The following is a 55,512-nucleotide window of genomic DNA, read 5'->3' as shown; positions in this document are numbered from 1 at the left end:
GTGTCGGAGAGGCGGAAGCCCAGGTGCCGCTCGTACCACTCCTTGGTCACGTTGAGATCGGGGGAGTTGAGGACGACGTGCGACAGCTTGACCGGGATCGACTCCTTCTCCTCGATCTTGCGGTGCTGCCGTACGGCGACGTCCGCGGAGACCTCGATGGTGCGGCCGTCGATGTCGAAGAAGCGGAAGCCGTAGCCGCCGCCGGGGGTGTCGAGCTTGCCGGGCCGCGAGATCAACCGGGCGCCGTCGGCGAGGAGTCGCTCGGCGAGGGTGTCGACGTCGGCGGGGGTGGCCGCTCCGAAGGAGACCAGGTCGAGGCGCTTCTCCTCGGCCTTGCGTAGCCGCACGATGTACTGCTCGGGGCTGCCCTCGGCGGCGAGGAAGGAGATCCCGGAGTCCTCGCTGGTCTTGGTCAGGCCCCAGACGCCGGCGTAGAAGTCGAGCTGTTTGTCGTAGTCGGGAACGGCCAGGTCGACGTGGCGCAGGTGGGTGAGCAGGCGGTCGCTCATGGGTGGGGCTCCTGTTCTCGTGGCCTCAGACAAGGCGCAGCAGCGATGCCGCGTTGGCACCGCGGATGGCGTGGTAGTCGAGATCGGGCAGGTCGGCGTCGCGCAGTGCGGCCAGCGGGTCGTCGGTGCCCATGTCGAAGGGGAAGTCGGAGCCCAGCAGCACTCGGTCGGCGCCCGCGCTGCGGATCAGCTCGCGCAGGACGGACGGTTCGTGGACGAGCGAGTCGAAGTACAGCCGCTTGAGGTAGCTGCTGGGCGGGTGGGCGCAGCCGCGGGCGTCGGGGCGGACCCGCCAGGCGTGGTCGGAGCGGCCGATGTGGCCGGGGAGGTATCCGCCTCCGTGCGCGGCGATCAGCTTCAGCTCCGGATGCCGGTCCAGGACCCCGGAGAAGATCAGATGAGACAGCGCGACGGCGTTCTCGGTGGGCTGGCCGACGGTGTTGGACAGATACCAGCGGTCCAGGCGCTCATCGAGGGTGCAGCCGTAGGGGTGGAGGAAGAGCAGCGCCCCGGTCTCCTCGGCGCGGGTCCACAAGGGTTCGTACGCCGGATCCGACAGTTCGAGGCCGGGTGCGTGCGAGGAGAGCTCGACGCCCGACAGGCCCTGCTCCAGGGCGTGTTCGAGAGCTTCGACGGCCAGGCGCGGGTGCTGGAGCGGGACCAGCCCGAGACCGCGCAGTCGCTCCGGGGCCTGGGCGCAGTGCGCCGCGGTACCGGTGTTGGCCAGCTCCCACACGGTGCGGGCGAGGTCTTCGTCGGCCCAGTAGTGGTAGTCGGGGACAGGGGACACCAGCTGTACGTCGACACTACAGGCGTCCATCGCGGCCAGCCGGGCCTTGACATCCGTCAGCTTGGGGATGCGGTCGCGGATCATCGGCCCGTTGACGGCGAGGGCCTGCGGGCCGGCCCGGCGGGCGTCCAGTTCGCGGGCGGCGGCCCGTTCCGGCCGCCCGGCTACGGTTTCCTCGACCTCGGGGAGCAGGACGTGGGCGTGGACGTCGATGGTCGGCGTTGTCACGGCAACTCCGTCAGCGCGGTCATCGTGCGGCCGATCAGACCGGGCACGTCGGCGTCGCGGACCCCGTCCAGCTGCCACTGGCAGATCTGGACGGAGCCGTCGACCACCATCCGGACCCGGGGGACGCGGCGCTCGTAGTAGGCGGTGAGCAGGTCGTCGTCCCAGACGTCGTGGGCGGCGAGCAGTTCCGCGAGGACCAGTGCGTCCTCCAGGGACATCGCGGCGCCCTGGGCGAGCGTGGGAGGACAGGAGTGCGCGGCGTCGCCGACGAGGACGACGCGGCCCCGGTGCCAGGAGCCCTCGACCAGGTGCCGGGTGAACCAGGTGTAGTTGACCTTCTTCGGGTCGGTGATGGACTCGCGGATCTCGTTCCAGGCGCCGCCGTATCCCTCGGCGAGACGGCGCATCTCGTCGGCGTAGGTGTCGGGGTCGAGGCTCGCCCGGTCCCGCTTCGGTTCGACGAGGTACGCGTAGAGGGTGTTCTGGCCTGTGGGGGTGTAGCCGGCGATGTAGCAGGGCCCTCCGTAGGTGAGGTCGGTGCGCTCGACGCTCTTGGGACGCGGGGCGGAGACGCGCCAGATGCCCATGCCGACAGGCTCGGGCCGCTCGCTGATACCGATCAGTGCGCGGGTGGCGGAGTGCAGCCCGTCGGCGGCGACGACCAGGTCGTACCGTCCGGTGGTGCCGTCGCTGAAACCGACGTCGACTGCGGTCCCGTCCTGCTCCAGGCTCTGGACGGTGGTGCCGAGCCGGACCCGGGCGCCGGATCCTCGTACCGCCTCGGTGAGGATGCGCTGGAGGTCGGCGCGCTGCATGCCGACGACGGCGGGAAAGTCGGGGCCGCCGGTGTGGTGGTCCGGCTGGACGTGCAGCACGGTCCCGTCGGGGGCTGTGAGGCCGAGGGTGTCGAATCCGAAGCCGTGCTTCTCGGCTTCCTCCCACACTCCGATCTCGCGCAGGACGCGCAGAGCGTTGCCCTGGGTGGTGATTCCGGATCCGGAGACGTTCCAGTCGGGTCTGATTTCGACGAGGTCGACGTCGATGCCGGCTTTGCGGAGCAGGACGGCCAGGCCGTTTCCTGCGGTACCGCCGCCGACGACGAGGACGCTGCGGGCGTCGCTGCTCATGACCAACTCCCTTGTTGGACGCGGATTGGGTGGGACTGCGGGTTCTGCGGGGGGACGGGCTATTTGACGGCGATGGGGTTGACCGGGGAGCCGACGGCGCGGGTGATGGGCAGGGGTGCGGCGGTGAGCCAGAACTCGTAGGCGCCGTCGCCCGCGCAGTCGGCGGCGAGGGCGTCGAGGTCCCACATCTCGCCGATGAGCAGTCCGATGTGGGGGATGGCGACCTGGTGCAGGGGCTGGAAGGCGTGGTCGAACTCGTTGGGCCGCACCTCGAAGCCCCAGGTGTCGGTGGCGATCGCGGCAATCTCGGTGCGGTGCAGCCAGCCCGCAGCGGTGAAGGAGAGGCCGGGCGAGTCACCGCCCGCGTAGTCGCCCCAGCCCTCGCGGCGGACCCGGGCCAGCTGCCCGGTGCGGACGAGGACGATGTCACCGCGGCCGACACCGACGCCATGCGCATCGGCGGTGGCGGTCAGGTGCTCCTCGGCGATGGCGAACCCGTCCGGCAGTTCGCCGTCCCGGCCCAGGACCAGTCCCACGTCGAGGAGAACGCCGCGCCCGGCCACATGCGGGGCCATGTGCTCGATACCGGTCACCAGGTCGCCCTCGGCGGTGACCACCTTCTCCGCGTCGCGCCCGTTCCACGCCTTGCCGTGGTCGAAGATGTGGCCGAGCCCGTCCCACTGGGTGGAGCACTGCAACGGCATGGTGATGACGTCGTCGGCGCCGCCGATGCCGTGCGGAAAGCCCTGGTTGTCGAGGGCCGCGTCGGTGCCGGTGGTCAGCATGGTGTGGATGGGGTTGGTGCGCCGTCGCCAGCCCCTCTGCGGGCCGTCCATGTCGAAGCTCTGCGAGAGGGAGAAACTGATACCCCGCCGGATGAGGGCCGCGCCCTCGCGGCGCTTGGCCTCGTCGAGGAAGTTCAGGGTGCCCAGCACGTCGTCGTCGCCCCAACGCCCCCAGTTGCTGTACGCCTTGGCGGCCTCGGCTATGGCACCCACGGGATCGGTGTGGTCCAAGGTCATGACGGCTTCTCCGCGACGCATCGGGTGCGCTGGGCACCGAGGCCGGTGATGGTCCCCTCCATGACGTCGCCGTCACGCAGCAGCCGCCCCCAGTGCATCCCGTTGCCGGCCGGGCTGCCGGTCAGCACCAGGTCGCCGGGGAGGAGCTGGGCCGATTGGGAGGCGTAGGACACCATGCGTGCGACACCGAAGATCATGTCCTTGGTGGACTCGTCCTGCATGGTCTCGCCGTTCAGCTTCAGCGTGACCCGCAGATCACCGGAGTCCGCGATCGATTCGGTCGGCACGATCCACGGGCCGAGCGGGGTGAAGCCGGGGGCGTTCTTGCTGCGCAGCCAGTCGGTGCCGATGGCGGGCATGTCCTGGCGGAAAACGGTGGCGCGGTCGGTGAGGTCGTTGGCCATCGTGTACCCGGCGACGTACGTCAGGGCTTCCTCGACGGAGACCCGGTAGGCGGGCTTGGCGATCACGGCCGCCAACTCCAGTTCCCAGTCCGGCTTCTCGGCCCAAGCGGGGAGTACGACGTCGTCGTACGGGCCCGTGATCGCGCTGGGCAGGCCGATGAACACGTACGGCAGGTCCTCGGCTGCCCGCCGGTCCATGACCGCGGCGATCTCCGCACGTGCCTCCTCGACGGTGCGCGGGTCGTCGGGGGAGCGGTGGGCGACTGCCAGGTCGATCACGTGCTGCCGGTAGTTGGCACCGGACTGGAAGATCTGCCGCGGCTCCACGGGGGCGTGTATCCGCAGACCGTCCAGCGGCAGCCAGTCACCGGCCGAATCCGCCGCCAGACTGCGCAGACGGGGCAGGACCTCGTTCCAGCGCTCCAGCAGCGTGCGCACAGTGAGTTCTGGTGCGCCCAGCGCGGTACGCAGGTCCAGCACGCGGGCGTCCGACAGGACGAGAGCGGGAAAGGGCGTCCTGCCTGGTGCGCTGACGGTACCGAGGGCGAAGGAGCCGGAGAAGAGCGGTGAATCAACATCACGTTTCACGGATGTGTCCTCTCAGTGGCGGTGCGACTAATCTGGCCGTCCCGAATCGATTGGGGAAATCGATTCGCCGGATGAAGCTCATCGGTGTCACCGATGAGCTTCAGGTCTCGTCTCCGACGGCCGACCAGCGCTCGGGAGTGTCATGCATTTGGCCAGCCTTGACCTGAATCTCCTGGTGGCTCTGCGCGCTCTGCTGGAGGAACGCAACGTCACCAGGGCCGGGCAGCGCATCGGGCTCAGCCAGCCGGCGATGAGCGGCGCCCTCGCGCGACTGCGCCGGCATTTCGACGACGAGCTCCTCTTCAGGACCGGCAACAACTACGAGCTGACCGCCCTCGGCCAGGCGCTGCTGGACCGGACGGCCCGGGCCTGCGACATGGCAGAACGGGTCTTCAGCAGCCAGGCCGAGTTCGATCCCGTCCAGGACGGCCACGAGTTCAAGATCATCGCTTCGGACTACGCCGTGACGGTCTTCGGCACCGAACTGACCCGCATCCTCCACGCGGAGGCGCCCGGCGTCCGGCTCCATTTCGAGCTGACTCCCGCCACGGTCACCGAGGAGACAGCCGCACTGCTGAGCACCACTGACGGGATGCTCCTGCCACACGGCTTCATCAGCGGCTACCCGGCGGTCGAGGTCTTCCAGGACCGCTGGGTCTTCGTGGTCTCACGGGACAATGCCGAGGTGGGGGACGCGCTCACGCCCCACGATCTGAACCGGTTGCCCTGGGTGACGTATCGGCGGCTGTACGACACAACGTCCACCCGGCAGCTGAGCATGCTCGGCATCGAGCCCCGCTCGGAGGTCTCCGCCGACACCTTCCAGGCACTGTGCTTCCTCGTCGCCGGAACCCGCAGAATCGCCCTCGTCCAGGCCCGGCTCGCCGAGCGACTGCGCGAAACGGCCGGCATCCGCGTCATGGAGCCGCCGCACGGCATGGTGCCCCTCCACGAAGCCCTGTGGTGGCACCCCGTACACACGCACGACGCGGCGCACATGTGGCTCCGCGAGACCATCGCGCGCGTCGCGAAACGGATGGCAGAGCGCTCACCGGAGGGATGACCATGCTGCCCTCAGAGCGCCGAGGGCCTTGGCCTGCCTTCCTCACCCGCGAAGACGCGGAGCTGCAGGGCGAGAGTGGAGTAGTAGCCCACCAGGGTCGTCAGCTCGAACAGGCCGCGTTCACCAATCGCCGACACCGCCGTGCGGTACTCGTCGTCGCCCAGGCTGCCGGAGCGCAGCAGCGAGGCCGTGGTCCGCAGGGCCGTCGTCTCGTCCGGGTCGGTCACGTCCGGCAGCACACCGGAGCGCAGTGAGGCGAGTTCCTCCTCGGCCAGACCGCAAGCGCGCCCCACGGCTTCGTGCGCCTCTCGTTCGAACGCGCTGCCCCAGTGCGCGGCGACGAGGAGCACAGCCATTTCACGGACGCGGTCGCTGAGAGAAGACCGGTAGCGCACCGCCGCACCCACGGCCTGCAGCGCGGCTCCGACCGGAGGACTGAGCAGCATCGCGTTGAACGGCCCCCGAAGCCGTCCCTCGCTGTCGGTGAGGGCGAAGAGCTGAGGACCGGCGGCACGTGGGCCTCCGGAGATCGACCGGTAGACGGCGGCTTGTTCCTCGCTCATATCGCCGGGAAGAAACCCAGCCAGGCGGGCGACCATCGTCGCTCCCTTCGTCGGTGCCGGGGAACTATAGCCGCGCCGATCACCGGAGTGAGTCAGCCCTCGCGGCGCAGCGCGGCCGGCGTCGTACCGAGGTGCGAGCGGATCACCCGGGTCAAGTGTTCCTGGTGGGAGAAGCCGCAGGCGGCCGCCACCTGGGCGATGGGCATGGATCCGGCGCGCAGGAGGCGAGCGGCCCGCTCCACGCGCAGCCGCACGAGGTACCGGTGCGGAGGGCACCCCGTGCGAGCCCTGAAACGCCGGGCGAACTGGCTGACACCGAGCCCCGCGGCGGAGGCGAGGTCCTCCAGCGACAGCGGCTCGGAAAGCCGGGCGTCCATGAGTTCCCGAACGGCCGTGAACTGCCGGTCGCTCAGACCCACTTGCCACTGCGCCGGCTCGGCGACGCGCTGCCGCACGCTGTGGCGGCGGGCCAGCTGGGCAGCGGTCATGAGGGCGAGCTGATCCGCATAGGTGCTCCCGCTGGGCTCCCAGTGCCGTACCACACCATCGAGCGCCAGAACGAGCTGCTCCAGCAGCTGATCCGTGGTGCCGAACTCCTCCTTCAGCCGCACCGGCCGGCCGTCCTCCGCCGTCGCTTGGAGGGCCACGTCCGACAGGTAGACGTGCACCGTGTTCAGATGACCGCCGAGTTCCACGTCCAGCTCCGTGTCGGCCGGATGCAGGAACAGGCCACCGGGCGGAACCTGCCGTGCGGCCGTCAACCCCCGGCGTCCCCTCCGGACCGTGACGGGGCCATCCAGATGCAGGATCACCAAGTGGCTGCCGGCTCCCTGAAAGGCGTCCCGATACGGCAGTTCCCGTTGCGTCGACAGATACAACTGCTCCCAGCCAAGTCCCGTGCTGGTGCGGACGGGACGCACCCCGGGCCGCGTCAGGATGCCGTGGGTGTCACCGAGGCCCATCTCGCTCATGAGGCCCTCCTTCGGGGCACAGTCCTGCTGCCCTCCGGCACAGGCGGGCAAGCACGGACCGAGCCGCGGCCGACGCCGGTTTTGTGCAAGACGATGCGGAGATTATGCAGGAACGGCCGGCGCACGGCCTCGAATACTGCGGGAGACACACTGGCCCCGCAGCACGGAGAGCAGCTTCATGAGGAGTTTTGTGCACACCACCGGCCCGAGCCGGGTGGCCTTCGGCGCGGGTACGCTCTCGCAGGTCAGCGATGAGGTCGAGCGTCTCGGCGGGGCCCGGGTACTGCTCCTCTCCGACGGATCACCGGCCCTGCGCAAGGACGTCGAACGGCTCCGCGCAGCCCTGGGCGACCTGGCGGTGGCCGAGTTCGACGGCGCGGCCATGCACACCCCCGTCGGGGTGACCGAGCAGGCCATGGGAACGGTGCGCGAGCAGCGCGTGGACTGTCTGGTGGCGATCGGCGGCGGCTCGACGACCGGCCTCGCGAAGGCCCTTGCCGTCCGCACGGACCTGCCCCAGATCATCGTGCCGACCACCTACGCCGGCTCCGAGGCCACCCCCGTGCTCGGCGAGACGGTGGACGGCCGGAAGGTCACCCGGTCCGCCCCCGGGATCCTGCCGGAAACGGTCGTGTACGACGTCGAGCTCACCCTCGGGCTACCGGTCCCGATATCGGTGACCAGCGGCGTCAACGCACTGGCCCACGCCGTGGAAGCCCTCTACTCACGGGACGCCACTCCGGTCACCGACGCCATGGCTCTGGAGGCGGTCGCCGCCATGGCCCGTGCTCTTCCCGCCCTCCACGACGATCCCTCCGACCTGGAGGCACGGGCGGAACTGCTCCAGGCGGCGTGGCTGGCGGGCACCTGCCTCGGTGCCGTCGGCATGGGACTGCACCACAAGCTCTGTCACACGCTGGGCGGCACCTTCGGACTGCCGCACGCCGACACCCACACCGTGGTCCTTCCGCACGCCATGGCGTACAACGCGCCCGCCGCACCGGAGGCGATGGACCGCATCGCGCGCGCCCTGGGCGTACCCGATGCGCCCACCGGCGTCTTCGACCTGATCCACCGGGTCGGCGGCCCGACGTCGCTGCGCGATCTCGGCATGGCGGAGGCCGACCTGGACCGCGCGGCGGAACTGGCCACCGCACAGCCGTATCCGAACCCGCGCGAGCTGACCCGCAGCGGCCTCGCAGATCTGCTGGGGGACGCCTGGCACGGTCGCCGCCCGCAGGCGGCGACCGGCTCCGCACCCGACCTGCGCGCGCTGACCGACGAGGTCGTGGCGAGCTTCGACGGCTGCGCGAACCCGCGCCTCAGGCATCTGCTCACCGATCTCGCCCGCACCCTGCACGCCTACACGATCCGCAACGACCTCACCCCGCAGGAGTGGCAGCGGGCCATCGACTTCCTCACCGAGGCCGGCCACATCACCAGCGACACCAGGCAGGAGTTCATCCTGCTCTCCGACACCCTCGGCGTGTCCAGCGTGGTCGACGCCCTCGCCAACTCCCGTGACCCGGACACCACTTCCTCCGCGATCCTCGGCCCCTTCTACGTGGCCGGGCCGCCCGCCGCCGAACACGGCAGCGACATCGCCGGAGGGCTCACGGGCACACCGATGTGGGCGGACATCCAGGTGACCGACCAGGAAGGGGAGCCGGTCGCCGGTGCCGTGGTGGACGTGTGGCAGTCCAACGAGGACGGCTTCTACGACGTCCAGCTCCCTGAACTTGACGGGCCGGTGCTGCGCGCCCGGTTCACCACGGATGCCGACGGGCGGTTCACGTTCTGGTCGATCCTCCCCTCGGAGTACCCGATCCCGGACGACGGGCCGGTCGGCAGGATGCTCTCCGCCGTGGGCCGCCACCCCTACCGCGCCCCCCACGTGCACTTCCTGATCGACGCCCCCGGCCACAAGCCGCTGATCACCCAGCTGTTCGTACGGGGCGGGGCCTACCTCGACGGAGCCCCTGGGCAGCGGGATGCGGTCTTCGGCGTCAAGGACGACCTGATCACCGACTTCGTCCGGCGAACCGGCCCGACGCCCGAAGGTCGGCCCATCGACGGTGAGTGGCGCCTGCTCGAGTTCACCTTCCGCATCGCGCGCCTCGGCGACTGAGCACGCCTCGGGCGCCACCCAGCACGCGACCCCCCTGACGATTTTCACCCAGCTTCCCGGAGACAGACAGCATGAGCACGCCTGAGAAGTACGACACCGACGTCTTGGTCATCGGCAGCGGACCCGCCGGCGGCACCGCGGCCCTGCTGCTGGCGACCTACGGTGTGCGCATCCACTTGGTCACCAAGTACGGATGGCTGGCCGACACACCGCGCGCCCACATCACCAACCAGCGTGCCATGGAGGTTTTCCGCGATCTGGGGATCGAGCAGGAGGCACTGGAGAAGGGCACACCGAGCCGCCTGATGGGCGACACCGTCTTCGCCACCTCCCTGCTGGGCGAGGAGATCGGCCGCATCCGCACTTGGGGCACCGGTGACGAGAGTCTGACCGAGTACGCCTCCCAGAGCCCCTGCGGCATGATCGACCTCCCGCAGACGTGGCTGGAGCCCATCCTTCTGGCCAACGCCGCCAAGCGCGGCGCCGTGGTCCGGCTCAACATCGAGCTCGTCGACTTCGAGCAGGACGCGGACGGAGTGACCGCACGCCTCTGCGACCGGCCCAGCGGCGCTGAACACACCGTCCGCGCCCGTTACATGATCGGCGCCGACGGCGGCCGCAGCATCGTCGCGGACAAGCTCGGTCTGCCGATGGAGGGGCAGATGGGCAAGGCCGGCAGCATGAACATCGTCTTCAGGGCTGACCTTACGCAGTACGTCGAGCACCGGCCCAGCGTCCTGTACTGGATCATGCGTCCGGGCGCCGATGTCGGCGGGATCGGGATGGGCCTGCTGCGGATGGTCCGGCCCTGGAACGAGTGGCTCATCGTCTGGGGCTACGACATCGACAACCCCCCGCCGAAGGTCACCGACGAAGTGGCGGCAGCGATCGTCCGTGACCTCGTGGGCGACGACGAACTCGACGTGCAGATCGACAGCGCCTCCCTGTGGACGGTCAACCATGCCTATGCGACCCGGCTGCACGCCGGACGGGTCTTCTGCGCGGGGGACGCCGTCCACCGGCACCCGCCGTCCAACGGCCTCGGCTCCAACACCTCCGTCCAGGACTCCTACAACCTGGCATGGAAGTTGGCGGCCGTGCTCAAGGGACATGCCGGGCCCGAGCTGCTGGACACGTACTCCGACGAGCGAGCCCCGGTCGCGAAGCAGATCGTCGGACGTGCGAACCTCTCCCGGGACCAGTTCCTGCCCCTGTTCGAGGCACTCGGCGTCGTCGGCGGAGACGAGGAGGGCATCACCAAGGCTCTGCACGCGGCGCGGCAGCCGGACGCCGAGGGGGCGAAGAAGCGCCGGGCCATCCGCGAGGCGATAGAGCTGAAGCACTACGAGTTCAACGCCCACGGTGTCGAGCACAACCAGCGCTACCAGTCGGCGTCCGTCATCCCCGACGGCACCACGGAAACGATGTCCCGCGACGACGAACTCTTCGGACACCCGACCTCCCGCCCCGGCGCCAAGCTGCCGCACGCCTGGCTCGTCGACCCGAACGGCAGGCGAATCTCGACGCTCGACCTCGTCGGCAAAGGCAGGTTCTCCGTCCTGACCGGCCTGGCCGGCACCCCATGGGCCGACGCCGCCGACACCCTGGCCCAGGAACTGGGCCTCGACCTGCGCGGCGTCGTCATCGACCGCGACGCGCACGACGCGTACGGCGACTGGAGCCGCCGTGCGGAGATCGACGAGGAGGGCGTGCTGCTCGTCCGCCCCGACGGGTACGTGGCTTGGCGTCGGCCGAGCGGAGCCGCCGACATCACCGAAGCCACCCGGCTGCTGCGGGAAGCGCTGACCGCGGTGCTCTGCCGGCCTGCAGCTGGGCCCCCTGACGCGTGAACAGACGTTCTCGCCGGCCTGGCAGCCGCCCGGGGCACGCTCGCCGGGGCGGGCCGGACGGCGAAGTCACAGGGCTGCGACTCATCCGCGTGACTTCCGTCAGGCAGGGTCGCGGAGAGACGCCTGAGAAGGCCGACGGCGGCAGCGGAGCTGTGGCCAGGCCAGGGGCGGTCCGCTGAGGGACGGTGTCGGCCACGGCGTGGCGAAGCCGACGTCCTTTCGTGGTGAACCCAGGACCCGTGGTGGCAGGCCCTACGACTCCACCTTCATGGGGTCTCCGAGGCCCCGCTCGCGGTGACAGGCGCGGTAGTGGCCGCGGTCTGTTGCCGGAAAGCCTGGGCGAGGGCGTCGGCGCCGCGTGCCAGCAGGCCTACGTCCACGCCCACGGCGGTGAACGTGGTCCCGAGATCGATGCACCGTCGCGCGAACGTGGGGTTGGTCGTCAGAACACCGGCCGGTTTGCCCGCTGCACGCACGCGTCCGATTGCCTCCTCCACCGCCCCGATGACACTCGGTGCGTTCAGGTCTCCGGGGTGACCGAGGCTGGCGGCCAGGTCGCCGGGGCCGATGAAGATCCCGTCCACGCCATCAACAGACGCGATCTGCCCGATCTGCTCAAGAGCGTGCCGCGATTCCACCTGGATGAGGACGCACAGTTCGGTGTGTGCCAGTTCGGCGTAGTCCTTGACCCGACCGAAGCGGGTGGCTCTGGTCAATGCCGACACGCCGCGGACACCGGTGGGGGCGTAACGGGTGGCGGCGACGGCGGCGCGCGCTTCTCCGGCCGACTCGACCTGCGGAATCAGCAGCGACTGCGCGCCGACATCCAAGAGCCGCTTGATCACGACGGGATCGTTGACCGGGGGACGCACCACGGGCGAGCAGGGGTAGGGGGCGACCGCCTGGAGTTGTGAGAGCACGGCCGCGATTTCGGCGTGCGAGTGTTCGGTGTCGAGAAGCAGCCAGTCGAAGCCGGCGCCGGCGACGATCTCGGCCGGGTACGGGTCTGCCAGCGAGCACCACATGCCGATCATCTGCTCGCCTCGGGCGAGCGCCGCTTTGAACGCGTTCGGCGGCAGGGGCCACTGGCCCGGTGCGGGCCGCGATGCGCCGACCGACGGGTTGTGCACGGTCACTGGAACGCCACCCCGATCGAGCCCAGCGGGCCGAAGTCGGCGTGGATGACGGTGTTCGGTTCGACCGAGACGGGTCGGGTGAACGAGCCCGACAGCAGCAGCTGACCGGCTTCAAGATGCTGGCCGACCGCGGCGAGCTTGTTGCCGAGCCAGGCGATGCCTGCCGCCGGGTGTCCCATGACGGCGGCCGAGACCCCGGACTCCTCGATCACACCGTTCTTCGCCAACGTCGCAGCCACCCACCGGACATCGACGTCCATCGGGCGTACGACCCGCCCGCCGACGACCATCGCCGCGGCGGCGGCGTTGTCCGCGATGGTGTCGGTGATCGAGCGCGGCACCTCGGTGCGGTAGTCGATGACCTCCAGCGCGGGGACGACGTACTCCGTCGCCCGCAGGACGTCGTGGACGCGCAGGTTCGGCCCATACAGGTCCGCGCCAAGCACGAATGCGAGCTCGACCTCCAGTCTGGGCTTCGTGTAGCGGCTCGCGTCGAGGCAGGCGCCGTCGCCCACGACCATGTCGTCGGTGAGGAAGCCGTAGTCGGGTTCCGTCATCTGCGAGGCCAGCTGCATGGCGCGAGACGTCAGTCCGATCTTGTGCCCGACGAGCCGAGCTCCAGCCGAAACACGCTCCGCTGCCCAGAGTTGCTGAATGGCATAGGCGTCGACGATCTCGAGGTCGGGATAGGTCAGGCTGAGCTGGGTGATCGGTTGACGATCACGGTCGGCCTGCATGAGGGCAGCCGCGGCTGCGCGACGTTCTGCTTCGGTGATCACCGGTTTCCTCTCGGGGGTGCGAAGTGTCCTCGTGCGGCGTTCGGGTGGAACAGGGCATGCACCGGCCCTGGTGATGGCGCGGTCCCGTCAGGCGCTGTCCGGCTCGGTGTCGCGTTTGGCCGACACGGGTGGTGTCGGCAGCCAGGCCTCACCCGGCTCGACGACGAAGGTGAACTCGAGGCTGTACCAGGCCTCGGTCACGTCCGGATCCGGTGCCGGCTCGTTCTCGTGGTGCGTATAGATGCCGACGAGATTCTGTACGACGCCGAACTGCGCGTCGGTCTCCAGGATGGGGTCGTCGTGGCTGTAGAGCTGGGAGGCGATCGTCTTGTAGCCCGGTTTATGGATCAGCGCGTGGAGGTGGGCCGGCCGGAAGGGATGGCGTTTGAGTGCGGTCAGGAGATCGCCCACGGGCCCGTCCATCGGTATCGGGTAACCGGATGGCCTGATGCTGCGGAAGGCGAACGCACCTTCCTCGTCGCTGAAGAACTTGCCGCGCAGGTTCCAGTCGGCCTGCTCGGGGTCCTGGTTTTCGTACAGGCCGGCCGGTGATGCGTGCCAGATGTCGACTTCCGCGCCGGCGACCGCGTTTCCCTCGGTGTCGACGATCCGGCCGGTGAAGAACAGCGGTGGTCCCTCGGTCGGCGAGCGGACGATCGACTCGCCGTTGTTCATGGTCGGACTGCCCTGGCGCCAGAACGGGCCGAGCAGGTTGGCTGAGGTCGGACTGTCCTGGGTGCCGTTGTTCATCAGGGAAACCAGCGTTGACAGACCCAGCGAGCCTGCCATCAGCCTGACCTCGTTGTGGCTGGGTGTGGTGAGCCGGCCGAGCCTGGTCACGATGGTGATGGCGGCGTCGAACTCCTTCTCGGTCAGCCGTACTTCGCGAGCGAAGCCGTGCAGATGGCGTACCAGCGCCTGGGTGATTTCCTTGACGCGCGGGTCTCCGGCCCGCTCTGTCTCGGCAAGCACCGCCGCGGTGAGCTGGCTTTCGTCCAGGATGATCACGTCGGCGTCCCCTCGTAACGGTCGGCTGCCGATCCGCGGCAAGCAGTCACACGCGAGTATCCGGAGGCCGGACTGCCCGTACAACGCCGCTGTTCATCCAGTGAACATCGAGGCGCCGCGACCCGGATGAAGCACCAGACTCAGCGGTGCGCCACTGAAGTGAGAGAAGCCGGAACCGCTCGCGACGACGGACGGAAGCACCGTCTGGGCGGCACCGAGTAGGTGCGCACGACCTTGCACGGCGCAGCTACCACGCAGCCCTCGCCGCGACCCGCCGTCCTCGCCGGGCGACATGCCTGGTGGCTTCCGGCCCGTTGGAGCGTGTGCTGCCCGACCTGGATGTGGAGGGCGCGAGCCTGCAGAAGGCGGCGGTGCCTGAGCACGGGGAACCCCAGCCGGTCGCCTGATCATCACGACGTGAGGTCGCCGCCGTCGGTCGACGGCGGCCTCGCTGTTTCACGGCCGGCCCTTGTGTTCCCGCCGGGGCCGGCGTCAGGCCGTGGGCACAGGCACCAGGTCCACTCGGCCACCGGCCAGGGCCACGACCGCCGAGACCAGGGCCTGCAGACAGGTCGGCTCGGCCTGCTCGTCGGGCAGTGAGAGATGCGGCATGGTGAGTCCGTCGAAACCGGCGAGGAAGAACCGGGCGATGGTCTCCGGCGGCTGGGCGAGCCGGTGGCCGGCACGCTCGGCCGCCTCACTCACCAGCTTCGCCGTCACGGCCGTCACCGTACGCCACAGTGCGGCGGCCAGCGAGGCGGCCGTCTCCTCGAACCCGGAGTCCGTGGGCGCCCACTTCGCGACCTGCCCGACCGGATCGTGGGTCAGCTGTTCCATGACGGCGCGGTACAGATCCTCCTTGGTGCCGAAGGTGTAGTGCACCGTCGCCTGGGCCACGCCGAGTTCGGCGGCGATGGCACGGGTGCTTCCGGCGGCGACGCCCTCCCTGGTCATGAGGTCGATGGCCGCTTTGATCAGCTGGGGGCGGCGCTCCGCCGCGGAAACATGAGCCATAAGGACCTCATACCGACTCAGTCCGTTGAGCAAGTCGTTCGATCAAGTCGAAGTTCCTGACCCTGGCGGCCGCGCTCTGGCCGCTGCGGTCCCCTCTGTGGCCGCGAGGGTCAGTTCCTGGCGCTTCCGTGGTGCATAGGTTCCCGGCAACAGCTCTGAGCCGCAAGGAAAAGGGAGGTGGACTGGTGAGTGACAACCAGTACGACCAGCACGACACATGTGTCATCGGTGCCGGACCCGCGGGTCTGGCCGTGGCGAGGGCGCTGGCGGAGCGGAACCTGTCGTACACGCACATCGAGCGCCACACGGGGCCGGGAGGGCTCTGGGACATCGACAACCCCGGCAGCCCGATGTACGAGTCGGCCCACTTCATCTCCAGCAGGACACTCTCCGGCTTCGGCGGCTACCCGATGCCGGACCACTTCGCCGACTACCCGCCGTACCGGCAGATCCTGTCCTATCTGACGTCGTTCGCCGACGCCTACGGACTGACGGACCGGATCGAGTTCGGCACCGGGGTCCGCAGTGTGGGGAAGAACGCCGACGGCACCTGGACGGTCACTCGCGCAGACGGGCAGGCGAGTGTGCACCGGCACGTCGTGGTGTGTACGGGCGCGCAGTGGCACCCCAACGTTCCTGAACTGCCAGGCGACTTCACCGGCGAGGTCCGCCACACCGTCACCTACCGCAGCAGCGAGGAACTGCGCGGCAAGCGGGTGCTGGTGGTCGGTGCGGGGAATTCCGGGCTGGACATAGCCTGCGACGCGGCCCGGTCCGCGGACCACGCGGCGATCAGCATGCGCCGCGGCTACTGGTTCATCCCGAAGCACCTGTTCGGCCGGCCGGTGGACACCATCGCGGCGGGCGGACCCCACCTGCCGATGTGGCTGCAGCAGAAGCTGTTCGGCGCCCTGCTCAGGCTCCTCAACGGCGATCCGCGCAGGCTCGGTCTGCAGAAGCCCGACCACAAGCTGTTCGAGACTCACCCTGCCATCAACTCCATGCTGATCCACCACCTCCAGCACGGGGACATCACGGCCAGGCCCGGCATCGCGCGCACCGACGGCAGGACGGTTCACTTCACGGACGGCACCAGCGACGACTTCGACCTGATCCTGCTGGCGACCGGATACGTCCACAAGGTCCCGGTCGCGCAGAAGTACTTCGGGAACGAGCAGCACCCCGACCTGTACCTGTCGTCGTTCTCCCGCGACCACGAGGGTCTGTTCGGTGTCGGATTCGTGGAGACGAACTCCGGGGCCTACCAACTCTTCGACAGTCAGGCGCAGTTGATCGCCTCCTTCATCGGGGACGCGCGGCACGGGCGTCCGACGGCCGAGCGGTTCGCCCGCATGATCCGCAGCGACCGCCCCGACCTGACGGGCGGCTTGAGCTTCGTCGACTCGCCCCGTCACACCGGCTACGTCCACAGCGACGCCTTCGTGAAGCACCTGGGCAAGGTCGCCGCCGGGTTGGGGTGGCGTACCGCGGGCCTGCCGCCGAAGGCGACGCCGGTGCGGCGCGAGTCGGTGGCGTCATGACGTACGACTTCCGTGACAAGGTCATCGTGGTGACCGGCGGTGCCGGTGGCATCGGCAGCGCCCTGTGCGACCGCTTCGCCTCCGGTGGAGCCCGTCTCGTCGTGGTCGACATCGACGAGGCGCGGGCCAAGGCAACCGCCGGCGGCTTGCCCGGGAACGGGCACGTCGGAGCGGGCTGCGACCTGCTGGACCGCGCGGCGGTGGAGCGCATGCTCGACGGCGTGGCCGTCACCCACGGCCGGATCGACGTCCTGGTCAACAACGTGGGCATGACCAGCGCCGAACGCTTCGACGTGCGCAGCGTCGAGAGCATCGAGCGGGAGATCGATCTCAATCTGCTCTCCCCGTTGGTCACCACGCGCGTCGCCATCCCGCTGCTGCGGGCCTCCGGCGACCCTCGGGTGGTCACCACGGTGTCCCTCGGAGGGATCTTCCCGCTGGGCGAGACTCCCATCTACACCGCCTCGAAGTTCGGGCTGCGTGGCGCGATGCTCGCCATCGGGCTCGACCTGCGTGGCAAGGGCATCAGGGCCGGCTCCGTGTTGCCGTCGGCGACCGACACCCGGATGCTCCGTCAGGAAGCCGTCGACGGCGGGAACTCCATGCAGTTCCAGGACGCGCCGCAGCAGCCGTCGGACGTCGTCAGAGCGGTCGTGAGCCTGCTGGACAAGCCGCGCCTGGAGGCGTACGTGCGGCCCGGCGAGTCCTGGCTGGTACGTGTCGCGATGCTGGCGCCGAACCTGCTGCCCCGGCTCTTCCCGCTGTTCCGTAAGCGCGGTGAGCGGGGCATGGCCCGCTACCTGGAGGACCTGCGCCGCAGGGGACTGGCCCGTCGCGTCGGTGGCCGATGGGAACTGGTGGAGGAAGCGTGAGCGGTGCAGAACTGCGGGTCGTCAACCCCGCGACCGGTGAACTGACAACGACCGTGCCGGCGGCGAGCGCCCAGGACGTCGCGCTCGCCGCCGAGCGGGCGCACAAGGTGTTCGAGAGCGGCGTCTGGTCCGGCCTTGCCCCGAGGGAGCGGGCGGCCGTCCTGCTGCGCCTGGCCGAACTGATGGAGCGCGACGCCGAACTACTGGCCAGGCTGGACTGCGAGGACGCGGGCAAACCGATCACGGAGTGCCGAACCGGAGACGTGCCCGGGGCGATCGAGTCGATCCGCTGGTTCGCGGAGGCAGCCGACAAGCTCTTCGGCCGCATGGCTCCCACCGGTCACGACAGCCTGGGCCTGGTGAGCCGGGAACCGGTCGGGGTGGCCGCCGCCATCCTGCCCTGGAACTATCCGCTGGCCATGGCGGCCTGGAAGGTGGGCCCCGCCCTCGTCGCGGGCAACTCCCTGCTGCTCAAGCCCGCCGAGGCCACCCCGCGCTCCGCCCTGCACCTGGCCGAACTGGCCGCCGTGGCGGGCCTGCCGGACGGGGTGCTCACCGTGCTGCCCGGCCATGGCGCGGTCACCGGTACGGCCCTCGCCCGCGACCCGCTCGTACGCGCGCTGTCGTTCACCGGATCCACGGCCACGGGCCGCCGGATCCTGGCCGATGCGGCCGAGACCAACTTCAAGCGGGTCTCCCTGGAGATGGGCGGCAAGAGCCCCCAGGTTCTGATGCCGGACGCGCTGCACTACGGTGACGAACTGATCGACAACATGATCGAGGCCGCGTTCCTGACCATGGGACAGAACTGCACTGCAGGCTCCCGAGTGCTGGTTCATCGCGACATCGCCGACGAGGTCGTCGACCGGTTCACCGCCGCGGCCGGTGCGCTGGTCATCGGCGATCCGGCCGAAGAGGGCACGCAGATCGGCCCGCTGATCAGCCACACGGCCAGGGACCGGGTGGCGGCGGCCGTCGAGGAGGCACGCACCGTCGGAGCGGGCATCCACACCGCGGGTCTGCCCACGGGTCTGCACCCGGAGGGCGCCTACTACCCGCCCACTGTGGTCACCGACGCCCCCGAGGACGCCAAGGTCCTGACCCAGGAGCTGTTCGGCCCCGTCGTCGCCGTGCGGACCTTCGCCTCCGAGGACGAGGCGGTACGGCTTGCGAACGCCACGGAGTACGGTCTCGCCGCCTCGGTCTGGACCCGTGACCTGGACGCGGCGCTCCGGCTGGCCCGTGGGATCGAGGCCGGTGTCGTCTCGGTCAACGCCTACAGCGAGGGCGACATCACCACCCCCTTCGGCGGGTGGAAGCAGTCCGGTTTCGGCGGTGCCGAGAAGTCCACGACCGCATTCGCGCAGTGGACCAGGGAGAAGACCGTCTGGATCCGCGCCAGGTGACGGTCGCGGGAGGGGCGCACCCCGCTTACGGAGTGGTGTGCCCCTCCCGTCGCGTCGTCTCCTCACGCAGCCGCACCGGCGCCACCCCGTGCCAGCGCCGCACCGCTCGCCGCAGCGCCCGCACGTCGGAGAAGCCCGCCTGCCGGGCGACGTCCCGCAACGTCAACTCCGGTCGGCGCAGCAGCTGTTCGACCCGCTCGCGGCGCACTCCGTCGACGACCGCCTCATAGGTCGTGCCGCACTCGGCAAGGCGGCGCCGCAGAGTGCGCTCGCTGGAGGCGTGCCGACGGGCCTGCTCGACGAAGGGCGGTACGTCCGGCAGGCTCTGCGCGATCGAGATCTCCAGGACCTCCAGCAGGTCCTGCTGGTCTCGGCGCGACGTCACCTGCTGCTCCAACAGCTCCATGACAGCGGCGTAGGTGACGGGATCACGGCCCGGCATCGGCCGCCGGGCCCACTCCGTGGGGAACACCAGGCGGTTCTCCGCGGCGGCGAATCGCACCGGGCAGTGGAACAACTCGGTGAACGGACCCGTGTCCTGTGGGGCGGGGAAGGCGAACTCGACGCTCTGCGGGGCGAATGCATCTCCGGCGCTCAGGCGGGTCAGGGTGACGACGCTGGCGAACGCCTCCTCCGCGAGGAAGACCGCGACACCCGGATCGAGGGCGGGGTCGGGCAGTTTGGCCCGCAGCACATAGCCCGCCTCCTCGGGGCGAGCCGACCAGACCAGCATGGCCCCGGACAGATTCTGGAAGCGCACACCGGTCTCGATGGCGTCCTGCAATGTGTCGGCGGCCAGCATGGCGAAACCGGGGAGCCCCCAGGCCGTGAGGTGCTGAGCCGCGCCCACGCGCAGGCCCAGATGCGCGTCGCCGGTGAGTTCCACAGCGCGCCGGATCACCGCGCTGCCCTGCCGATAGGAAACCCGCAGCGCGGCCGAGCGCATCACGTCCTGGTCCAGTCCGACGTCCGTCAACAGCGGCTGGAGGTCGAGCCCGTACTGGTCGGCGACCGGGGCGAGGTAGCGCAGGATGTTCGGCGGAATGGTGGCCGAGGTGCTGCGGCTGGTCCCGGGCGAGGAAAACAGGGCGGGAATGTCGGGCATGCGGGTCCTTGTGGCCAGGGTGAAACGTGGTGAACGCGTGAAAGGTTGACGGGAGTTGTGAAAACCGAGCAGGATTCGGTCTACTTCCTCGCGCCTGAAGTGAGCGAAGTGACGCGACCGGCCTGTTCGCGTATGCCTTTGAACCACTCCGCGCATACGCCTGCCGTTCGCACTGTGCCACCTCCCACACCTTGATTTCCGTAAGGGCCCATCTTGTCGCGCTCGCAATGTCTCAGAATCCTGCCCGCACTCGCTGTAACCGCCTTCACCGCTGCCGCCGTGCCGCTGCTCGGCGCCGGGGTGGCAAACGCGACGACATCCGGTGGATGTCAGTCGGCCACGGTGCAGTACCGCATCGTCGGCGCCGACGGAAACGTCGTCGGCGCGGACTGGACCTCGCAGGGCGGGCTGTACCTCTGGAAGACCGCGCCCGGAACGGTCGAGGTCCGGCTCGCTCCCGGCCAGACGGTCGGGGACGGATGCAAGTACCCCGTCTCTCTCGCCGAGTACACCACCGAGGGGCCCGACTGGTACACCTCGGGCCACCAGGCCCTGGTCGACAAGGCCACCGTCTACCTCACCGCGGTCGACGTCGCCGGATCGGACGACGCCAAGCGGACCTGGCAGAAGCTGAGCGTGAAGTCCCCGGACTGCTACGGCCAGATCGACCTGTACGGCGACGACGTCACGTACGACGGTGGCACGGGCGAAGGTCATGGCCCCGCGCCCTATGAGCCCGGCAACGTCGTCACCCCCTACCACCTGATAGCGGCCTGGAACGGCGGCGAGAAGCCGTGCACCCCCGACAAGCCCACGCCCACCCCGTCGCAGCCGACCCCGACCACTCCTACGACGCCCACGACGCCGGCCGGGACGACCCCGCCGGCCACCCCGACCACGCCCAAGCCCTCCACGACACCTCCCACCACCCCGGACGTGCCGCCGCTTCAGTCGACGCCGCCGGCCACCCCGAAGCCGTCGCCCAGCGACAGCACACCACCGCTGGCCGAGACCGGTTCCAGCGCACCGGTCGGCCTGATCGCAGGCGTAGCGGCCCTGGTGGTCGCGGTCGGTGGCGGGGCGGTGTACGCGGCTGGCCGCGCGCGTCGCTCCTGACGAGGGAACGAGGCGTCGCTGTCACGTCGTAGCAGGACCAAGACGGCTCCCGCCCTGGGCGGGAGCCGTCTTCCGTTGGCCAGGGGCGCCATGTGTTCCGCGCACCGTGCGACGGCCGGGCGCCGTTGCCCCGGGAGGCGGTCCACCCGGCCGTAGCGAATCAAGTGTCTTGGACGGTTGATTGACACTTCTTGGGCGGGGCATCCGGCGACCGCTATCCTGGCCGACGAACCTGCAGGTGAAGAAGAGGAGAGCACGTGCCCCGCATGGCGGCGAGCGATCGGAGGGCCGAGCTCCTCGAAGCGGCGATCCGGGTCATGACGCGGGACGGCGTGGCCAAGGCGACCACCCGCGCGATCGTGAACGAGGCCGGTATGCCCCTCGGGGTGTTCCACTACTGCTTCGACTCCAGGGCGCAGCTGCTCGAACTCGTCACGGAGACCCTCACCGAGCGGTACGTCGCGGAGGTCCGAGGCCTGTACGCGCCACACAAAGAGATCCGCGACAGCATCCTCGACAGCATGCACGCCTTCTGGAAGGGGTTCGAAGCCAACCCGCGCGAGCACCAGATCAGCTACGAGCTCACGCAGTACGCGCTGCGCAATCCCGGCTTCGAGAACGTCGCGAAACGGCAGTACGAGATCTTCCTGAGCGCCCACGCCTCCCTCCTCGAACTCGCCGCCGACAACGCGGGTATCGAGTGGACGGCGCCCGTACCGGTCCTCGTGCGATACGTGCATTCGACGATCGACGGCCTCGTCATGACCTGGCTGGTCGACCGCAACAGCCACGACAGCCAGGCGGTCCTCGAACTGCTCGCCGATCATCTCCTCCAGCACGCCCGGCCCCGGGAGGCCTGAGCCCGACGGAGCGGAAAGCTCATCCCGCGGTGGCGGACGTGCCCGGCTCCGACCACACGTCGGGCGGGACCACGCCGAGCGACCGGCCACGCGGGTCGAGGACCCGGCCGAGGAGCTTGTCGTGGCGCAGGGTCATCGTGCGGTCGGTGACGACGAGTCCGGGATGGACGTCCGAGAGACGGGTCTCCAGCCGCAGCACGTCACTCGACACCTGGATCACCGGCTGGCGCCCGCGTGACCTCGCGACGTCCAACTTCCCGCAGCTGCGCGGCCACTGCCTGGCGAACTACTTCACCGATCCCGTCTTCCGGGCGGCACTGCCCCGTCCGCCCGAGGAGGACCCGCAGTCCGCGATCCTCCACTGGACCCAGGTCTTCGGCAACCCGCTCACCTGGCAGGATCTGGACTGGCTGCGCTCACTGACCAACCTGCCGCTGATCGTCAAGGGCATCTGTCATCCCGAGGACGCGCGGCGCGCCCGCGACGGGGGAGCGGACGCGATCTACTGCTCCCATCACGGCGGGCGCCAGGCCAACGGCGGCCTCCCCGCCCTCGCTGCGCTGCCCGCCGTCGTCGAGGCGGCCGACGGCCTGCCGGTCCTCTTCGACTCCGGGGTGCGCAGCGGTGCCGACGTCATCAAAGCTCTTGCGCTGGGCGCCAGGGCCGCCGGCGTCGGCCGCCCGTACGCCTACGGCTGTGCGCTGGGCGGCACGGACGGCATCGTCCACGTCCTGCGCGCGCTGCTCGCCGAAGCCGATCTGATCATGGCGGTCGACGGATACCCGTCCGTGGACGACCTGGTTCCCGAGGCGCTTCAAGCCCTGTAGAGGCGTGCCCGGCGAGGAGCCGTCACACGGCCTGTCCCGGCGGCGAGCCCGTGTGTGGCCGCCGTGGTCCGCTGCGCGGCCGCGCAGGCCCTCGGGCCCGACCTCCCTTTGCACCCACCGTCGCTCTCCGAGCGAAGATCTAGGAAGGAGCCATGAAGTGAACGATCCCGCCCGGGGGCTGCCCTATCTGTAGGCCAGTTTCCGGAGTATCCGGGAGGAGAGAGGCGTGGGCAGAGCGCGCATGGTGCGGACCAGTGTCGCTGTGGGCCAGGGGAAGTATGCCTGAGCCGGTTCCTTCTCCAGGGCGCGGATGACATGGCGTGCCCCCCGTTCCTCGCTGATCTCGAACGGTTTGGGCAGCCCGTCCTCGCTGATGCGTTGCGTGGCCACGAAGCCGGGATGGATGGTGGTGAACCGGATTCCCCGGGGCCCGAGTTCGACGCGGGCCGCGTCCAGAAGGGTGCGTGCGGCGGCCTTGGCGGCAGAGTACGGGCCCTGGCGGGGGATGCCCATGAGTCCCGCGAGGGAGTTCGTGTGGGCGATCAGGCCGCCGTCGCGCTGCTGCAGCATCTGCTCGGTCAGCGGAATGAGGTAGTTGACGACGACGTCGTAGTTCAACGCCATGATCCGTGAGACGTCGGCGACGGAGACCTGGTCCATGGCCATGTCCGGCCCGTCACCCGCATTGAGCAGCGCGATGTCGACGGCCCCGAACTCCTCGGTGGCGGCCGCCACCACGCGGGCCGCCTCGCGCGGGTCGAGGGCGTCGGCGGCGATGTCCAGGCAGCTGCTGCCCGCGGCCCGCACCTGCTCCGCGATTCTGGCCAGTTCGCGGGTGCGCCGGGCCGTGATGACCAACCGGTTTTTGCCGGGGGCGAGTTGGCGTGCCACTTCCGCGCCGATGCCCGAGGACGCGCCGACGATCAGGATCGTGCGGTCGGTGATCCTTGCCATGGATGTTCCTGTTCTCGAAGGTGCGGCGAGCGTCTCGGGACGCGGGAGCAGGCGAAGCCGGCGCGGGAGCGCGCGGGTTCGTGGTCAGGACGGGAGTACGTACGCCTCGATCCGCGCACCGTTGAGTTCCCTTGCGCGCGGCGGGTCGTCGGTCGGGACGGTCGCCGCGTACAGGGTGTCTCCCTTCGGGCCCGCGACCAGGCAGCTGAGCGTGCGCTGGCTGGTCGCGACGCGGTCAAGGATTGTGCCGCCTGGGCCGACCCGGACGCATTCACCGCGCAGTGCGTTGGCGACCCAGGCCGTGCCGTCCTTGCCCGGTGCGATGCCGTCGGGGGCGATGGGGCTGCTCGAATGGTCGGCGATGGCCTGGTGATCCAGCAGGGCCGAGATGCGGCGCGTGATGCTGCCGACCAGCCCCGGGTTGGTGACCGCCTTCCACAGCCAGGGTTCGATCAAGGGAGCCCAGGCGCGCGGCGGGCCCAGTCGCCCGTCCGCCAGCACGGGCAGTGCCACCAGCCTCATCGCGAGCGTCTCGGCGACGAGCATCGTCCGGCCCTCGTCGATGGGGAAGAGGCCGTTCGTGAACGCCAACGGCTCGCTCAGGCCGATGAGTTCACCCTCGGGCGAGAAGCAGGCGATTGGGGCCCGGGGCGGGCCGGGCGGTGCGTAGAGCATGGAGTTGGGGTGCCGCTCGAGGAAGGCGTGGTAGTCGAACCCGAAGTTGCCCACATAGGCGCGGCCCTCCTTGTCGACGTACATGTCGTTGACGGGGCCTTGGGCGATGTCCCGCAGGTCCGCGTGCACGGCCAGTGAGCCGTCCGGCTCCAGCCGGTACACACACAAACCCTCCATCGAGACGACCAGCATCCGTCCGTCGGGCAGGAAGCCGATCCCGCCGGCGCGGCCGGGGACGTCGACGACTTTCTCGGGCCTGCCCCGAGTGTCCCAGCGGTGGACCGTGCCGTGGGCCATGTCGCAGAACCACAGGGCGTCGTCGTGCCAGCGCAGCGACTCCAGAACGCCGAACCCGTCCAGCACGACGGTGGCTTTCGGTTTCACTCTTGCCTCCCCAAGGTGATCACGCTTGCGTGTACATACGACGGCCGAGGACCAGCGGGGACAGTGAGCGCACCCGGGTATCGGCGAGCAGCCGCGGGGCATGCCTGGCCCAGTGGGCGAAGGCGCCGACGCAGTAGACGACCTCGATGACCGCGTCCTCCTCCGCCTTGCCGTTCTCGGCGACGATCGACGCCACGATCTCCTGACGGTGGGTGAGCATCCAGTGGCGGGCGCGGGCGAACAGTCGCGAACGGACGTCGGCACCCAGACGTGCCCAGCCGGGCTGAGCGCGCAGCGCGCGCTCGACGGCCGCCGCGACCTGCTCCGCGGAGGTGTCCGCGACGCGGCCGATCACTTCTCCGGTGGCGGGATTGTCCACGGCGATGGTCGCGCCCGGTACGGCACCGGCGTCACCGGCGGTTTGGGGATCGGTCACGGAATCTCCTGCGAGGCGTTGACTTCAGTCCGTTCAGAGTGAGACGGTCGCCCGTACAAGTCAAGCGTCTTGGACATTTGACCAACTTCTTTCCCCCCTCCTTCCCCTGCGGCGGCCGACGCCATGACTCACGCCGGGAGTGGACCGTAATGAAACGCAAAGCGAAGATTGTCATCGGTGGGCTCGGGGTCCCCGAGTCCCTGCGCTGGCATGAGGGCGCCCTGTGGTTCTCCGATCTCGGGCACGGCACGGTGCACCGGTGGGACGGGGCCGGGCGGCTGGACACCATCTGTGAGGTGCCCGGACGGGCCGGCGGTCTCGGCTGGCTCCCGGACGGGCGTCTGCTCGTCGTATCCATGGACGGCGGCTGCGTCGACCGGCTCGAACCGGACGCTGAGCTGGTCGAGCACGCGGACCTGCGGAAGATCGCCGGCGGCCCGGTCAACGACATGCTGGTCGACGCACAAGGGCGGGCCTACGTCGGCAACTTCGGCTTCGACTACTACACGTTCGACCGCGAGAACCCGAACTCCGTGCTTTATGAACCGCCCGGCCCGCCGCGGGCACCGATCGCCGTCTTCGACCCGGACGGGGGCCTGCTCGGCCTGTCGGAACCGCTGATGTTCCCCAACGGGCTGCTGCTGAGCCCGGACGGCACGACGCTGATCGCCGCCGAGACGCTCGGTCTGCGCCTGGCCGCGATCCCGGTCCGGCCGGACGGCACGCTCGACGCGCCGCGCCCCTGGGGCTCGCTGGTCGCGCCTCTGCTGTGGCGGCTGGTGAACGACGGGGGAGTGCTCGGCAAGGCCACCCGGAAGATCTCCGCGTTGATGGATCACCCCGAGATCGCCAAGCGCTCGGCCTCGCCGATCGCGCCGGACGGCCTTGCCTGGGACCCGGACGGTCGGACTGTCTGGGTCGCCAACGCGCTGCGCGGCGAGTGTGTCCGGGTCGAGGAGGGTGGACGGATCCTCGACCGTGTCGCCACCAGTCAGCACACGCTGAGCTGCGTGGTGGCCGGCGGCGACGGCCGCACGCTGTTCGCGGCGACCGTGCCGACCGACGACCCCGTGCACGCCGCCGAGCTCAATGACGGCCATATCGAGGTGTTCCAGCTGTGAAGCGTGGTGCTTCGGCTGTGAGCCGCGGCGTTTCGGCCGTGAGCCGGAAGGTAAAGGTCGCGTTTCAGCCACTCATGAACAATTGACTTGGACCAGTGTCCAAGAGAAAGTCTGAGGCCATGAGCAAGCAACCCCAGCACGACCGTGTCGTTCTGGTGACCGGCGCGGCGGCAGGTATCGGAGCCGCGATCGCCGAAGCCGCGGTCGGCGCCGGCCACCGTGTGCTGCTGACCGACATCGACGAGGCGGCTGCCCGGGCCACCGCCGCCCGCCTCGGCGGACGCGCCGCCCCCTTCCGCCTCGACATCCGGGACCCGGAGAACTGGAGCAAGGCCTTCGACGCGGCCGAGGCCGAATTCGGCCCCGTCGACATCCTGGTCAACAACGCCGGCATCATCACCACCGGCAACACCCGGGACCTGAGCCTGGAGCAGCACCGGGCCATGGTCGAGGTCAACCTGATCGGCACCATGACCGGCGTCTGCACGGCCATCCCGAGGATGACCTTGCGGGGCAGCGGCCACATCGTGACGATCTGCAGCATGAGCTCGTTCCTGGCGCTGCCGGGATACGCCACCTACGGCGGCACCAAGCACGGGCTGCGGGCCTTCCACCACGCCGTCGCGCTGGAGGAACGGCACGGCCCGCTGGACTTCACGATCATCCACCCAGCGTCCACCCGTACCCGGATGCTCGACCAGGAGCTCAACGACCCGACCGCGATCACCGCGTTCGCCGAGAAGTCGGTCCCGCCCGCGGAGGTCGCGAAGGTCGTCGTCGGAACGTTCCACACCAAGCCGACCGAAGTGGTCTTCCCGACCCTCGCCGGCCGCGTCCAGCAGATCGCGGGTGCGGTCCCGCAGCTCATCCGCCTGCTCATGCCCACCATCGAAGCCAAGGGACGGCGCGAGCGCGACCGTCTCCTGGGCGCCGGACGCACCCGGCTGTCCGACCCGTCCGGAGGCGCGTGATGACGACCGAGGAAGACCGCATGAGCACATCCGAGACGTCCACGCCCGACAAGGTGTGGGCCGCAGCCAGCGGGCTGAGCGAGGTCCGGATGACCCAGCTCGCCAAGGCGACCGAGCACCTGGAACCCCCCTTCGCCGTCGTCGACCTGGACGCCTTCAACCTCAACGCCGCCGACCTGGCCCGCCGTACGAGCGGCAACGCCACCATCCGCCTCGCCAGCAAGTCCGTGCGCAGCCGCGACCTGATCCGCCGCGCGGCCGAACGACCGCGCTACCACGGCATCCTCGCCTTCACCCTGCCCGAGGCCCTGTGGCTGGCCGAAGACCACGACGACGTGGTCATCGGCTACCCGACCACCGACCGGGAAGCACTGCGACGGCTCGCCGCGGACGACCGCGCCGCCGAACGCGTCACCCTCATGGTCGACTCGGTCGGCCACCTGGACCTCGTCGACGAGGCCGTGGGTCCAAAACGCCCCGACCTCAGGGTGTGCATCGACCTGGACGCCTCGCTCGAACTGCTGGGCGGGCGCGTCCACTTGGGCCCGTACCGCTCACCCGTGCACACCCCGCAGCAGGCCGCCGACCTGGCCCGCGCCATCACCGAGCGGCCCGGCTTCCGGCCCGTGGGCGTGATGTCGTACGAGGGCCAGATCGCCGGCCTGGGAGACAACCCGCTCGGCTCGCCGATCCAGGGTGTGCTGCGGCGGGCCATGCAGCGCCTGTCGGCCCGCGAACTCGCCGAACGCCGGGCCGCCGCCATCGCCGCCGTCGAGAACATCGCACCACTGGAGTTCGTCAACGGCGGCGGCACCGGATCGATCGAGCAGACCGCCGCCGAGCATGTCATCACCGAGATCGGGGCGGGATCGGGGCTCTACGGCCCCGGGCTGTTCGACCACTACCGCCGTTTCCGGCCCCGCCCGGCCGCGTTCTTCGTCATGCCCGTCGTACGCCGTCCCACGGCGAGGATCGCCACCCTGCTCGGCGGCGGCTGGGTCGCCTCCGGACCGGTGGGCGCCGACCGGCTGCCGACCCTCAGCTGGCCGCAGGGCCTGAAGCTGACCGCGCTCGAAGGTGCAGGAGAGGTCCAGACCCCCGTGCTGGGCGAGGCCGCGCACGGTCTGCGGCTCGGCGACCACGTGTGGCTGCGCCACGCCAAAGCCGGCGAGCTGTGCGAACGCGTCAACACCCTCCACCTGGTGTCCGGCACCGAGATCGTCGGTCAGGTGCCCACCTACCGTGGCGAGGGACACGCGTTCCTCTGAATCCCCCTGCCGTGCCACCCCCCACTCGCCCTTCAGGCCGAACCCACCTCCCGGAGGCCCGATGTCCGCCGAGTTCACATCACCCGCACCTGCGGTCGCGGCAGCCCCCGTGGGTGTCGTCCCGGACGGACCCACTCTGCCCGTGTCCCGTCGCTGGACCTTCGTCTACAGCATGGTCTGGTTCGGCTACTGGATGGCCAACCTCGTCCCCCTGCAACTGCTGATCCCCCAGCAACTGCAGGAGATCGACCCTGCGGGCAAGGTCACCGACTACGCCGTCGTCAACGGCGTCTCGGGCTTCGTCGCCCTGCTCGCGCTCCCCGTCGCGGGAGCCCTGTGCGACCGTTCGCGCAGCCGCTTCGGCCGACGCAGGGCCTGGCTCGGCGGCGGTGCGCTGGCGTTCGCGGCCGGTCTGCTGGCCACGGGTGCGCAGACCACCGTGTGGGGAGTGACCCTGGCGTGGTCGGCGGCCATGCTCGGACTCGGAGCCGCGACCGCCGGCCTGACCGCGGTGATCGCCGACCGGGTGCCCGAACGGCAGCGCGGCATGATCTCCAGCGCCATCTACGGCCCGCAGGCCCTCGGTGTGGTGGTCGGTATCGCCGTCGTGTCGGTGTTCGGCCTCTCGGCCGCGAACGGCTACGTCGTCATGGCGGCGCTGCTCGTGGTGTGCGCTCTGCCGTTCCTGCTCTCCTACCGGGACGTCTCGCACGAGACGGAGCCGGCGCTGTCGTTGCGTGCGGTGTTCGCGTCCATGGCCGACTCGCTCGGGAACCGCGAGTTCGCCTGGGCCTTCGGCGGGCGCCTGCTGGTCAACATGGCGAACTCGCTTGGCACTTGCTACACCCTCTACTTCCTCGCGGACTCCCTCAAGGTCAAGGATCCGGAGGGCAGCCTGCTGTTGGCCACGATCGCCTACCTGCTCGCCGGGCTGGTGGCCACCTACGTCGCGGGCGCGCTCTCCGACCGCCTGGGCAGACGGCGGATCTTCGTGGCCCTCGCCGCGTTCCTGCAGGCCCTCGCCGGTTTCCTCGTCGCCGCCTTTCCCAGCATGTCCCACGAGATCGTGGCGTCCGCGCTGATGGGCGGCGGCTTCGGCGCCTACATGGCGGTCGACCAGGCACTGATCACCCAGGTCCTGCCGGACGCCGAGAGCCGGGCGAAGGACCTCGGCATCATGAACATCGGCGCGATCGTCCCCCCGGCCCTCGCCCCGCTCATCGCCAGCGTCATCATCACCTCGGGGCTCGGCTACCCGGTTCTCTTCACCACCGTCGGCATCGGCGCGGCCGTCGGCGCGATACTCACCTACCGAGTGCGCTCGGTGCGGTGACCATCGTGAAAGCGGCCAGTAGGGCTCCGTTACCGGTAGTTCGTTGAATCCGGCGGTGGTGCGGGTTGGCGGCAGGTCGGGTTGGTCGTAGGCCGGTGGTAAGGGTCAACTGCCTTGGTGGGGGCTGAAGATGACCGCTCGCCGTCCCTGTCCGCCCGCGCCGGGGCCGTTGGAGGAGTATGCGGCCCGGTTCGACGACCTCTTGTTCGGTCTCGCGCAGCGCGGCGGGGTTTTCGTGAGTATCTGACCGGGCTGCCGGCGCCGTGGGAGCGGAACAAGACGATCACCTGCCTGGCAGGGGCGGAGCCGGTGGCCGGTGCGGGGATGCCGCGGCGTCCTGCTCAAACGCTACGAGCGGTCAACCCGACCGCGCTCCGCTACGGCCAATACATTGCGCCGCGCCGGCCGTGCCTCGGCGCGGGCCCGGGGCCGGCGACATCTCTCGCGCCGCGGTGCTGGTCAGACGCCTCTTCGGCGCGCAGGGCTGCCGCGTCGATCGGTTACGAGCCCGGTCTTCGTCCCGATGTCATGGGCGAGGAGGCTCTCGGCGGTGTCCGCGATGGTGTCCTCAATGGGGCGTGCTCTCCACCCGAGAAGCTTCTCCGCCTTGGCACTTGTGGCGTTGAGATCCCGGCCGAGCTGGTGCTTGAGCAGTCGCAGTTCCGGGTTCACGATGCCCAGTGTGCGTGCGAGCCACACGGGCAGTTCACGGGTCGGGGCCTGCGCGGCGCGCTGACCCAGGCGGTCATGCAGAATGCGTGCGATGTCGATGACGCGCAGGCTGGCGCCGGCGATTGCCAGGAAGCGTTCGCCGGCGGCTGCCGGATCGGTCATTGCGCGCACGTGCAGATCCGCGACGTCGCGGACGTCGACGAAGCCCATCCCGAAGGGAGGGCACGCAGGCACCTGTCCCTCGAGCATTCTGCGGACCAGACGCAGGGATGGTGGGTCGTCCGGGCCGAGTAGCGGTCCAAGGACCCCCACGGGATGAACCGCTGCCAGTTCCAGACCACCGCCTTCGTCCTGGACGAACTGCCAGGCGGCGCGTTCGGCGAGTGTCTTGGACCGCTGGTAGGGCGGGATATCGCTGTCGACGTTGGTCCAGTCCTCCTCGGTGAACGGGGTCGAGCGCGGAGGGTGCCCGATCCCGACGGCGCCGAAGGCGCTGGTCAGGACGACCCGGCGCACGCGGGCGTCGCGAGCGGCGCGCAGCACCCGCAGGACGCCCTCGCGTGCCGGGACCACCAACTCGTCGTCGTTCGCCGGCGTATGGCGCAGTGTCGGCGAGGCGACGTGGAGGACGAACTCGCAGTCGGTGACGGCAGCGTCCCAGCCGTCGAGGTGTTCAAGGTTGGCGCGTACGACCGTGAGACGGTCGTCGTCGAACGGTGCGGCCGCGTGCAGCCAGGAGCGCAGCGCCGGCTCGCGCCGCAGGTCACGGACTGTGGTGCGTACGGTGTGCCCGGCATCCAGCAGAGCCTGGATGCACCAGCTCCCGACGAATCCGGTTCCTCCGGTGACCAGTACTCGTGTCATCTGTCTCTCCTCAGCTCTCGACTCGTGCAGAAAGGGGTGCCGGCGGGTGCGTCGCACGATGCCGCTCGGTGGCGGCCACGCTGCTTCCGAGGAGGGCGTGGCCGATCATGATCGGGTAGATCACGGCGCGCTCGAACAGCCCGATGTCCCACATCCAGCCGGTGAACACGTCGGCCATGAAAAGGGGGAACGCGATCAGCCCGGCGGTGCCGAGAGTGATGCTCGCGATCGACCGGCCCCTGGTGAGACCGATGCGGGTTCCGCCGGCTCCGACGGCGATCGCCATGATGTTGCCGGCGAGCATGACGCCCTGCGCTCCGAAGGTGTGGAATGCGATCAGGCCGTTGTCGACGTTGGCGTTGGAGCCCTGGAAGATGCCGACGAGCGAGACTCCGACGCCGGCGAGGACGGCGAGGATCATGATGATGATCGGGCGGGTGCCCTTGCGCGGGTCGAACACGAGGAATGCGCCGATGATCAAGAGAGTGCCGTAGATCACCCAGCCGGTGTCCATGACGGGACCGAGGGGGGAGTTGGCGAACTGTCCGAACGCGGTCTGCGGCGGGCCGGTCAGGCCGAGGTGGCTGACCCAGTTGTACAGGGGCGAGTACGGAGGGTCCTGCCATGCGGCGGCGGTGATGAACTCGGCGACCCAGGAGACGAGCGGGCCAAGAAGGATGAGGAGGGCTCCGGCGCGGGCAGCCGCGCCGGAGCGGACGATGGGTTTCATGCGAGGGCCATGCCGGGGACGCGCTTGCGGATGGCCTCCATCTCGGCTTCGTCCGAGACGCCCTGCCAGTCGTAGCGGGGGGTGTACGGAGCCTCCAGTGCACGCACTTCGTCGTCGGTGAGCTCGATGCCGACAGAGGCCACGGCCTCGTCGATCTGTCGGATCGAGCCGGCGCCGACCAACGGCGCGGTGACGACCGGCTGGCGTCGCAGCCAGGCGAGCGCGACCTGTGCGCGGCTGACACCGTGAGCGTCCGCGACCTGCCCGACCGCGTCGATGATCGCGTGGTTGGACGCCTCCTCGGCCGGCGAGTAGAGCAGGTCCGCGTAGGCGCCGTCCGTCTCGGAGCGCACCGTCGAGCGGGCGTCGTCCCACGCGCGGGTGAGGCGGCCGCGGGCCAACGGCGACCAGATGATCGTGCCGACACCCTCGTCCAGGCACAGCGGGATCATCTCCCGCTCCTCCTCACGGGCGAGCAGGTTGTAGTGGTCCTGCATCGACACGAATCGCGCCCAGCCGTTCTCCTTCTGCAGGCGGAGAGCCTTCGCGAACTCCCACGCGTGCATGGACGAGGCACCGAGGTAGCGGACCTTGCCTGCCTTCACGAGGTCGCTGAGTGCCTCCAGGGTTTCCTCCCAGGGGGTGGCGTGGTCGTTGCGGTGGATCTGGTAGAGGTCGATGTAGTCGGTTCCGAGGCGGCGCAGCGAGTGGTCGACCTCGGTCATGATCGCCTTACGTGACAGTCCCCGTCCGTTGGGTCCCAGCCGCATCGGATGGCGCAGTTTCGTGGCGATCACCACGGCATCACGGTCGGCGAAGTCCTTGAGCGCCCGGCCGAGGATTTCCTCGCTGGAACCGTTGGAGTACATGTTCGCGGTGTCGAAGAAGTTGATCCCCGCCTCCAGCGCGTGCTTGATGAGCGGTCGCGCGTCCTGTTCGCCCTTGGACCAGACGGGGTGCCCGCGGTCGGGCTCGCCGTAGGTCATCGCGCCGATCGCGATCGGGGATACATCGAGGCCGGTCATGCCGAGCTTGATGTAATGCATGACGCTCCTTAGAGTAGGTGGAGAGCTCTCCACATAACGTAGTGGAGAACTCTCCACTTATCAAGGTGAGGTCCTGTGGTCCGTTCGGACGCCCGTGAGAACAGGGCGCGCATCCTCGCCGCCGCACGCGAAGCTCTTGCGGCGGACGGCAGCACGTCGATGAACCAGATCTCTCAGCGCGCGGGAGTCGGCGCGGGCACCCTGTACCGCAACTTCCCCACCCGTGAGTCGCTGGTTCTGGCCGTCTACCAGGACGAAGTGGCACGCATCATCAACACCGTGCCCGACCTGCTGGCCCGGATGTCGCCGCTGGAAGCGCTCCGCCACTGGACGACGGACCTCGTCGAGGCCATGCGCCGGAAGCACGGCCTCGGCGACGCCCTCGGCCCGGGCGCGCACCAGGCGATCAGCGAGCAGAGCTACGGGCCGGTCATCGCCGCCATCACAGAACTCCTCGACGCCGGCAAAAGGGACGGAAGCATCCGCCTAGACGCCGACCCAGGCGACTTCCTCCAACTCACCGGCGCCTTGTGGCGCGCAGCGTCCAGCCCCGAGGACCGGGCACCCCACATGCTCGCGCTCATCCTCGACGGACTCCGCACGCACCGGTAGACGACGGGCACGCGACGGGGCCCGCCAGATAAACGACTTTTCTGCGGAATCGGATGTGTCATGCTTGCGCTGCTTTGCCCTGCCGGACGCCGACGACCGGTGGGAGCTGAGCTGTGCCGGGTGCCGTGAGCTGCCGAGGTGTTGGCCCGGCCGGGGTCGGGGTATCGGCGAGTCTGCCGAGGAGTTCGTCGATCGCGGTCTGACCGTCGGTGAGAGCGGCCTGTTCGTCCTCGGTGAGCGGGATCGAGACGGCCATCTTCTGCAGGTTGTCTCTGGCTTCGAGGAGTTGGGCTCTCGTGGAGTCCTTTGGGGAGTAGAAGTCGCAGCGGGCGCAGGCCATGCGGTGCTGGCACTGTTCGAAGAAGGTGTGGGTGCAGTAGCCCTGTCCGAGGTCGTAGTGCTGCCAGGGTTCGCCGGCCGCGGCGGCGCCAGAGGCGACCGCGTCGCGGCCGACCGATGGGCCTGGCTGATCATCGCCGTCTACGCCCAACTCCGGCTCGCCCGGCCGCTGGCGGCCGATCTGCGTCGCCCCTGGGAACGGCCCTGCGAACCGCACAAGCTCACTCCCGCCCGCGTCCGCCGCGACTTCCGGCACCTGCGCCCCAAGGCCGCGAGGCTTTCGCACGGCTTCTACCCGGTGAAGGTCAAGAGTGCTTCTTGGGCGTGTGATTGATGAGCTTGTTTATGTTGTGCACCGTGCCGAGGCGCTTGATCTCGGCGTCCACCGCCTGGCGGCCTCGGTAGTTGAGGTGTCGTCCGAAGCGTTGGAGATCTGGGCGAATCCCGGCTCGATCAAGCTAGGGCGAGGCCGAGGACACGTGCGGTCAGGCGCCCGGCCCATCTTCGGGGCGTGGCGTAGTCAGGAGGTAGGGCGTGGCCATGTGCGCGTCAATCACCTGGACATCATTGGTGAAACCTGTGCCCACAGGCCACGCCCGCCGGTCGGCTCAGCGCTGGGTGTAGATGAAACCGATCTTGTCGACCCCGTCCCCGGAGCGCCCGTGGAAGCCGGCGATCCGCCAGCCGGACGGCGCGGTGCGGGTCACCCTCGGAGGTCGTGGTGCCGCCGGCGAGGGTGCGGCCGAGGTTGGTCCTGTACGGTTCGTGACCCCGACATTGAGGATTCAGGACAACTGCGCGGCTACGTGCGGGGAGTGGGAGCGCGTCACTTCCCGTATCCGGTGATCTGGGCGATCCACTTGATGAAGTCGTCCGGGTCCTCGTTGGCACCATGGCCGCCGTCCCAGTACATGAGTGCGTTGACGTGGTCGCCGAGATTCTTCAGGCTCGCGGCGAGGTTGCCGACGACCGTGAGCGAAGTGGCGGTGTCGCTGGTGCCGACGCGGATCCACCAGTACTTCGAGCGGGCGGAGTTCCTCTGCCCGATGAAGTGCATCGGGTTCATCAGCGTGATCTTCTCGGAGAGGTCGCTGTCCAGCCGCGCACCGGACTTCCCGGTCGCGTGGCGCAGGCTGTAGAGCGTGAAGTGCCGGGCGTTGGTGGACTCGTCGCCGAACTCGATGTTCTCGGCGGCCGAGGCGTCGAAGGCGTCGAACGCCGGCACGCTCTTGCTCCGCTCCACGTGCGCGACGAAGTCGTCCCAGGCGAAGGTCGCCTTGCCGCCGGACCAGGTGATCCAGGACTGCTCCTTCAGATAGGCGGTGCGCTTGGTGTCCGACAGGGCATTCAGATATTTCGTTGCGGCGGGCTCCAGGTAAGTCTTCAGCAGGTAATCGTCGTAGTTGCGGGCCGTGAGGGTGCCGAAGCCGTTCTCGCCCGTGAGCTTGAGTGATGCCTGGTACTCGGCGAACTGGGACCGGAGCGCCTTGGAGACGGTCTGGTCGACGGTTTTGCCGCTCAGTTCCGCGCCGCCGTACATCCACTCGTAGGCCATGTCGGCATGGTTGAGATCGGTGATCGGGCACCAGTCAGCGCTTGCAAAGATCGCGTCGCTGGCGTCGGCCGCGCCGATCTCCTCGAGGTGTGCGTCGTAGAGAGGGCTGTCGCCGGAGGCGCCGAGCAGCGCGGACATGGCGCCGCCGGCGCTCGTGCCCGAGGAGACGATCCAGTCCGTGTTGCCGGGGATGCGCCCCTTGTTGTGGCGGATGTAGCGCACCGCGGCCTTCAGGTCGACGATCACGGCTGGTGCCTTGCCGTAGTACTTGCCGTTCTTCTCGTTGTCGCGGCCCCGCGCGCCGGGCTGGACGACGACATAGCCGGCCGCGAGGGCGAGGTCGCCGTTGCCGACCATCTGACCGCCGCCCGTCATGTCGCCGCTCGGGGCGCTGCCACCCGCCGCGCCACTGGGCATCGCACCGCCGGGAGCGGCCCCGCTGGGCCCGCCCGGGGCGCCGCTGGGCGTTGCGCCGCCGCCGGGTGCCGCGCCGCCCCCGCCCATGCCGGCGCTGCTGCCGTCGGTCACGGACGAGGACATGTAGCCGGCGATGGCGTTGTCGAGGAGGATCGGTGCGCCGGAGGCGTCGATCTCCTTGTCCCCGATCTTCACGGGCACCATGACATTGAGGCTCTGGTACTTCTCGTCCACAGGCTTGGTGACATACGTGATCGCCTCCCAGAGGCGGTAGGTGACCTTCTTGTCGCCGTCCGCCGTGGAAACGGTCTTGGTCTTGGTCTTGTAGGCGTCCTTGTCGAACGTGAGAGAGACGCTCTTGCTGCTCGAGCCGCCGTTGTCCGAACAACCGGAGAGCACCGGCAGCGCCGAAGCCGCGGCCGTGCCGAGCGTCGCCGTCTTGAGTACCGTCCTGCGCTTCACTGATCTGCCTCTTTCGTACCGTGGGGGCTGGCAGCCGTGAACGTATGTTTCTGACAACATCATCGTCAACAATTTCGCTGGCTCTCACAGGGGATACGTAGCCGCCGTACGGGCATTCCACAGAGCCCTTCCGGGCGTCGCGTTTCTGATCAGGCTCTGATCCGGCTGTGATGCCACTCTGAACCCCGCTCTGTTTCCTGATGCACAGCGGTGGGGCCCGACCTGCGCTCCGCTCCGTCGGGACTCACTGTTCCCACCCCCCAGGGCACAGAAGCGAGAGACGAGTGACCAACACCATCAAGCGCTACGTGACGGCCTGCGCGGCCGTCGTCACCGCCATCTCCGGCGTGGTCGCCACCGCCCCCGCGGCCAGCGCCAACCCGTCGTCCGGCGTCAACGTCCGCGGCAAGGAGCCCTTCAACACCGATGTCCTGATGTCCAAGCTGTGCGGCGACATGACCGGTGCCGACAAGTCCTTCGTCTTCAACATCAACACCGGTGAGGTGGTGGACAGCGACAAGGCGTACGGGAAGGCGCCGTACTACCATCTCGCCGCCGGCGCGGCCCGCAGCGTGCACTCCGACCTGCCGTACGGCGAGCACTGGGCCCTCACCAACGGCTGGGAGGTCGTGGTCGGCAACTGCAAGTAGGCGCCTTCCGCGGGTCACCGGGCCGACGGCGTCCGGTGACCCGCGTCCCGCGCCATCAGGTAGCCGACGCCGCGCACGGTCCTGATCAGCGACTGGTCACGGTCGTCCAGCTTGCGCCGCAGGTAGTAGACGTACGTCTCCACCACGCCGGACTCGCCGTGGAACTCCGACTGCCACACCCGGTCCAGGATCTGCCCCTTGGTGACGACCTGGCCTGCGTTGCCCATCAGGAAACCGAGGAGATCGAACTCCCACTGCGTCCCCTCCCGCCAGACCTCGCGCGTCGACGGATCCAGCGCCACTTCCCCGACGCGCAGCAGCCGGCAGTCGACGGCGCGCCCGCGCCTCAGCAGCACATGGATTCGCGCAACCACCTCCTCCAGCGCGAAGGGCCTGGTGACGTAGTCGTCGGCGCCCATCATCAGCCCGTGCACCTTGGCCTCGGTCCGGTCGTGGGCGGTGAGGAAGAGGACGGGCGCGTCGACGCCGGCGGCCCGCCGGGCGCGGTAGGCCTCGAAGCCGTCGCCGTCCGGCAGGATCGCGTCGAGGACCACGAGGTCGGGGCGTACGGAGAGGCCGGCCGGGACGGCGTCCTCACCGAGAGCGGCCACGTACACGCCGAAGCCGAGCTGGCGCAGCCTCGTCAGCAGCGGATACGTACCGCTATCGGCATCCACGACGAGCACGCGAGGCGGTCTGGGCGATCTGTGTACCTTCACGTCCTGGAGGATGCGATTCCCCGACGCGGGGTGCACGCCGCGGAGGCGAACAAGGCGTGACATCCATATGACAGGACATAAGAAGGGACGTCCAGGGCGACCTGGGCGCCACGACCCGGTGCTGGATACCGGGATGCCGGCCCTGCTGTGTGAGGGCGGGCGCTGTCTGGGCGGTCGCCCGCATCGTGCGTCAAGGCGCGAGGCGTGACTGTTCTCCCCGATGCCGTGCCCCCGGTGAAGACCCTGAACGTGCAGCGACCCGCCGAAGACGGGGTGAGTGGGCCGCCGGATGGATCGATCAGGGCTGGGAGGGCATGGTCCCGCAGTTGGACGTGGTGGGTTTGCTCTCCAGGCGGTCGGTGAGCCAGGAGATGGCCGCTCCCTGGTCGGTGAGGAGGGGGGCGAGGTGGTTGGTGAGGATCCTGTCGCCGAGGTTGGGCAGGTCGACGGTCTTGTAGGTCACGTCGCCGCCCTTGCGGCACCAGTCCACGGCCAGTTGGCGGGCCTGGCCGTGCGGAACGATGTCGTCCTGGATGCCGGTGGCCACACGGACCGGGCCGGCCGGCTTGAGTGTCCCGAGGCGCTGGTCGTCGAGGACGGCCTGGGCCCTGGGTTCAGCGGCGATGATGTCGGCGACGGACTCGCCGCTAGTGGTCCAGGCGGTGCTCCGGTTGAAGCCGTAGCGGATGACGGCTTCGCCGACGCACATGGTGGACGCGTCGGCGAGGGCCTTGCGCTCGGCGTCGTTGAGGGTCGCCTCTGCGAGGCTGCGCATTGCGCGGGCACAAGGGCGGCCCGGGCCCACACAAGGGGGGCGTGTGAGCCGGGGCCGCCTGAGCCGTCGGCGGGGGAGTGCCATCGGCCGGGATCGAGTCTTGGCCCGCGAGGAAATGGTCAGTAGCCCCTCACGGGCACTCAAAAAATTCGGGGAAGGCCCCTGTCCGCGCGAGGTCTCGGCCGTTCGGCCGGTGTGCGCGGCCCGCGGCGTCGCGGAAGGTGGCCTTTCGGCTGACCCGGCGGCGCCGGCGGGCGGTTAGGGTCGCGCCGTGGATCTCCTGAGCAGCTTGCGCGCCATCAGCGCGTCTCCCGGGCCGGGTGGCCGCCGGCAGGGCCTCGTGCGGGCGTTCGGCGTTGTCCTTCTGCTGTCGGCGGCAGGGGTGGACCTGCTTCTTGCCGACCTCGGCGGCGCTTCGTGGCCTCAGCTGGTGGTGCTGCCGATCGGTCTGGCCGCGGTCCTCTGGCCCGCCGGCCGGCGGTCGGCGTGGCTGACCACGGCGGTGCGCACGGTCGTGCCCGCGGTCCTGTCCGGCGCGGTGACGGCTGCCGTGTTCCTGTCCGGCCGGGAGGCGCTGCCCGGCCCCGGCGAGACCGCGATCCTGCTGTGCCTGCTCATGGTCGCGGTGCGTGACTGCCCCGTGCGGTGGGCGGCGGTGTGCGGCGTTCTGGACGGTGCCGCGGTTCTGGTGCTGCCCTACAGACACGCGCCCGGCGACTCGTCGGTCAACCCGTTCGGAATGCTGGTGCTGGCCGGCGTGGTCGCCGGACTCGGCGGGTACCTGCGCGCCCTGGACCACCGCCGCCGGGTCGCGGTCACCGAGACCCAACGGGCCGAACGCCTCGCCATGGCCGCCGACCTGCACGACTTCGTGGCCCACCATGTCACCGGGATCCTGGTGCAGACACAGGTGGCCCAGCTCCTCGCCACGAATGACCCCGAGCGTCTGGCCAAGATCCTGAAGGACGTCGAACGCTCCGCCACCGAGGCCCTCGCCTCCATGCGCCGTACGGTTGGCCTGATGCGCGAGGCCCCGGAGTCCGGCGACACCGACCGTGACCCGGCGGGCGATCTGGCCGCACTCCCCGAACTGGTGGAGGGCTTCCGCGGGCCCGTCGGCCCGAAAGCCGCGTTGCGCCGCGATCCCTCGGTGCCCGGCGGCCTGCCCCATGAGGTGCAGGCCGCCGCCTACCGGGTCGTCCAGGAGGCCCTCACCAACATACGGCGCCACGCCGCCGATGCCACCGAGGTGCTGGTCGGCCTGACCTGCCACGGCCACGCACTGGAGGTGACGGTGCGCGACGACGGCCGTGGCGGCGCGCGGCTGCCGCAGGCCGCGCGCGGGGGCGGCTTCGGTCTGGTCGGGCTGACGGAGCGGGTCACCGCGCTCGGCGGCGAGTTGCGTACGGGACCCCGCTCCGACCGCCGGGGCTGGGAGGTCACGGCGATCCTGCCGACGGAGAAGACATCGTCGTGACCGCTGCGGCGCGCTCCGCCACGCCGCAGGGAGCAGAAGCGCGGCCGGCCGGTGAGTCCTGGCCGCGTTCAGGCGGAGGACGACGCCCCGACCGGCGCCGGGGAGCCCGTGACCTTCCGTCATCCGCCGTTCGGCCGAGGCCGGCCCGTCCGGGCCGTTCGCTCATGGCCGTTCGACCGAGGCGGCGGCCCCTGCCACGAGGGGAGAGTGGAGGCTCGTCAGGTCGCGGGGACAGGAGAGATGAGCATGACCATCCGGGTGGTCGTCGTGGACGACCAGGACATGGTGCGGTCGGGGTTCGCGGCATTGCTGTCGGCGCAGAGCGACATCGACGTCGTGGGGGAGGCGCCCAACGGCCGCCTCGGCATCGAGGTCAGCCGCAGCACGCATCCCGACGTGGTGCTGATGGACGTACGGATGCCGCAGATGGACGGGCTGGAGGCAGCACGGCAGCTGCTCGACCCGCCGCCCGGTGTGGTGCACCGTCCCAAGGTGCTCATGCTGACCACCTTCGACATCGACGACTACGTCTACGAGGCCCTGCACGCCGGAGCCAGCGGCTTTCTCCTCAAGGACGCCCCGGTCGCCGAACTCGTGCAGGCGGTGCGGGTGATCGCCGCCGGTGAGGCGCTGCTCGCCCCGTCCGTCACCCGGCGCCTCATCGAGGACGTGGCTCGGCGCCGCCCCGTCCCGCGCCGGGACCCCAGGCTGCGGCTGAACGGCCTCACGCCACGGGAGGCGGAGGTTCTGCTCCTGGTGGCGCAGGGCCTGTCGAACACGGAGGTCGCCGCGAGACTGGTGGTGGCCCAGCAGACCGTCAAGACCCACATGACCCGGCTGCTCGCCAAGCTCGGTGCCCGCGACCGGGCGCAACTCGTCGTCCTGGCCTACGAGTCGGGGCTGGTCGCCCCGGGGATGTCCCACCCGGCCACGGGCACCTAGGCATGCTGCCCGGAACGTGGCTGCCGCGGCTCAGAGCGTCGCACGCAGGTGGCTGACCGTGACGAAGTGGTAGCCCTGGGCGGTGAGGGTACGCAGGATCTCGGGGACGGCGGCGACCGAGGTGGGGTGGATGTCGTGGATCAGGATGACGTCGTTGCGCTTGGCCTTGCTGATGACGCTCTGCGCGACCTTCGCGGCATTCGGGTACTTCCAGTCCTCGGTGTCCATGGTCCACAGCACGGGTGACAGGGGGGTGACCGCCCGGACCGTGCCGTCGATCGCGCCGTACGGCGGGCGGAACAGCGTCGGCTCCTTGCCGGTGGCGGCCTTGATCGCCGCGCTGGTGCGCTCCAGCTGGGAGCGGACCTGGGCCGAGGTCAGGTTGGTGAGGACCGGGTGGTTCCAGGAGTGGTTGCCCACCTCGTGGCCGGACTCCATCTCGGCCCGGACGACCTCCGGGTGGGTGGCGACGTTCTGGCCGACGACGAAGAAGGTGGCGCGCGCCTTGTACTGGGCGAGGTACTTCAGCAGCGTTCCGGTGTAGGGGACGGCGGGACCGTCGTCGAAGGTCAGGGCGAGGCACTTGAGCTTGGAGCAGTCCGTGGAGTCCTTGCCCTGGTCCGGCTGCGCGGTGACGGTCTGGGCGGGCGTGTTGGTGGCACCGAGGTCGAGTTTGCCGTCCGGGTGGACGGTCTGGCGCCGGGCGTGGGCTCCGAAGTCGGACAGGAACGGAGTGACGGTCGCCTTGGGGAGCGTGACGGAGACACGGCCGGCCGCGGCGACGCCGACGGTGTCCCGGTCGAAGTCCACCTTCAGGCCTCCGCCGGAGGTGAAGCTCATGTCGTCCAGGTAGGTGTCGCGGTACTCGCGGTCGCCGAGCGACGAGGCGAGGGTGTCGGCGGTGACCCCCTCCCGGTGCTCCAGGGCCTTCTCCACGGCCTCGACGAAGGCGTCCCGCGAGCCGTCGGCGATGAGCCCGGCGGACGTCCGGTACCGCTTGGCGGTGCCGTCGTACCAGTACGACTTGGTGGCCAGGCCGTCCCCGGCCGACGAACGGTCGACCGTCACCAGCCGGACACCCAGTACGTCGCCGGAGGCCGCGAGGAACGAGAAGCTGACGTTCAGCTCGGTCCCCTCGCCGCCGTCCCGGCCCTCCTGGCACGATCCCGTGCGGAAGGTCTCCAGGCGTGCGTCCACGTCCTTCTTCATCGCGGCCGTCATCGCGTCCGCCCCGGGGACGTCCGGGTAGGCCGTGGCCCAGGGGCAGGAGCGGTCGGTGCTGCTGTCACTGACGATGCTGACGCCCTTGAGCCTGGACAGGCCGGTCTGGGTGGCGGTGGTGTCGGTCCCTCCAGACCCGGACGGGCTGTTGGACGAGCTGTCGTGAGCGGGTGCGGAGTCCGCCGGAGACGATCCGCCGGCGCAGGCGGTGGTCAGCGCGAGCGAGCCGAGCAGGAGGAGCGCGGGGGCGAGGATGCGTCGGGGCATGGAGGAACCTTGGTGCGTGAGGTGCCGGGGAAAGTGGCATGTGCGGCGTGCCGGCCGTCTCCGCGCCACGGCGTCTCGCAGGTGCCGCCGATGGGGGAAAGCGCTTTGACGGCCGCAAGCTATGTCCTTATGACCTGTCCCATCAATCCCCGCCGCCCCACGTGTGACCACTCTCTCCTCCACCAGGGGCCCGGGCCGGAGGAGCGGCGGGGGCATCGTTCCCCGGCAGCCTGGCGGGTCGCCGGCTCGCATGGAACATCCCCGTCAGATCCTCACAACTCGTCACCACTCGTTCCTGGCGGACGAGGGTCGGGCGCGTGGTCAACGCCACCAGGAGTACCGCGGCGGCCTGGGTCCTGCCCGGCGACTGGAAGGTCATTTTCATGAGGCTCCCAGTGAATGCTCAGACGACCGGGGGACGATGACGTCGTCGCCCCCTTCGGGCGGCGACCAGACACCACAGGCCGTTCCGGATCCGGGCTTCCGCACGACCGGCCACGGCCGGCCCGGGCCTGAACCCGTAGCGGGCCGTACCGCCCGAGCCGCCGTTTTCCGGCGAACCAGGAGACCGCCCCATGAGCGTCCTCGACCTTCCGCACCGTACCGGCGTGCCGACCGGCGCGTCCGACATGGACGAGCGCACCCGGTGCCGGATCGGCTACGTCCTCGTCGCCTGCGGCCTCGCTCTGCTGCCCTGGCTGGTCGTGCTGGCCACGGGCTTTCCGGCCATCGTCGGTACCGCCCAGGAGTCCCTGACGTGGGTCGGACTCGACAGCCTCGAAGCCGTCGGCCTCGTCACCACGGGTCTGCTGGTCCTGTGGTGTGACCCCCGGAGCGTCCTCGCGGCCTCCGCGACCGCCGTGCTGCTGCTCGCCGACGCCTGGTTCGACACCACCACAGCGGCGTCGAGCGGTGACTTCGTATCAGCCCTGGCCATGGCAGTCGGCGCGGAACTCCCCCTCGCGGCTCTGTGCGCGGTCCTGACGATTCGCGGGTTCGACGTCCTGCGCGAACGCGGTACGGCGGCCCGAGTTCTGATCACGTCGTCACACAGGCCCTCTAGTACCCGGGTGTGACACCCGAGTTGGCACCCGGGTGTGACGTGCCCTTCCCTCCCGCGCCTTAGCGTCACCGCGCCCTGAACCAACCAGACCGGTTTTCGCACGGAGCGCGCATGCACCAGCACATCGACATCGACCACATCGTCGGGCTCTACCGCACCTACGCCCACGATCTCGACCGGGTCCGCGAGCAGCAGCGGGGACTGCTCGCGCCGACGACCTCGCTGAAGGCCCAACTCGACGACATCGAGGCGGAGATCACCTACCTCCTGTTGCGCGAGGCCCGCCTGGAGACGGTGGTCGAGATCGGCACCTTCCACGGCTGGTCCACCACCTGGATCCTCCAGGCCCTGAAGGACAACGGCACCGGCCACCTGTACTCGTACGACATCGTGGACCACGTCGCGCGGAACGTCCCCGAGCAACTGTCCACCGGGCGCTGGACGTTCACGCAGGGAGACGCCCGGGAGAACCTGGAGAAGATCCCGGATACCGCGGACTTCCTCTTCATCGACGCGGCCCACTCCGCGAGCTTCGCCCGCTGGTACATCCAGCACCTGCTGCCGCGCATGCGGCCGGGTATACCGGTGTGCGTCCACGACGTCTTCCACGGCCGCAGGCCGCTGCCGTTCACACCTGAACGACATCAAACGGACCCTCGCTCTGGGCCACCCCGTCCGGGACAGCAGGGACAACCCCATGATCTTCTTCACGCTGCGCTGACGGAACCGGCCGCCTGTGGGGAGGCGGCCGGCTTTCCGAGCCGTCTCAGCCCAGTTCGGCCAGTCGCCGTACGGCCGGGGCGGCGAAGGTCTCCATCCAGCGCGACGTGGCGCCCAGATGGCGCGAGATGATCACCGTGTCGACGCCGAGCTTGCCGTAGGGCTCGATGTCGCGGGTGAAGGTGTCCAGGTCCTCCTCGGTGGCGGCCGCTCGTACGTGAGGGTCCGGCGGACGGCGTCGTAGTCGCGGTCCGCCTCGTCGCAGTGCCCGCGCAGCACGTCCAGCTTGTACGCGACCTCCTCGGGCGAGGTCGCGAACAGGTTGCAGGCGTCGGCGTACCGGGCGACGAGCCGCAGGGTCTTCTTCTCACAGCCGCCGCCGATCATGATCTCGGGGTGCGGGCTGCTGACCGGCGGTGGGACGCACAGGGTCTCGGCGAGTTGGTAGTAGCGGCCCTCGAAGGGCCCGTTGTCGTCCGGGTCCCACATCTGCAGGCAGATGCGCAGGGTCTCCTCCAGCCGCTCGAATCGTTCCGCGAGCGGCGGGTAGGGCACGCCCAGGCCGTGGTGCTCGCGGTCGTACCAGGCGGCTCCGATGCCGAGGGTGGCCCGGCCTCCGGACAGGACGTCGAGCGTGGTGGCGATCTTGGCGAGCAGGCCCGGGTGACGGTACGTCACCCCGGTGACCAGGGCGCCCAGTCGCACCGTGGAGGTGTGGGCGGCCAGGTAGGCCAGGGCCGTGTAGGCCTCCAGCATGGGGGCCTCGGCGCCGCCGTTGAACTCCATCTGGAAGTAGTGGTCCATGACCAACAGCCGGTTCACGCCGGCAGCCTCCGCCGCGGCCCCCGCGGCGGTCAGCTCGGCGCGCAGCGCACCGCCTCCGTCGGGGTGGTCGAATCAGCTCGTCGCGGTCAGCCAGGAGAAGACGGTCTTGCGGCAGGTGCCGGCGTCGCCGTAGTCGTGGGCGCCCTGGAGGGTCTCGCGTTTCAGGGAGGCGTGGAAGCTTTCGCAGGCCGCGTTGTCGGCGCTGGTGCCGACCGCGCCCATCGCCCGGGTCACCCCGAACTGGTCGCAGAGGCCGGCGAAGGCCCCGGAGCCGTATTGCGCTCCGTGGTCGGAGTGGAACACGGCGCCGTCCAGGCCGCCGCGGGTCGAGGCGGCCATCCGCAGTGCGTCGGCGACCAGATCGGTGCGCATGTGGTCGGCGATGGACCAGCCGACGACCTTGCGGCTGAAGCAGTCCAGCACGGTAGCGAGATAGAGTAACTCCCCGCCTGCGAGCGGGAGATACGTGATGTCGCCCATGTATTTGCGGCCCGGCTCGGTGGCGGTGAAGTCCCGCTGGAACAGGTCCGGGACCGGTGAGGTGGCCGGGTCCGGGACGGTGGTGCGCATGCGTCTGCGCAGGCGGATTCCGGTGATGGAGAACGCCCGCATGATCCGGGCGACCCGCTTTTCGTTGACACGCCGCCCTTTCTCGCGGAGCTCGGCGGTCACGCGCGGGGAGCCGTAGGCGCCGCCGGACTCGCACCGCGCTCGCCGTCCTGGCTCTGGCCGCCGCGCTCTCGGCCACCGGATGCGGGGACTCTCACGGAGCCGGATCGCCGACCGCACTCGACTCCGGGATCAAGGGCCGCACCATGGTCGACGCCGGCTGCCCGATGGCCCGCGACCACAGCCCCTGCCCCGACCGCCCCCCGAGCGCCCGGCTGACCATCACCGCCGGCGAACCCCAACGGACGGTCACCGAGACCACTAGCGACACCGACGGCCACTTCCGCATCCCGCTGCCACCAGGCACCCATACCATCCACCCCGCCAACCTCACCGGCGCCGTCACCCCGATCGCCCAGCCGATGTCTGTCACCGTCGCCAGCGGACGGTTCACCACGGTCACCATCCCCTTCGATTCGGGCATCCGCTGAGACCCGAGACGCGGAGCCGCCCCGGCACAACTGCCGGGGCGGCCGTGGGCGATCAAGGGTTGCCGGTCAGGGGCTGTCCTCGCCGCCTCCGGTGCCGCCGTTGGCCAGCCACTGCGCGTAGGCGATCGCGGCCAGGCGCGCCGAGAAGGCGTTGTCACGCGCGGTGGCGGTCGTCACGGCAGCGGAGCCGGCAGCTGCGGTGAGGCCTGAGGTCGGCGTGTACATCGCCTCGTTGAAGACCGACCCGCTGGGGGCCGAGGCCACGGCGAACACGGGGTGTGCCGTTCCGCCGGAGAAGGACGTCGAGATGTAGTCGCCGACCATGGTGCCCTGGGTGGTGCTCGCCAGCCAGGAGTGGGTCATCGGGCCGGCCAGCTGGGTCGACGCGGTCCAGGTGCTGCCGCCGTTGGTCGAGGAGACGTAGCCGACGTCCAACTGGCAGGTGGAAGCGGTGCAGTTGGCGGTCGGGTGGTAGTAGTACGTCAGTGCCAGGTGCGCGGTGGTGCCCGAGGTGGCCGGGTCGACGGCGAGGCCGGGGATGAAGTGGTCGACGGTGCTGGTCGTCGCGTCGATCGGGATGCGGGTCACCGACGACCAGGTGGTGCCGTTGGTGGTCGTCGCCATCACGATGTCGTTGGAGGTGCAGGAGCCTCCGCTCGCGCGGAACCGGCAGTCCTGCCAGACGACGTAGACTTTCCCGGCGGCGTCGATCTCGGCGGAGGGCAGCGGGCCGCTGCGCAGACCGCCGCGCACCGTGAACGTACTGACAGTGGCCACCGTGGTGGCGTTGGTCCAGCTGCTGCCGCCGTTGGTGGACGTGAAGGCCCGGATCGCGGTCTCCGAGGCGTTGGCGATCGGGACCACCACGGTGCCGTTCGGCTGTACGACGGGCTGCCCGCCCAAACCCGTGGCGTTGTTGCCGGTGTTCTTCGACGCGCCCCAGGTGAGGCCGCCGTCGGAGGAGGTGGTCATCTTGATGCGATCGCTGTCGCCGTTGTTGTCGTACTCGGTGTAGCAGTTGCCGTAGAAGGCGCTCGTGGCGGTGTTGTCGCAGACGACCCAGTTCTTGTCGAGGCTGGAGCCGGTCGCGGTGACCACGGGGTTGCTCCAGGTCAGTCCGCCGTCGGTGGAGCGGCTGGTGAAGACCTCGGGCACGGTGACGGACGAGGTGATGGGGATGCTGGAGATCAGCCAGATGTTGTGCTTCGCGTCGTAGGTCACCGACGCGTCGCTGACCCGCTGGAAGGTGCCGCCCGCCTGCGTGGTGATCCCCGGCAGGAAGCCCCTGGTCCAGGTGGCGCCACCGTCCTTGGAGGTCGCGAAGCCGACGTTCGAGCCGCCACCGTCGGTGAACCTGCCGACCTGGAAGGCGGAGACGATGGTGGAGCCGAACGAGAAGGTGTCCGGCTCGACCTCGGTGGCGTGCTGGCTGGTGGAGTTGGTGTAGGGGTCGGTGCTGATCTGGGTGAGGGCGGGCGCGGCACTGGCGCTGGTCGTGGAGAGTGCCAGCGCGCCGGCCGCGAGGGCCGCCGTCACCAGGCCGGGTCTCGCCAGGCGGTGGAGCAGGGATGCCAGGGACATGATCCGTTCCCTTTCACAGAAGGGGCACGTCCGGCATCGGTGCGTCGCGAAGTGGGGTCGGGAGCATGCCTCGTACACGTCCGCGCCATCAGGGCGGGCGGAGCCCGGCCGAACCGAACGTCGTGCAGGACGTGCTGAGGGACGTCGACACTCTGCTGCGCAAGCATGGTCATGTCAACGCTTTTCATTGCAACACCGCCTGAATCGCAGGGAATTGACGTCCCCTTGACCCTCGGACACTTTGATAGTCCGCCTTGGAGAGGTCGGGGCGCAGCCAGAGCGCGGTCCAGTGCTGCTGGGTGAGGGTGGTGGCGAGGCGCTGGGCCAGGCGGGTTTTGTGCTGTCCGCCGGGGCCGTGCAGCAGCAGTGCGGAGGAGCCGGGTTCGCCCGCCCAGGTGTTCAGGCGGTCGAGGAGGCGGGTGCGGCCGCGGAAGGGGACGGTCTGACGGCGGGCGCGCAGCAGGGCCGCGGGGGAGCCGGCCAGCGTGCCGGCCGGGTCGGCGGGTTCGCTCAGGTGCTGCCATTCGGCGGGTTCGAGGACCGGTGCCGCGTGGTGGGACAGGTGGTCGGCGAGGGCCGTGCGGAAGGCGGGGGCGTTGAAGAGGACGTAGGCGGGGACGGCTTCGAGGGCGGCGTGGGCGTGGCCGGCCGGGTCGGTGGCGATGACGCCGGTGAGCAGGTGGCCGCAGAACAGGGCGGCCCCGGACAGCCCGCCCAAGGGCGAGGAGCCGTCAGCTGGGGGGGGTGTTGGTCGAGGTGGAGGACGTAGCGGTTGCCGATGTGGCGGTCGCCGGGGTTGAGGGTCCCAGGCGGGTGCCAGGTCCCGGCCGGCCGCCCCTCGCGCTGCACCAGGTCGGGCACGCCCCAGGTTTCGCACGGTGTGCCGGGCTGCTCGGTGGCCAGCCCGGCACACCTTGGGGGAGTGTCGGGCAGCGGGTCGAAGGCCGGGTCGGCGATGTGGAGGAGGGCGGCGGCTTGCCCAGTCGCTCCCGGCCGGTCCCCGGCACGTTCCGGCGCGGTACGGGTGACCTGGTGCACAAGGCGTCGACCTGGCCGCCACGATGCGGGCCGACCTGGCGGACTCGGACCACGTTGCGGACACGACGGCGCGCTGCAAGGCCGACACTCGGGAGCTTGGTGCGGGTGGAGTCCGTATGCCGCACCAGTGCACCTGCCTTCCGTCAAGCGGCCCTCGCAGATGGACTACCGTCTCAGTGACATGGACTTTCGGGCCGAAGTCCGGTTCTGCAGGAGGGGATCAGACCGTGGGGTTGTTGCAGAAGTGGGGGCGCAGACGGATGACCGAGGGGGCGATTGCGGCGCGGGAACGGGGAGAGAGCACCTACGTCTTCAGGCTGGCCTCGTCCAATGAGCAGATTCAGGGCCGGTACATCACGGTGATCGAATCTGAGGGATGGAAGCTGACCAGCCGTCACGAGGATTCCAGCAACCCACGTCAACGCTGGGTGCTGACGTTCCAGCGTGCCGACGCGGCGGACGTGGGAACCATCCAACCCTCCGAACCCGCGTAGCCACAGCTCTTCCCCGCTGGTACAGCCTGAGCGGCTTGATGAGGGAGGAACGCTGGCCGAACAGCAGGACGCCCGGGCGCGGCGGGCAGTCGACCGGGTGCGGACGCTGACCAGTGTGCCCCCGTCGGCAGGACCACAACAGGGGGTAGCGGTTCTTTGAAGGGATGATCGGTTCGATCTCGCAGACCACCGAGTTCAGTGGCCGTTATGAGGCGTCGGTGTAGGCGAGGTGGGTGCCGCAGACGGTGCAGCGGAAGAACTTGCTGCACTGGAGGAGGAGCAACGCGGCTCGCCGGGACGCTGGACCGTATCCACACAGGCTGGGCCCACGGCTCGGGGGCGGCGGCACTGACTGTGCCGCCGTTGTTGCCGGTAGCTGACCTCGCCACGCTCGACGTCTACCGGAACTTCCCTCAGCTCGCCCTCGTCTCCTCGGCCCTGGACGTTGCCACGGCAGGGACCGAACAGATCGAGCAGGAGGCCGTCTCGGGAGGGTTCGCGCCCGGCTCACTGCGCTCAGCCGGTCTGGCACTCCCGTCCAGCGCCTGCTACGGGGTGTACCTCCACTTCAGGGGTCGGCAGGTGCCGAGGGCGGAGAGCTGGTGACCCTGCTGGGGCAGTGCTTCCGTAACGAGGATCACTTCGACGGACTCCGCCGACTCAAGGCGTTCCGGATGCGCGAGGTCGTGGCGCTGGGAACCCCAGACCAGGTCACGGCCCACCTCGATCACTCCGCCCACTTCCTGCAGACCCTGGCCGGTGAGATCGGTCTGCCATTGGAACGCCGCGCGGCCTCCGACCCCTTCTACGACCAGTCCGGAGAACGCGCCACCTTCCAGCAGATCGTCCCGGTCAAACACGAGTACCTGTACAAGGGCATGGCGATCGCCTCCGTGAACACGCACCACACCTTCTTCGGCGAGCGATGCTCCATATCGCTGCCCAACGGAGGCCCGGTGTCCACCAGCTGTGTCGGTTTCGGGATCGAGCGGTGGCTTCACGCCCTGGCCGATCACTTCGACGGCGACTGGGGCCAGGCTCAGGAGGCTGTCGAGAAGGCCGAGAAGTCGCTGTCCTGAGGGAGCGCACGCGGCGGAGTGCTCCGGTGGGAGCGCACCGCCGCGACAACCTTCTCAGCCGACTTGTGGTCTGGCCGGGCGGTTGGCCCTCACACTCCAACGCCCATCGACGCGGGTGAGGAGAATGGGATGATCGAAACACTTGCTGACCTGGTCGCTGGTCAGGACCTCGTCGGAGGGACCGGACGCCAGACAACGCCCGTCACGCAGCAGCATCACATCGGTCGTCCCGGGAGGCAGCTCCTCCAGATGGTGGGTGACCAGGACCGATGCGAGATCCGGGTAGGTGTGTTGAAGCGTGTCGATCCGTTCGATGAGCTGCTCGCGGCCGGCGACGTCAAGGCCGGTCGCAGGCTCGTCGAGCAGCAGCAGTTGCGGACTGGGCATGAGAGCCCGAGCGATCAATGCACGGCCCCGTTCCCCTTGGGACAGCGTGGGCCAGCGTGCACTGTGCCGATCGCTGAGGCCGAGCAGGGCGATGAGACGGTCGGCATCGGCGACTTGTTGGGGCGTCGGCTTCCAGCGGGGCACGCGTTCGATGGTGTTGGTCAGTCCGGTCAGGACAACGTCCTCGACCTTGAGGGGCGAGCGCAGATCGTGCCGCGGGTTCACATGGCCGACGTACGAGCGCAGTTGCCGCATGTCGACCCGTCCCAGCCGGTGGCCCAGTACCTCCACGATGCCGCGAGTGGGGTGCGCGAGCGCCCCGAGGAGACTGAGCAGGGTGCTCTTGCCCGCCCCATTGGCGCCGAGCAGCGCCCAGTGCTCACCGGCTCGTACGGTCAGCGACACCTCACGCAGAATCGGATTGCCCTCGCGGACGACATCCACATCTTCGACGCGCAGTACCGGGGCTGCGCTCACGAGGAGGCCCGACCAGAGCGGTTGACGGCGGACATGACGGCGTGGACCGATGCGGTCAGAACCGAGGTATCCCAGCCCGCTCCCCAGCAGGTGACCTCGTTCACGCGGCACTCGGCGTAGGCGACGGCGGGGCTGCCCGGTCCTGTGCTGGTGGAGTGCTCGGTGTAGCTGAGGATGTCGACGGTGATTCCGACATTCCGGAGCGCATCGGCGAGGGCGGACAGGGGCCCGTTTCCGGTGCCCTGGCAGGAGCGCTCCTGTCCGCTGATGTGCAGAGTGCAGGTGAACCGGTGCTCGCCGGGAGCTGGTTCCGTGGCGCTCCAGGACGCCAGTGTGACCGGGCCGTCCAGTGCCGGGATGATGTACGTGGTGCGGAAGAGCTCCCACAGCTCTTTGTGGGACAACTCCTGACCGGTGGCGTCGGTGACGTGCTGGACCGCGCGAGAGAAGTCCGGGCGCATCGTCTGGGGCAGGTCCAGGCCGTGGTGGGTGTGCAGCAGGTGGGCGATGCCTCCCTTGCCGGACTGGGAGTTGATGCGGATGACTTCCTCGTACGTGCGCCCGATGTCGCCCGGGTCGATGGGCAGATACGGCACGGCCCATGGGGCTTCCTCGACGGGCAGGCCCTTCTCGGCGGCCTGCTTGGCGTGGTGGGTCATGCCCTTGGCGATGGCGTCCTGGTGGGTGCCGGAGAAGGCCGTGTGAACGAGGTCGCCCCCGTAGGGGTGGCGGGGGTGGACCGGCAGCCTGTTGCAGTACTCCACCGCCTCGCGCACCGCGTCGATGTCGGAGAAGTCGATCATCGGGTTCACGCCCTGTGCGTACAGGTTCAGCGCCAGCGTCACCAGGTCGACGTTCCCGGTGCGCTCGCCGTTGCCGAACAGGCAGCCCTCCACGCGCTGCGCCCCTGCTAGGACGGCGAGTTCGGCACAGGCGACGCCGGTGCCGCGGTCGTTGTGCGGGTGGACCGACAGAATCACGGACTCGCGGCGCGCCAGGTGGCGGTTCATGTACTCGATCTGGTCCGCGTAGACATTGGGAGTGGCGATCTCCACCGTCGCGGGCAGGTTGTGCACCACCGGCCGGTCCGGGCTCGCTTCCCACAGCTCGGTCAGGCTGTTGCACACGTCCAGGACGAAGTCCGGCTCGGTGAGGTTGAAGACCTCCGGGGAGAACTCGAACCGGATGTCGGCATCCGGCCGTTCTTCGGCACGGCGCATCAGGTGGGCGGCGGCATCCCGGATCAGCTCGTGGACTTCGGCGCGGGAGCGGCCCAGGACCACGTCCCGCCACGTGGGGGCGGTCGCGGTGTAGAGGTGCACGAGGGTGCGGGGGAGTCCTTCGACGGAGGTGATGGTCCGGTCGATCAGGTCCTGGCGGGCCGCGGTGAACACGGAGACGGTCACGTCATCGGGGACAGCGCCGCTGTGAGCCAGGTGACGCACGAAGTCGAAGTCGGTCTGGCTGGCGGAGGGGTAACCTACCTCGATCTCCTTGAAGCCCATGGTGACCAAGAGGTCGAACATCCGGCGCTTGCGCTCGGTGTCCATCGGCTCGGCCAGGGCCTGGTTCCCGTCGCGCAGGTCGACCGGCACCCACAGCGGAGCCCGCTCGAGCCGGTGCGACGGCCAGGTCCTGTCTGTCAGGGGCAGGGCGACGCGCTGGTCTGCGGGCTGGTAGCGGTGATGCGGCATCGCGCTCGGGCGCTGGGGGTTCCACCGGGGGGCATCAGCCGGGATGCCACCGGAGGGAGTGCGCAGGGTGGGAAACACCGTGCTTTGGAAGGAGGAGGCCATTGTGCGGAACTTCTTTCAGTCGGCCAGACGTTGACCGGCGCAGCCCGGTAGCCCGCTGCGGGGTGCCGGTCGTGTCAGGCCCCGCAGCGGCAGCCGAGGAGAAGAAGCTCGTGCAGCAGCATGGGGGTACAGTAACGACAACTCAGCTCCTCAGACAACCTGAGAGGTGTGGGAAGGTGAACCTCACATGTCACTAGGTGCCTTGCGGCCGTCCCCTTTGGTCGAGCAGGCCACTGAGCACCTGCGCGAACAGATCACCGGGGGTGAATGGGCCGTGGGGACGAAGCTCCCCGGCGAGACCACTCTGGCCACGTCCCTTGGTGTGGGGCGCTCAACCGTTCGTGAAGCTCTGCGGGCACTGGCCGGCGCCGGGCTGGTGCAGGCACGCCAGGGAGCCGGTGTCTTCGTCATCGCGACCAAGCCCAAGGAGGACTGGGCCACCCGGCTCCGCCAGGCGGCCATCACCGATGTCTACGAGGTCCGAATGCTCGTGGAAGTCGAAGCCGCGCAGTTGGCCGCGCAACGCCGCACCGACGACGACATCGCCGCCCTGCACAGTGCCCTGGCCAGGCGCCGGGACGCTGCGAACGCAGGCAACGCCGAATTCGTCGAGGCCGACATCGCCTTGCACGAGGCCGTGGTCGCCGCAGCGCACAACCCGGTGCTCGCAGGATTGTTCACCGAGTTCGTACCCGTGCTGCAACGACGGCTTCTCGATCTGGTCGAACTGCTCAACCTGCGCTCCGACAATCCGAACCACGGCGACGAGGGGCACACCGTACTGATCAACGCTGTCGTGCAGGGGGACGCCGAGGCAGCCGGACGCGCGCTGCGGGACGAACTCAAACAGACTCTCACCTTGCTTCACTCCCTCTGACCTCGTCTGCCCTTCAGAGGACGGTAGTCATGCTCGACGCCGAACCGTGGATACGGTATTTCCCCGTCTCTGCACCGCCCACCACGCCCTGGACGGTCCTCTTCTTCCCGCACTCAGGCGGCTCCGCCGGCTCCTACCAGCACCTGGCGGCGCAGCTGGCCGACACGGCGCGGACGGCGTGTGTCCAGTACCCCGGGCGCGGGGAACGCCAACGAGAACCCCTTTTCGCAGATGTCCACGTCCTCGCGGATCAGGTGGCCGAAGTACTCGCCCGGGTACACGAGGGCGGCCCGGTGATCTTCTTCGGTCACAGCCTGGGGGCGGCGGTGGCTTAGGAGGTCGTCCTACGAGTGCCTGACCAGCGGCAGACCGTCCTTGTGGCCTCCGGGCATCCTGCTCCTTCTCGTACCCGTCGCCGGCGGCCGGGTTGACCATGAGCGTGGCGTCGTGGATGCGGCGGGCGGCGCCGGTCTTCCGCCAGGCCGGGCGGACTCCGATCTCCTTCAGGCCGGGCGGACTCCGATCTCCTTCAAGGCCAGGGCCGGACGCTCGGTGTACTTCTGGCCGGCGTCGGGCTGGTGCGCTGCCAGTAGCGGTCGCAACGTCCCCGACAACCTGCCGACCGGCATGAGCTACCGCGAGGCGTGGACCGGCATTCCTGCTGTGGCCAAGGCTGTCCGAGCCGTGTACACGGTGTGGCCCGGCTGAGCCGTCTCAGCGTCCGCCGGCAACGACGGGGGAGTCACCGCACGCCGGACGTCACGAGGGATATCCACGTGCGCGAACCGTGAGGACGTCGCCAGAATCGCAACAAGTGCACCATCACCTGGAGTTGCCATGTCCCACCTCCTTCCACGACGCCGTCGAGAACTACCTCGGCATCGTCACCCAGCACCTCCGCATCGACGTGAACAAGGCCCCCGAGTTCATCGCGTACTGGGCCCTGCTCAAGCCGGAGTTCAAGCTGCCGAAGAAGGACTCGATGAAGCGTCTCAACGACGCTCGTGTGGCCCTCAAGCACAAAGGCGCCTTCCCCTCCGAGCACCAGGTCGAGCAGGCCCGCCAGACCGTGGACGACTTCTTCACCACGGTCACACCCAAGGTCTTCGGCGTCGACTTCGACTCCATCGACACGGTCGACCTACTGACACAGCCGGAGGTTGTCCGCCTTGTGCGCGAGGCAAGCAACCCGGCGCACCTGGGCGGGGCGATCGACCGGGACGCGGCCGACAAGGCGGCACGCTTCCTGCAGTTGTGCGACGCGTTCGGGCTGCCGGT

The 55,512-nt window shown here is 69.5% G+C and carries 51 protein-coding genes and 8 pseudogenes (1 of these 59 only partly in view); 28 read left to right on the top strand and 31 right to left on the bottom strand.

What is annotated here, in order from left to right:
* The 5 genes in view from ACWC09_RS36595 to ACWC09_RS36575 are tightly spaced (at most 59 nt apart) and all read right to left on the bottom strand, a layout consistent with a single transcriptional unit that may run on beyond the window.
* On the bottom strand, window positions 1-509 hold the 5' portion of the coding sequence (locus ACWC09_RS36595) for a VOC family protein (protein WP_450855343.1). 430 nt of this gene lie to the left of the window's left edge; only the first 509 of its 939 coding nucleotides appear in the window; it begins with the start codon at window positions 507-509; its stop codon lies off the left edge, out of view.
* Between the two features lie 25 nt (window positions 510-534).
* Entirely contained in the window at window positions 535-1,527 is a 993-nt protein-coding gene (locus ACWC09_RS36590; RefSeq protein WP_450855342.1) for an amidohydrolase family protein, read from the bottom strand.
* The gene (locus ACWC09_RS36585) at window positions 1,524-2,654 is read right to left on the bottom strand and encodes an FAD-dependent oxidoreductase (RefSeq protein ID WP_450855341.1); all 1,131 of its coding nucleotides are present in this window, start codon (window positions 2,652-2,654) and stop codon (window positions 1,524-1,526) included. Before ACWC09_RS36585 ends, ACWC09_RS36590 begins: the two co-directional genes overlap by 4 nt.
* 59 nt (window positions 2,655-2,713) lie before the next feature.
* Complete coding sequence (locus ACWC09_RS36580) at window positions 2,714-3,676, bottom strand: cyclase family protein (RefSeq protein ID WP_351577797.1); 963 nt, start codon at window positions 3,674-3,676, stop codon at window positions 2,714-2,716.
* Window positions 3,673-4,668 carry a fumarylacetoacetate hydrolase family protein gene (locus ACWC09_RS36575; protein WP_450855340.1) on the bottom strand — a complete coding sequence of 332 codons (996 nt, stop codon included), beginning with the start codon at window positions 4,666-4,668 and terminating at the stop codon, window positions 3,673-3,675. Before ACWC09_RS36575 ends, ACWC09_RS36580 begins: the two co-directional genes overlap by 4 nt.
* 142 nt (window positions 4,669-4,810) lie before the next feature.
* On the opposite strand from ACWC09_RS36575, the gene ACWC09_RS36570 reads away from it, so the two are divergent.
* Complete coding sequence (locus ACWC09_RS36570; protein WP_450855339.1) at window positions 4,811-5,731, top strand: LysR family transcriptional regulator; 921 nt, start codon at window positions 4,811-4,813, stop codon at window positions 5,729-5,731.
* 11 nt (window positions 5,732-5,742) lie between these two features.
* On the opposite strand, the gene ACWC09_RS36565 is transcribed toward ACWC09_RS36570, so the two are convergent.
* Entirely contained in the window at window positions 5,743-6,294 is a 552-nt protein-coding gene (locus tag ACWC09_RS36565) for a carboxymuconolactone decarboxylase family protein (protein WP_450855338.1), read from the bottom strand.
* A gap of 92 nt (window positions 6,295-6,386) precedes the next feature.
* Entirely contained in the window at window positions 6,387-7,265 is an 879-nt protein-coding gene (locus ACWC09_RS36560) for a helix-turn-helix domain-containing protein (RefSeq protein ID WP_450855337.1), read from the bottom strand.
* Window positions 7,266-7,443: 178 nt separating this feature from the next.
* Between ACWC09_RS36560 and ACWC09_RS36555 the strand changes: the two genes are divergently transcribed.
* Window positions 7,444-9,393 carry a maleylacetate reductase and hydroxyquinol 1,2-dioxygenase domain-containing protein gene (locus tag ACWC09_RS36555; RefSeq protein WP_450855336.1) on the top strand — a complete coding sequence of 650 codons (1,950 nt, stop codon included), beginning with the start codon at window positions 7,444-7,446 and terminating at the stop codon, window positions 9,391-9,393.
* 71 nt (window positions 9,394-9,464) lie between these two features.
* A complete protein-coding gene (locus tag ACWC09_RS36550; protein ID WP_450855335.1) occupies window positions 9,465-11,243 on the top strand; it encodes an FAD-dependent oxidoreductase in 1,779 nt (592 codons plus the stop codon).
* Between the two features lie 266 nt (window positions 11,244-11,509).
* Here the strand turns inward: ACWC09_RS36550 and ACWC09_RS36545 are convergent, their stop codons facing one another.
* The 4 genes from ACWC09_RS36545 to ACWC09_RS36530 all read right to left on the bottom strand — a co-directional run bounded on the left by ACWC09_RS36545 (window position 11,510) and on the right by ACWC09_RS36530 (window position 15,180).
* Window positions 11,510-12,379, bottom strand: coding sequence for an aldolase/citrate lyase family protein (locus ACWC09_RS36545; RefSeq protein ID WP_450855334.1), 870 nt, complete (start codon window positions 12,377-12,379; stop codon window positions 11,510-11,512).
* On the bottom strand, window positions 12,376-13,158 hold the full coding sequence (locus tag ACWC09_RS36540; protein ID WP_450855333.1) for a fumarylacetoacetate hydrolase family protein: 783 nt from the start codon (window positions 13,156-13,158) through the stop codon (window positions 12,376-12,378). Before ACWC09_RS36540 ends, ACWC09_RS36545 begins: the two co-directional genes overlap by 4 nt.
* Window positions 13,159-13,245: 87 nt before the next feature.
* Window positions 13,246-14,250, bottom strand: coding sequence for a dioxygenase family protein (locus ACWC09_RS36535; protein WP_450855332.1), 1,005 nt, complete (start codon window positions 14,248-14,250; stop codon window positions 13,246-13,248).
* 408 nt (window positions 14,251-14,658) lie between these two features.
* Entirely contained in the window at window positions 14,659-15,180 is a 522-nt protein-coding gene (locus ACWC09_RS36530) for a TetR/AcrR family transcriptional regulator (RefSeq protein WP_450855331.1), read from the bottom strand.
* A gap of 185 nt (window positions 15,181-15,365) precedes the next feature.
* Between ACWC09_RS36530 and ACWC09_RS36525 the strand changes: the two genes are divergently transcribed.
* From ACWC09_RS36525 to ACWC09_RS36515, 3 genes are read left to right on the top strand one after another with little or no spacing between them, the layout of a single operon-like run.
* On the top strand, window positions 15,366-16,721 hold the full coding sequence (locus ACWC09_RS36525) for a flavin-containing monooxygenase (protein WP_450855330.1): 1,356 nt from the start codon (window positions 15,366-15,368) through the stop codon (window positions 16,719-16,721).
* Window positions 16,718-17,593 (top strand): SDR family NAD(P)-dependent oxidoreductase, encoded by an 876-nt coding sequence (locus ACWC09_RS36520; RefSeq protein ID WP_450855329.1) that lies wholly within the window; start codon window positions 16,718-16,720, stop codon window positions 17,591-17,593. Before ACWC09_RS36525 ends, ACWC09_RS36520 begins: the two co-directional genes overlap by 4 nt.
* The gene (locus tag ACWC09_RS36515; protein ID WP_450855328.1) at window positions 17,569-18,999 is read left to right on the top strand and encodes an aldehyde dehydrogenase family protein; all 1,431 of its coding nucleotides are present in this window, start codon (window positions 17,569-17,571) and stop codon (window positions 18,997-18,999) included. Before ACWC09_RS36520 ends, ACWC09_RS36515 begins: the two co-directional genes overlap by 25 nt.
* Before the next feature lie 25 nt (window positions 19,000-19,024).
* Here ACWC09_RS36515 and ACWC09_RS36510 read toward each other — a convergent pair whose 3' ends face one another.
* On the bottom strand, window positions 19,025-20,104 hold the full coding sequence (locus tag ACWC09_RS36510; RefSeq protein WP_450855327.1) for an AraC family transcriptional regulator: 1,080 nt from the start codon (window positions 20,102-20,104) through the stop codon (window positions 19,025-19,027).
* Between the two features lie 342 nt (window positions 20,105-20,446).
* Between ACWC09_RS36510 and ACWC09_RS36505 the strand changes: the two genes are divergently transcribed.
* The 3 genes and pseudogenes from ACWC09_RS36505 to ACWC09_RS36495 form a co-directional block, all read left to right on the top strand.
* A complete protein-coding gene (locus ACWC09_RS36505; protein WP_450855326.1) occupies window positions 20,447-21,220 on the top strand; it encodes a hypothetical protein in 774 nt (257 codons plus the stop codon).
* Between the two features lie 266 nt (window positions 21,221-21,486).
* Window positions 21,487-22,080, top strand: a complete 594-nt coding sequence (locus ACWC09_RS36500; RefSeq protein ID WP_450855349.1) for a TetR/AcrR family transcriptional regulator — start codon at window positions 21,487-21,489, stop codon at window positions 22,078-22,080.
* 200 nt (window positions 22,081-22,280) lie between these two features.
* Window positions 22,281-22,907, top strand: a pseudogene (locus ACWC09_RS36495) (alpha-hydroxy-acid oxidizing protein); the annotation flags it as partial.
* A gap of 183 nt (window positions 22,908-23,090) precedes the next feature.
* Here ACWC09_RS36495 and ACWC09_RS36490 read toward each other — a convergent pair.
* The 3 genes from ACWC09_RS36490 to ACWC09_RS36480 all read right to left on the bottom strand — a co-directional run bounded on the left by ACWC09_RS36490 (window position 23,091) and on the right by ACWC09_RS36480 (window position 25,356).
* Window positions 23,091-23,861 (bottom strand): SDR family NAD(P)-dependent oxidoreductase, encoded by a 771-nt coding sequence (locus ACWC09_RS36490; protein ID WP_450855325.1) that lies wholly within the window; start codon window positions 23,859-23,861, stop codon window positions 23,091-23,093.
* An 84-nt stretch (window positions 23,862-23,945) separates the two neighbouring features.
* The gene (locus ACWC09_RS36485) at window positions 23,946-24,920 is read right to left on the bottom strand and encodes an SMP-30/gluconolactonase/LRE family protein (RefSeq protein ID WP_450855324.1); all 975 of its coding nucleotides are present in this window, start codon (window positions 24,918-24,920) and stop codon (window positions 23,946-23,948) included.
* Between the two features lie 19 nt (window positions 24,921-24,939).
* Window positions 24,940-25,356 carry an aldehyde dehydrogenase family protein gene (locus ACWC09_RS36480; RefSeq protein ID WP_450855323.1) on the bottom strand — a complete coding sequence of 139 codons (417 nt, stop codon included), beginning with the start codon at window positions 25,354-25,356 and terminating at the stop codon, window positions 24,940-24,942.
* 149 nt (window positions 25,357-25,505) lie between these two features.
* Here ACWC09_RS36480 and ACWC09_RS36475 point away from each other — a divergent pair, with 149 nt between their 5' ends.
* The 5 genes and pseudogenes from ACWC09_RS36475 to ACWC09_RS36455 all read left to right on the top strand — a co-directional run.
* On the top strand, window positions 25,506-26,477 hold the full coding sequence (locus ACWC09_RS36475; protein WP_450855322.1) for an SMP-30/gluconolactonase/LRE family protein: 972 nt from the start codon (window positions 25,506-25,508) through the stop codon (window positions 26,475-26,477).
* Window positions 26,478-26,596: 119 nt separating this feature from the next.
* Window positions 26,597-27,448 (top strand): SDR family NAD(P)-dependent oxidoreductase, encoded by an 852-nt coding sequence (locus tag ACWC09_RS36470; protein WP_450855321.1) that lies wholly within the window; start codon window positions 26,597-26,599, stop codon window positions 27,446-27,448.
* A 20-nt stretch (window positions 27,449-27,468) separates the two neighbouring features.
* Complete coding sequence (locus tag ACWC09_RS36465) at window positions 27,469-28,716, top strand: amino acid deaminase/aldolase (RefSeq protein WP_450855320.1); 1,248 nt, start codon at window positions 27,469-27,471, stop codon at window positions 28,714-28,716.
* A gap of 61 nt (window positions 28,717-28,777) precedes the next feature.
* Entirely contained in the window at window positions 28,778-30,049 is a 1,272-nt protein-coding gene (locus ACWC09_RS36460) for an MFS transporter (RefSeq protein WP_450855319.1), read from the top strand.
* A 130-nt stretch (window positions 30,050-30,179) separates the two neighbouring features.
* A pseudogene (locus tag ACWC09_RS36455) lies at window positions 30,180-30,379 on the top strand (IS701 family transposase); the annotation flags it as partial.
* A gap of 129 nt (window positions 30,380-30,508) precedes the next feature.
* On the opposite strand, the gene ACWC09_RS36450 reads toward ACWC09_RS36455, so the two are convergent.
* Genes ACWC09_RS36450 through ACWC09_RS36440 form a run of 3 tightly spaced genes read right to left on the bottom strand, consistent with a single transcriptional unit; the run spans window position 30,509 to window position 33,361 of the window.
* Complete coding sequence (locus ACWC09_RS36450) at window positions 30,509-31,585, bottom strand: NAD-dependent epimerase/dehydratase family protein (RefSeq protein WP_450855318.1); 1,077 nt, start codon at window positions 31,583-31,585, stop codon at window positions 30,509-30,511.
* A gap of 10 nt (window positions 31,586-31,595) precedes the next feature.
* A complete protein-coding gene (locus tag ACWC09_RS36445; protein WP_450855317.1) occupies window positions 31,596-32,315 on the bottom strand; it encodes a DUF998 domain-containing protein in 720 nt (239 codons plus the stop codon).
* Complete coding sequence (locus ACWC09_RS36440) at window positions 32,312-33,361, bottom strand: aldo/keto reductase (protein ID WP_450855316.1); 1,050 nt, start codon at window positions 33,359-33,361, stop codon at window positions 32,312-32,314. Before ACWC09_RS36440 ends, ACWC09_RS36445 begins: the two co-directional genes overlap by 4 nt.
* A 75-nt stretch (window positions 33,362-33,436) precedes the next feature.
* On the opposite strand from ACWC09_RS36440, the gene ACWC09_RS36435 reads away from it, so the two are divergent.
* Window positions 33,437-33,973 carry a TetR/AcrR family transcriptional regulator gene (locus ACWC09_RS36435; RefSeq protein ID WP_450855315.1) on the top strand — a complete coding sequence of 179 codons (537 nt, stop codon included), beginning with the start codon at window positions 33,437-33,439 and terminating at the stop codon, window positions 33,971-33,973.
* 58 nt (window positions 33,974-34,031) lie between these two features.
* Here ACWC09_RS36435 and ACWC09_RS36430 read toward each other — a convergent pair whose 3' ends face one another.
* Entirely contained in the window at window positions 34,032-34,229 is a 198-nt protein-coding gene (locus ACWC09_RS36430) for a hypothetical protein (protein WP_450855314.1), read from the bottom strand.
* A 189-nt stretch (window positions 34,230-34,418) separates the two neighbouring features.
* Here ACWC09_RS36430 and ACWC09_RS36425 point away from each other — a divergent pair.
* Window positions 34,419-34,586: pseudogene (locus ACWC09_RS36425) on the top strand (NF041680 family putative transposase); the annotation flags it as partial.
* 334 nt (window positions 34,587-34,920) lie between these two features.
* On the opposite strand, the pseudogene ACWC09_RS36420 reads toward ACWC09_RS36425, so the two are convergent.
* Window positions 34,921-35,071, bottom strand: a pseudogene (locus tag ACWC09_RS36420) (jacalin-like lectin); the annotation flags it as partial.
* Window positions 35,072-35,138: 67 nt separating this feature from the next.
* Entirely contained in the window at window positions 35,139-36,746 is a 1,608-nt protein-coding gene (locus ACWC09_RS36415; RefSeq protein ID WP_450855313.1) for a subtype B tannase, read from the bottom strand.
* Window positions 36,747-37,030: 284 nt separating this feature from the next.
* Here ACWC09_RS36415 and ACWC09_RS36410 point away from each other — a divergent pair, with 284 nt between their 5' ends.
* Complete coding sequence (locus tag ACWC09_RS36410; protein WP_450855312.1) at window positions 37,031-37,396, top strand: hypothetical protein; 366 nt, start codon at window positions 37,031-37,033, stop codon at window positions 37,394-37,396.
* Between the two features lie 14 nt (window positions 37,397-37,410).
* Here ACWC09_RS36410 and ACWC09_RS36405 read toward each other — a convergent pair whose 3' ends face one another.
* Together ACWC09_RS36405 and ACWC09_RS36400 are read right to left on the bottom strand one after the other, a co-directional pair.
* Window positions 37,411-38,073 carry a response regulator transcription factor gene (locus tag ACWC09_RS36405; RefSeq protein WP_450855311.1) on the bottom strand — a complete coding sequence of 221 codons (663 nt, stop codon included), beginning with the start codon at window positions 38,071-38,073 and terminating at the stop codon, window positions 37,411-37,413.
* 340 nt (window positions 38,074-38,413) lie between these two features.
* Window positions 38,414-38,887: pseudogene (locus ACWC09_RS36400) on the bottom strand (lipase family protein); the annotation flags it as partial.
* Window positions 38,888-39,161: 274 nt separating this feature from the next.
* Between ACWC09_RS36400 and ACWC09_RS36395 the strand changes: the two are divergent.
* Both ACWC09_RS36395 and ACWC09_RS36390 read left to right on the top strand, forming a co-directional pair.
* Window positions 39,162-40,367: a sensor histidine kinase gene (locus ACWC09_RS36395; RefSeq protein WP_450855310.1), complete on the top strand. Its 1,206-nt coding sequence runs from the start codon at window positions 39,162-39,164 to the stop codon at window positions 40,365-40,367.
* Between the two features lie 246 nt (window positions 40,368-40,613).
* Window positions 40,614-41,309: a response regulator gene (locus tag ACWC09_RS36390; RefSeq protein WP_450855309.1), complete on the top strand. Its 696-nt coding sequence runs from the start codon at window positions 40,614-40,616 to the stop codon at window positions 41,307-41,309.
* Window positions 41,310-41,339: 30 nt separating this feature from the next.
* Here ACWC09_RS36390 and ACWC09_RS36385 read toward each other — a convergent pair whose 3' ends face one another.
* Window positions 41,340-42,797, bottom strand: coding sequence for a polysaccharide deacetylase family protein (locus ACWC09_RS36385; RefSeq protein WP_450855308.1), 1,458 nt, complete (start codon window positions 42,795-42,797; stop codon window positions 41,340-41,342).
* 575 nt (window positions 42,798-43,372) lie between these two features.
* Between ACWC09_RS36385 and ACWC09_RS36380 the strand changes: the two genes are divergently transcribed.
* Entirely contained in the window at window positions 43,373-43,873 is a 501-nt protein-coding gene (locus ACWC09_RS36380; RefSeq protein WP_450855307.1) for a hypothetical protein, read from the top strand.
* 98 nt (window positions 43,874-43,971) lie between these two features.
* A complete protein-coding gene (locus tag ACWC09_RS36375; RefSeq protein WP_450855306.1) occupies window positions 43,972-44,712 on the top strand; it encodes a class I SAM-dependent methyltransferase in 741 nt (246 codons plus the stop codon).
* Here the strand turns inward: ACWC09_RS36375 and ACWC09_RS36370 are convergent.
* Both ACWC09_RS36370 and ACWC09_RS36365 read right to left on the bottom strand, forming a co-directional pair.
* Window positions 44,627-45,450 (bottom strand): annotated as a pseudogene (locus tag ACWC09_RS36370) (TIGR03560 family F420-dependent LLM class oxidoreductase). The gene ACWC09_RS36375 and the pseudogene ACWC09_RS36370 sit on opposite strands and share 86 nt — an antisense overlap.
* Before the next feature lie 42 nt (window positions 45,451-45,492).
* A pseudogene (locus ACWC09_RS36365) lies at window positions 45,493-46,194 on the bottom strand (IS3 family transposase); the annotation flags it as partial.
* 26 nt (window positions 46,195-46,220) lie between these two features.
* On the opposite strand from ACWC09_RS36365, the gene ACWC09_RS36360 reads away from it, so the two are divergent.
* Complete coding sequence (locus ACWC09_RS36360; protein ID WP_450855305.1) at window positions 46,221-46,505, top strand: carboxypeptidase-like regulatory domain-containing protein; 285 nt, start codon at window positions 46,221-46,223, stop codon at window positions 46,503-46,505.
* A 66-nt stretch (window positions 46,506-46,571) separates the two neighbouring features.
* Here ACWC09_RS36360 and ACWC09_RS36355 read toward each other — a convergent pair whose 3' ends face one another.
* Window positions 46,572-48,086 carry a sialidase family protein gene (locus ACWC09_RS36355; protein ID WP_450855304.1) on the bottom strand — a complete coding sequence of 505 codons (1,515 nt, stop codon included), beginning with the start codon at window positions 48,084-48,086 and terminating at the stop codon, window positions 46,572-46,574.
* A gap of 184 nt (window positions 48,087-48,270) precedes the next feature.
* Window positions 48,271-48,804, bottom strand: coding sequence for a hypothetical protein (locus ACWC09_RS36350; protein WP_450855303.1), 534 nt, complete (start codon window positions 48,802-48,804; stop codon window positions 48,271-48,273).
* 547 nt (window positions 48,805-49,351) lie between these two features.
* Here ACWC09_RS36350 and ACWC09_RS36345 point away from each other — a divergent pair.
* The 3 genes from ACWC09_RS36345 (at window position 49,352) to ACWC09_RS36335 (ending at window position 50,697) form a co-directional block, all read left to right on the top strand.
* Window positions 49,352-49,618 carry a hypothetical protein gene (locus ACWC09_RS36345; protein WP_450855302.1) on the top strand — a complete coding sequence of 89 codons (267 nt, stop codon included), beginning with the start codon at window positions 49,352-49,354 and terminating at the stop codon, window positions 49,616-49,618.
* 363 nt (window positions 49,619-49,981) lie between these two features.
* A complete protein-coding gene (locus ACWC09_RS36340; protein WP_450855301.1) occupies window positions 49,982-50,224 on the top strand; it encodes a hypothetical protein in 243 nt (80 codons plus the stop codon).
* Window positions 50,221-50,697, top strand: coding sequence for a hypothetical protein (locus tag ACWC09_RS36335; protein ID WP_450855300.1), 477 nt, complete (start codon window positions 50,221-50,223; stop codon window positions 50,695-50,697). Before ACWC09_RS36340 ends, ACWC09_RS36335 begins: the two co-directional genes overlap by 4 nt.
* Window positions 50,698-50,751: 54 nt before the next feature.
* On the opposite strand, the gene ACWC09_RS36330 is transcribed toward ACWC09_RS36335, so the two are convergent.
* Window positions 50,752-51,561, bottom strand: a complete 810-nt coding sequence (locus tag ACWC09_RS36330) for an ABC transporter ATP-binding protein (RefSeq protein WP_450855299.1) — start codon at window positions 51,559-51,561, stop codon at window positions 50,752-50,754.
* Window positions 51,558-53,357: a 2-isopropylmalate synthase gene (gene leuA / locus ACWC09_RS36325; protein WP_450855298.1), complete on the bottom strand. Its 1,800-nt coding sequence runs from the start codon at window positions 53,355-53,357 to the stop codon at window positions 51,558-51,560. The genes ACWC09_RS36330 and leuA overlap by 4 nt, the downstream gene beginning before the upstream one ends.
* Before the next feature lie 187 nt (window positions 53,358-53,544).
* Between leuA and ACWC09_RS36320 the strand changes: the two genes are divergently transcribed.
* Both ACWC09_RS36320 and ACWC09_RS36315 read left to right on the top strand, forming a co-directional pair.
* A complete protein-coding gene (locus ACWC09_RS36320) occupies window positions 53,545-54,234 on the top strand; it encodes a FadR/GntR family transcriptional regulator (RefSeq protein ID WP_450855348.1) in 690 nt (229 codons plus the stop codon).
* 29 nt (window positions 54,235-54,263) lie between these two features.
* Window positions 54,264-54,569, top strand: coding sequence for a thioesterase II family protein (locus tag ACWC09_RS36315; RefSeq protein WP_450855297.1), 306 nt, complete (start codon window positions 54,264-54,266; stop codon window positions 54,567-54,569).
* A gap of 73 nt (window positions 54,570-54,642) precedes the next feature.
* Here the strand turns inward: ACWC09_RS36315 and ACWC09_RS36310 are convergent.
* A pseudogene (locus ACWC09_RS36310) lies at window positions 54,643-54,832 on the bottom strand (hypothetical protein); the annotation flags it as partial.
* Between the two features lie 216 nt (window positions 54,833-55,048).
* Here ACWC09_RS36310 and ACWC09_RS36305 point away from each other — a divergent pair.
* Window positions 55,049-55,512 (top strand): carboxyl transferase domain-containing protein (locus ACWC09_RS36305; protein WP_450855296.1); only part of this gene is annotated, 464 nt, incomplete at its 3' end.

It is taken from the genome of Streptomyces sp. NPDC001617 (assembly GCF_053596855.1).
The sequence above is the reverse complement of the archived record's forward strand: the minus strand, read 5'-3'. Positions and strand labels throughout refer to the sequence as shown.

What these genes read in the sequence shown, in the direction of transcription:
- ACWC09_RS36585 (WP_450855341.1), bottom strand. Translation starts at nt 2,654, where the DNA reads ATGAGCAGCGACGCCCGCAGCGTCCTCGTCGTCGGCGGCGGTACCGCA.
- ACWC09_RS36580 (WP_351577797.1), bottom strand. Translation starts at nt 3,676, where the DNA reads ATGACCTTGGACCACACCGATCCCGTGGGTGCCATAGCCGAGGCCGCC.
- ACWC09_RS36570 (WP_450855339.1), top strand. Translation starts at nt 4,811, where the DNA reads ATGCATTTGGCCAGCCTTGACCTGAATCTCCTGGTGGCTCTGCGCGCT.
- ACWC09_RS36565 (WP_450855338.1), bottom strand. Translation starts at nt 6,294, where the DNA reads ATGAGCGAGGAACAAGCCGCCGTCTACCGGTCGATCTCCGGAGGCCCA.
- ACWC09_RS36560 (WP_450855337.1), bottom strand. Translation starts at nt 7,265, where the DNA reads ATGAGCGAGATGGGCCTCGGTGACACCCACGGCATCCTGACGCGGCCC.
- ACWC09_RS36555 (WP_450855336.1), top strand. Translation starts at nt 7,444, where the DNA reads ATGAGGAGTTTTGTGCACACCACCGGCCCGAGCCGGGTGGCCTTCGGC.
- ACWC09_RS36550 (WP_450855335.1), top strand. Translation starts at nt 9,465, where the DNA reads ATGAGCACGCCTGAGAAGTACGACACCGACGTCTTGGTCATCGGCAGC.
- ACWC09_RS36530 (WP_450855331.1), bottom strand. Translation starts at nt 15,180, where the DNA reads ATGGCTCATGTTTCCGCGGCGGAGCGCCGCCCCCAGCTGATCAAAGCG.
- ACWC09_RS36520 (WP_450855329.1), top strand. Translation starts at nt 16,718, where the DNA reads ATGACGTACGACTTCCGTGACAAGGTCATCGTGGTGACCGGCGGTGCC.
- ACWC09_RS36515 (WP_450855328.1), top strand. Translation starts at nt 17,569, where the DNA reads ATGGGAACTGGTGGAGGAAGCGTGAGCGGTGCAGAACTGCGGGTCGTC.
- ACWC09_RS36510 (WP_450855327.1), bottom strand. Translation starts at nt 20,104, where the DNA reads ATGCCCGACATTCCCGCCCTGTTTTCCTCGCCCGGGACCAGCCGCAGC.
- ACWC09_RS36500 (WP_450855349.1), top strand. Translation starts at nt 21,487, where the DNA reads ATGGCGGCGAGCGATCGGAGGGCCGAGCTCCTCGAAGCGGCGATCCGG.
- ACWC09_RS36490 (WP_450855325.1), bottom strand. Translation starts at nt 23,861, where the DNA reads ATGGCAAGGATCACCGACCGCACGATCCTGATCGTCGGCGCGTCCTCG.
- ACWC09_RS36475 (WP_450855322.1), top strand. Translation starts at nt 25,506, where the DNA reads ATGAAACGCAAAGCGAAGATTGTCATCGGTGGGCTCGGGGTCCCCGAG.
- ACWC09_RS36470 (WP_450855321.1), top strand. Translation starts at nt 26,597, where the DNA reads ATGAGCAAGCAACCCCAGCACGACCGTGTCGTTCTGGTGACCGGCGCG.
- ACWC09_RS36465 (WP_450855320.1), top strand. Translation starts at nt 27,469, where the DNA reads ATGAGCACATCCGAGACGTCCACGCCCGACAAGGTGTGGGCCGCAGCC.
- ACWC09_RS36460 (WP_450855319.1), top strand. Translation starts at nt 28,778, where the DNA reads ATGTCCGCCGAGTTCACATCACCCGCACCTGCGGTCGCGGCAGCCCCC.
- ACWC09_RS36450 (WP_450855318.1), bottom strand. Translation starts at nt 31,585, where the DNA reads ATGACACGAGTACTGGTCACCGGAGGAACCGGATTCGTCGGGAGCTGG.
- ACWC09_RS36445 (WP_450855317.1), bottom strand. Translation starts at nt 32,315, where the DNA reads ATGAAACCCATCGTCCGCTCCGGCGCGGCTGCCCGCGCCGGAGCCCTC.
- ACWC09_RS36440 (WP_450855316.1), bottom strand. Translation starts at nt 33,361, where the DNA reads ATGCATTACATCAAGCTCGGCATGACCGGCCTCGATGTATCCCCGATC.
- ACWC09_RS36430 (WP_450855314.1), bottom strand. Translation starts at nt 34,229, where the DNA reads ATGGCCGTCTCGATCCCGCTCACCGAGGACGAACAGGCCGCTCTCACC.
- ACWC09_RS36390 (WP_450855309.1), top strand. Translation starts at nt 40,614, where the DNA reads ATGACCATCCGGGTGGTCGTCGTGGACGACCAGGACATGGTGCGGTCG.
- ACWC09_RS36385 (WP_450855308.1), bottom strand. Translation starts at nt 42,797, where the DNA reads ATGCCCCGACGCATCCTCGCCCCCGCGCTCCTCCTGCTCGGCTCGCTC.
- ACWC09_RS36380 (WP_450855307.1), top strand. Translation starts at nt 43,373, where the DNA reads ATGAGCGTCCTCGACCTTCCGCACCGTACCGGCGTGCCGACCGGCGCG.
- ACWC09_RS36375 (WP_450855306.1), top strand. Translation starts at nt 43,972, where the DNA reads ATGCACCAGCACATCGACATCGACCACATCGTCGGGCTCTACCGCACC.
- ACWC09_RS36360 (WP_450855305.1), top strand. Translation starts at nt 46,221, where the DNA reads ATGGTCGACGCCGGCTGCCCGATGGCCCGCGACCACAGCCCCTGCCCC.
- ACWC09_RS36355 (WP_450855304.1), bottom strand. Translation starts at nt 48,086, where the DNA reads ATGTCCCTGGCATCCCTGCTCCACCGCCTGGCGAGACCCGGCCTGGTG.
- leuA (WP_450855298.1), bottom strand. Translation starts at nt 53,357, where the DNA reads ATGGCCTCCTCCTTCCAAAGCACGGTGTTTCCCACCCTGCGCACTCCC.
- ACWC09_RS36320 (WP_450855348.1), top strand. Translation starts at nt 53,545, where the DNA reads ATGTCACTAGGTGCCTTGCGGCCGTCCCCTTTGGTCGAGCAGGCCACT.
- ACWC09_RS36315 (WP_450855297.1), top strand. Translation starts at nt 54,264, where the DNA reads ATGCTCGACGCCGAACCGTGGATACGGTATTTCCCCGTCTCTGCACCG.